Genomic DNA, 52,018 nt, shown 5'->3' with positions numbered 1-52,018 from the left:
TCTCGAGAGCCTCCCGCCCGAGCATGCGTTGGATTGAGGCGCGAAACCCAAGCCCGGCGAAGGGCCAGAGTGGAGTTCAGTCGATTTTGCACAGGTGGAGTTAAGCCTCGATCATAGGAGGCACGACCATGACCCCCCGCAGAATCTTCAATACCGAATACAAGCGAGAAGCCGTCCACCTCACTCAGCGACCAGGCATGACGGTCACCCAAGCGGCCCGAGATCTGGGCATTGGAATCTCCACGTTGCAGCGCTGGCTTCGAGAAGCCAGCCAGCAGGGCGACGCTGCGTTCCCCGGGGTTGGACGTCAGCACCTGACTCCCGAGCAAGAAGAGATTCGGCGACTCCGGAAAGAAGTGGAAATCCTTCGTGAGGAACGCGAAATCCTGAAAAAAGTCACGGCCTTCTTCGCCAAGCAAAGTCGCTGAGATTCGTGTTCATTGACCGACATCTCAGTGAGTTTCGTCTGGAGACGATGTGTCGGATGCTGGAAGTCACCGTCAGTGGTTTCCACACCTGGCGAAGAAGGCCGCCTTCGGCGCGGAGCGTCCAGGACACTGTCCTGACGTCGCAGATCCGTGTGGTGTTCCAGGAACACCACGGGCGGTATGGTGCCCCCAGAATTCAGGCCACCCTCCGGCGTGCCGGGACTGTGTGTAGCGAGAAACGTGTTTCTCGCCTGATGTGCGCTTAGGGGCTGGCAGGCAAGACTCGTCGGCGGTTCATCAAAACCACCGTGAGTGACCCTGGGCAGCCAGTGGCCGCCAATCTGCTGGCGCGCGATTTTAAACCAGAGAAGCCCAATCAGGTGTAGTCATCGGACCTGACGTCCATCCCCACAAAAGAAGTCTGGCTCCACCTGGCGGTGACGCTGGACCTGTACGCCCGCTGTGTGGTGGGCTGGGCGATGGAAGCCACCATGGCCCGCTGAATTGTCTCTCCGGGCGCTTCAGATAGCCATCGACACGCGCAACCCCGCGCAGGGGTTAGTGCATCACAGTGACCGCGGGAGTCAAGGTGGATTCAAGCGGTGGTCGCAACACCTCAAACTAGGGGGTTGTGATGAAGCATGTGAAACGGCAGTCAGATCGATCTGGACGGCATAAGATGAGCTCACCAGGCCGGCCAAGACTGGCACGGCGTGAAGCTCAGCAACAGTTCTGGGCATTGATCGCCGCAGGATGGTCGAGTGTCGACGCTGCGACGGGCGCAGGAATCTCGCCAGCAGTCGGGACGCGCTGGTTCCGGGAGGCCGGTGGCATGCCAACAACAACGTTAGGCCCAAGAGCAACCCCCCTTTCTGGGCGCTGTTTATCGTTTGTCGAGCGCGAAGAGATCGCACTCTACCGAGCGCAACAGCTCGGCATTCGCGAGATTGCCCGTCGATTGAAGCGAGCGGCATCGACGATTTCACGTGAGGTCCGGCGCAATGCCGCCACACGGAGCGGCGGCCTGTTGTACCGGGCGACCACCGCGCAGTGGCACGCCGAGCGTGCCGCCCGGCGTCCAAAGCCAGCAAAACTGGCGGTCAACGTGGCTTTGCGCAAGTATGTCGAAGATGGTTTGTCGGGCGTGTTGATCTCGGCCACAGGAACGCCGATTCCTGGACCGACGGTGCCTTGGAAAGGCCGCCGTCATGGGCAGCGACAGGCTCGGCGCTGGACAGCGGCGTGGAGTCCAGAACAGATTGCCCAGCGCTTGCGGCTCGACTTTCCTGACGACGCCACCATGCGCATCAGCCATGAGGCCATTTATCAGGCGCTCTATATCGAAGGTCGTGGCGCTCTGCGCCGCGACTTAACCGCTTGCCTCCGGATGGGCCGAGTGCTGCGCGTGCCACGGGCACGCCGGTGCAGCCCCGGCAAAACGTTTGTCGTTCCGGAGGTCATGCTTAAAGCGCGCCCAGAGGAAGCGACGAACCGGGAAGTGCCCGGTCACTGGGAGGGGGATCTCATCCTCGGGTTGGGCAGCTCATCGATCGGCACACTCGTGGAGCGCACCACGCGCTTCACCCTGTTGTTGCACCTGCCCCGGATGCCGGAACATGGGCTGCAGGCGCCGGTGAAGAACGGGCCAGCCCTGGCTGGCCATGGTGCTCAGGCCGTTCGGGAAGCCATTGCCCGGATGATCACCACCGTGCCCCCTCAGCTCCGCCGCTCCCTAACTTGGGATCAAGGTGCAGAAATGAGTCAGCATGAACAACTGCACCTGGAAACGGGGGTGGGCATCTATTTCTGCGAGCCGCGCAGCCCTTGGCAGCGAGGAACGAACGAAAATACGAATGGGCTCTTGCGACAATACTTTCCGAAAGGCACGGATTTGAGTCTGCACAGCGCCGACGACCTCGCAACGGTGGCAACAGCACTCAATGCCAGACCACGCAAAGTCTTGGGGTGGCAGACTCCCCAGGAGGCCTTCGAACACGCGCTACACGGATTTGAAGCTGCTGTTGCGATGACCGCTTGAATCTACCCAATACACCAGCGGTCTGGAACAGACCGCGCTCACTCACCGGGGCATGGTGTGCAGCATGAGTCGCAAGGGGGAATGCTGGGATAATGCTGTCTCGAAGAGCTTTTTTGAGACCCTGAAGCGCGAGTTGGTGGACGACCAGATCTACGACACCCGGGAGCAGGCCAGACGGGCGATCTTCGAATATATCGAGGTGTATGACAACCGCAAAAGGCTGCACTCGACTCTGGGCTACTTGACACCACTGGAAGCCGATCAGCAAGCTTTAGTGGCTTAACCACAAGTGTGCAAAATCGGGGAAACCCCAGTCTTCTTTACGAGCATAAATTTTTGGATATGTCAAGCAAGTTTGCTCTTCCTTGCCAAATAAATTTGTGTATCTTGACCTGGGAAGAAGAAGATCTCTACGGCAATCTCCGCGATTCTCTTGGCTGGAATCTTTACGGGTGCTTCGGCACTCACCTCTAAAGTGGACGGCGGTGGCAACACTACTCAAGGTTGTGTGAGGTGGATCGACGCTGGTAATGGTAACTGATACATGATTAAGTGTTAAGCCAAATCGACACTTAAAGCAGTCAACTGAAAGCATTCTTCAACGCTTTCAGTTGACTGCTTTTTTTGAGACCTAGCCTCAATTCTCTTTCAGGAGCAAAATGATTGTTTTTCAAGACTTAAGTGCTGAAAATATGGATATAATGACGAACATATCGCAAATGGGTAGTGGAAAACAAAATATGCTTATGGTTGGTTTGGAAGAAGGTACTGTAGATCCAAGGAAAATACGAATAATGTTCGTTGATGGCGAAGGAGTGGCTAGCTACTCTATGTCCAATGCAGGGGTTGTCTACTTCGTCATGCTATCGTATCAACGGAAATTAGACGATATAGAAGTAGGTCATTTAATAAAAGATATATCTAATACTGCCGAAAATGCCCCTTTTATAAAAATTATCGTCAATAAGTCTCACTCTAGGTCAGTTGAGAAGATTGAGGATAATCTGTTAAAATTAGATAGCCATTCCGTTTATCATTTAACGCCTCTAAAATTGAAAGAGCGAGAATTGGAAGAACCTTTGAACAATAAATTTCACTCTTTCGATAAAACATATTTAGATAGTCAGGAATTTACTGATTTTTTAGAAAATTCTGACGGTGAATTCAGTAAAAATAACATAACGCGTATGTATACAGGCGCTAAATCATTTAAAGGACTGATGTTGCGAGGAGAAGAAGGACCTCTTGCTATTGGAATAACTTATGAGATCAAACCTGAAACTGCAAGCATCCAAATTATTGGAGTTAAAAAAAATAAACGTAATAGCGGCTTAGGCACTGAAATACACAAAGCTTTAATAAAGCAGGCAAAAAAATTTGCCTCATTTTATGTAGGAGCTACGGACTCAAATAATACGACAATGCTTAGAATTTTTGAAAAAAATGGATGTATTTTGACGGATGAGCAGTTTATGTACTCTATTATTGATAACGTCCAAAGTTGAAAACGCTGGGTGCCGTGTGGGAGACACAGGACTTTTCTTTTTTGTAGCCCAGTGGCTTCAAAAGGGTGTTTTAGACTTGTGACGTTATCTATAACCACCAATAGGGGTTGACATAAGCGTCAAGGGACGACGTTCGTTTGAACCCTCGTAACTACTCCACCCTTTCCCATCGTCCTGGCGGGCGTTACACGCCCTGATGCCGAGTTTTGACTGGTAGTCAGGTTGCCCAGACAGCCACCCTTCATCGTGGATGCCGACTTCCCTGGACGTGAATGGAGTGTGATCCCCCGGCCCAGCGACCAGATAATCCTCAGCTGTACGTTGCTGGAAAAACTGTGGTGTCGACCTCCAAGGTTCTATTTCACCTGGTGGAAGGCGTGCCTCAAGCTCGCGCCTCTTCTTCTGAGTGTGGCTCTCCTCATGCCGAAAGTTCAAGCAGGGTGCTTGCAACTCCTCCAGCGCTATCTGGTCAAAGAGTCGGTGACAAGCAACTGAACTTCGAGGGGAAGCTTCACATGGGCGAGATACTCCAAATGCGCTGCTGAGCAAGGAATTTGGTGACGGAGGTCAAATGATATGGGGCCAAGGAGAAAATCTTCAGTTCCAACACTAGGAAGAGCTTGGATCCAGGCTCTGTGTTACATGATTTGCCTGTCAATGTTCCCTCTCGCGATGGTCTGGAGCAACGCCTAGCAACTTCATCCCCAAAAACTCATGCAGCGCTGTATCCGCTGGTTAGGTCTGAGGTTGCTCCGCCTCAAGGGTGGACGGTGCACTACTCTTCGCCCGCGAATTCAGGTGGACGTACGGCTTATAAGGAGAACAGTGACACGACTGTGGCGCAAAGTAAAACACGCTCCCTCAGGGTCTATGTGTTTCGTCGAGACGAGTTTCAACGCTGGGTCGGGCTGTGTACCAATGGTCGAAGAGGTGTGGAGTTGCAAGGAGATTGGGAGAAGTTGCCCTAGATCTCCTTTGGCGTCTCATGTCCGTGTTCTGAAGAGATCTGCTCTGTTCTAAATACTCCTAGGTCAGAGTGAGATGGAAACATCTTCTGCGTAGCAGATCCTTCTCACCGCATCACAATGAAGAAGGCGACCTTTCGGATCGCCTTTTATATTGAAGATGCTACCGATGTATTCACAAGGTGTTCGGTTTATAGGTCGGGGCGTGGCGCCAGAACCATGCGGTCGTAGAACGACTTTCGCTCTAAGGGAATAACCGGACCAGATCAGCAGATTGGCTACCTACCCCACCAGACCCACCAGACAAGATAATTCGACCATCACTTTGAAGGGTCACGTCCCCGAAAGACAACCCCTGGAGCTGAAACTGCACCTGCCCCCCCGAGCCAAAGCTCGTGTCCAAGCGGCCATCGGCCTGCAAACGCACCACATCTCTCGCGACAGCCGTTCCATAATCAAGGAAAATCAGAAGCACGCGGCCATCCGTCTGTACCGCCGCCCCCTTGACAGTAGAAAATCCATCAAAGCTCACGACCCCTGAGGTCCCGAACGTTGGATCTAGATTCCCGCTGCTGGTGTAGCGTGCCACTTTGCCTTCGCCTTGTTGGTCGCCGGACGCCACGACACCCCCGGTCACGATCAGTTGTCCAGCCGGAGTTAACGCCAGATCTGTCATTTCAACGGCCAAGCCCTGAGGACGAGAGGTCAGCCAGCCGTCTCCATCAAAGCTGGAGTCCAGTTGACCATTGGGCAACAACCGCGTGACGTGAAACGAGGTCTCGGGAAAGCTTGGCCCTGCGGTGGCGCCAACAATAAGCTTGCCGTCCGCTTGAATCAGCATCTCTTCAACGCTGTACCCCTCTCCGCTCTTCAGGCCTACATCAGCCATGACGACGCCGGAGCTGCCATACGTCTGATCTGGGGTGCCATTGGCTTGAAAGCGCCGCACCACCAATCGGGGGGCGCCTGCGACCGCAGAGAAACCAGCCGTGAGAAACCGTCCATCCGGCTGAACGGCAAGGTGATAGGCGTTCGCGGCGAGAGTGAGGGTGCCGTTCCCTTGTCCCCCAAAGCTCAAGTCAGGCAGGCCACTGGGTAACAGTCGCTCCACGAACCCCTGATAGGGCTCTCGCCGGATTCCAGAAAAGAGCACGTGCCCATCGGGTTGCGTATCCAGATCGAAGATCTGGGAGGGTGGGCCGATAGGGTGAGCACGTCCCGATTGCCCAAAGGTCAGATCCAGCGTACCGTTGGCGTTGTAGCGGGAGATCATATAAGGGCCATGAGTGACAAGTTGGCCGCTGGTCAGCTGGCTGACCTCCCCAAAGGCTTGTGGAGAGTCTGTGGGCTGCTGCACGACGCCGTCCCCATCAAAACTGGGATCCAGACTCCCTGGCGTTTCGGACGATGGGGTCACACATACCAGCTTAGGATCGGCCCAATCGGCGTGGTCATAATCGATGCCGTCACCTGCAGCCTCCGCAATCAAGGTCAATTCCTGGGCGCCCGTGATATTCAGGTCAATTTGCTGCGTGGGGCTGTTGCCAGTGAGCCGGGTCGTGGTGTGCTTGACCTGGCCGTCGAGCAGGACTTTGAAGATGACACTGCCTCGGGCGCCTACCTCGTCATCCACGCCGACATCAACCGTGAAGCGGGTGCACTGTGCGCCGTTCGTGCCTTTCAGGCTGAAGCGCATTTCACTGCCGGCGTGCACCCCGTAGCCCTGAGAGTAAACCTTGCCATTCAGGGTGAGTGGGTTGCCGTCGCCGGCCTGTTGTTCACCGTTGCTGCGGTTGCGTTCCACGGGGCCCCAACTGTTGCGGGCGAAGAGGGCGGTCTCGTATTGCAGGGTATTGAGGCCGGGGGTGAGCGACTGTGGGGTCAGGGGCGTGACCTGCGACCAGGGGTAGCTTTGGCCGTTGGCGTAGGGGTCTGCCGCAGTGAAAGGGGTGGGCTGACTGCAGCTCCATAAGGCGAGGGGCAACGTCAGACCGACCAGCAGGCGGGGCAGGGCATACGGCATCAGGACTCCAGTCCAACGAGAGAGGGGAAGGGCCGAAAAGGACAGTTGCAGTCTTAGGGGAAGATCACCCCCGATAGGTTTTAGAAACGTGAATCAGTACACATGAATCTCTCATCAGCTCAGGGGGGCTGGCCATAAGGTTTCAAGGGCACAGAATCCACTTCTTTCTTGTCTAAATGCTCTTAGACCAGAGAAAAGAGGGGTTTTACTAGGACGAAAGGTAAGGGTATCTCCCTCACTCAGAACCAAAACGACCCTGATAGGTTCAACTATGAAATCATTTCTGGGTGCGATTGGGGCAATTGTTCGAGAAATTTCCTTGGCATTGCTTGGTCAGCCAAGTCGTCCTGGCCCGACGACTGAAGAGCGCCGCACAGCTGAAGTTCAGCAACAACTTTTGGAGCAGCGTAGGAATGAACCTGTTTCGGTAGGAGAAGCAGCCGGTTCGGTAGGAGCAGAAGTGGCGAAGGTCATCATTGGTCAACCGACAGTCTCGCCCACACTGGAAACAGAGTCGAAGCCCAATAAAGGTTAGATCTTCAAACCCTTCTGATAAGGCGAATGACCGGCAAATTTTGGTACTAACTTGGTTTAGTTTTACAGAGCTAATTTGTCATTGGAAAAATCAATTAACGTTTTATCGACATCAATATTTTCAAGAGTCTCAAGTATTGGGCGGACATCTTCACTGTTGTAGACGTTAATGATTAGTCTTCCCGTTCGTTGAGAAAAACCGGTTCCGCAGATTATAGGGGCGAGTTTTCGCTCCCCAGCATCGAAAAGAGTCCTTTGAATCCGTTCCGCCTCTCCCCATGTAAAGCCCAGAGCCAATGGATTCAGTTTCACGTCCTCGCCGTATACCGTCTTAGCTACAGTCAGCAAGGAGCGATTATCCTGCTCAGTCCGAGTTTGTGTCTGGATATAGTTGATCATTCTTGTGTTTTGGTCTCGCCATGAACCGACATATTGAGGATCTTTCTTCCAAATCTTGAAGTCAGGACGAGGATTCAACTCTGATAAAAGATTTGAATACACCTGATCATACAATTGAACTAACGCCTTCGCCTTCGGCTCATTTGAGATTCCAACATTCATTCCCATTTGACATGCACTTAGAGACAAAGACATGGCAAGAAAAAGTACTGTCTTCAATTTACGCTCCTAGTGGTTGAACAATTTTTGGTTCACACTTAAATTCTATATGAACTTGGTTGAAAGCCTCAAACACCTCTAAAAAGTGGTATGTGGGCTGCAAACTTTCTAGCATGGATCAGGCAGAAAAGCGCGAAGATCTGTGGGTCAGGAGCGGTGCTCAAGCCGCCTTCAGCCGCTTAGCTAAGAGCGCGGCCGGTCGCCTAAGAGCACCCCACTCTTGGCGGTCAACGTCTAAGCGGGCGAGTTGAGCGGCTAGAATCTGCAATCCAGCGCGGTCCTCGACTCCAGCGGCCCACGCTCGCCAGATGGTTTTGCAGTACCGAGCTTTGGAGTGCTGGTCGTCCAAGGTGGTGGCGAGTGCGGCCCCTAAGATGCCTACCAATGCGGCTCGCTTCGTGGGGTGCGATTCTGTCACGGTGGGAAGCAGATAAATCACGTCCTGCACGGTCTGAATGGCCTCTTCCAGTTGATCGGGGTCGAAAATGCAAGGGTCATGGTTCATTGAGAACGGTGTAGGTTTGCATGGACGTCTTCCCCACAGTGCAGTTCCTCGGCGAACGGGAAAGCCTCCCTTGGGAGGATGCGGCGTCAGGTCTGTGTCGGTACGCCTGACGGCCTGACACAATTTATGAGGGAGAGCGAAATCTGAGCACCCAGCCGCCTTCTAAAGCGTCCACAGAACTGACATGCGATTTCTTGCGACGTCCGGGAGGCGCCGGATCGGCGCCTCCTTGGAGCGTCAGGCGGTTGAGTACTGCCTGCCCCCGGCTCAGCGCGAAGTGGACGCCGCGTAAACCAAGTTTCAAATAGCTCAGGGCGCGGTTCCAATGGGGATCAATGGTTCTGCGCACACCCTGCTGCACGAGCTGGAGTCCTTCGGAGACGAGCAGGAGCGTGGCCACAGAGATCACCAGGATCAGGCGTTCGAGGCTGGCGGCATCACGCAGTTTGGAGTCCTCCAGACCGAAGAGGCCACTCTTATCATCCAAGAATCCTTCCTCTATTTGGAAGCGCTCGCCGTACTCAGCAAACGTTGCACGACTGGTGGGTTCATCGCTCACCACCTGCCACTGCTCTGGGCCGTCCGTGGACGGCCCAGAGCCATGCACCGGCCCAAATCGGTGTCCGGTGATCGTGACGTTGTGGAAGCAGCGCGTTTCGCGCGCTGCGAGTTTGATTTCCGATGGTGCAGACCCGTTGCCCGTCTGGAGCGGCCAGAATCAGGCTCGATTTGATGCGGATGCGGAAGTGCCATCCGCAGACGCGGAGCCAGCCCATCAAGGCCGTGTCGCAAAAACCCCGATCCGCCAGGAGTCGAACATCGTGCAGCCCAAGAAAATCCAGCAGGCCTTTGACCTCGGCGAGGACAGGCAGGAGTTGTTCGGTGCCGACCTGAGCACTGGCATGCTCTAGGACGCGGGAGACGAGCGGTACCGCGCGTCCCCGGTAGAGGACGGCCACCCGGATCAGACAGAAGCGTCCGAACAGGATGCTGGTGTCCAGCGCCAGCGTCAGGAATGCGGGCCCCAATCCCGCAAGGCTCGGGTAATCAGGGGGCCATACACACTGCCAGGGGCGATGGCTGGATTCTCCAGCCACCGTCGGCAGCGACGTTCGGTGCTCTGGGCGACCGTGGCCTGGGAGTGGATGTGCGGCAGCCAGGAGGGAATGGAAACGCTCTGGGACAGCACCAAGCCGCTGACCATCCAGGCCAGCGTACGGGCGTTGCGGACGTCGTTCCACAGGGCGGGGTGGAGGTGGGGCAGGATCGCTTGGTACAGTCGGGGGGCGTCCCCGGTGGCATTTTCGGTCTTCACAAACAGAAAGTGTCCCCTACCGGGGACGCTTTCTCATAAATTGTGTCAGGCCATCAGGTCGGTACGCTCTGTCCATGCGAATGCTCTGTGCTCTCGGGTTGCTGCTGTCTGTGGGACAACCCATGGCGGTCGCCGCCTCACCCGTCCCGGCCTCCCCGAAGGCCACCATCTCTTTCGGCGCTCAGGGCATGGTGGAGGTTGTTGGCCCGTCCAATCAGGGCAGACCCGAATCCCCCTGGACGATGATTCAGACCCTGATGTCACCCCGGGGTGACGCCGCAGTCGTTCGCTTCTGCTGGGAAGTCGGGAAGTACGACGGTTGCCAGGTTCACTTGGCCCGGCCAGGCAGACCAGTCCATAGACTCAACAGCAGCAATGTCAAACACCTGCTGTGGACGCCAGATGGTCAGTACCTTGTTGGTGCAGGGAACAACACCCTGCGCCTCTGGAACCTGTCGGGGGGTCTGCGCACGCAAGTGCTTGCAGGGAAAACGGAGAATGTGCGAGCACTGGGCTGGGTCGCGGGCGGACTGTGTGTGCAGACGCGGGAGTACCAACATCCCAGCCAGTACGGGCAGACGGCTCACCGCTTCACGGTCCCGGCTCTGCGGTGGATCGCCTCTGCGCAGCTCGTGAAGACGTGGGAGGTGCCCGCTCCTGCGTGTTTGTAGAGGCCAGGATGTAGGCTCCCTATCGTGTTCCCAGTGGGTCACCATGGGCCGAACGTGTCAAGGCGAACCAGTACGGCAGCCCGCCTGCCTTGCAGTACATCTTGAACAGAGGGCAAAGAACCGTGTCCGGCGGAGCCCGCCAATCAACTGCTCCTCTGGGACCTGCTGGGAGACAATCTACCGCAGCGTGACGGGTGCTGCGGCAAGGCAGGCCCGGCCGATGAAGATTCGTGGCGCAGGGGTGGTTTGAGCTTGTCCCGTGCGGCTGAGTCAGATGCTCAAGAGCGCCCCGTTTGGCGCTGTGCCCGGTCTGCAGGTGCGGGTGGAGAACACAGGAGAGCACCCCATCGTATTTCCTTACGGCTGTGGGGGGAGTGCGCCGGTGGGGGTGGTCAGCACATCCGGGAAGGAAATGCCAATCACCAAGCGCATCGCCTGCACCATCGAGTTGCGCATCCGCCTGATTCAGCCGGGCGAGACCGTCACGTTCCCCAGCTTCCCCTGGAATACAGTGCACACACTCCAGCCGGGCCAGTACGCCTAGGTCTACGGCCAGGAACAATTTCCCTTCACACTGACGAAATAATGGGGAAATGACGTCACGCTCAATGATGATGGGAGGGCCGATGTCCTGACCAGTGGGGGTGCTGGGCCTGCTCGGCAGCGCGTCCGTTCAGCATCTGGAATGGAAGGGCTGAGCAGGGCTCGACCTGCCGAAGGCCAACATTCTGGCCACTCCAACACCGGCTCTGGGTTGTGCTCAAGTTACACCACACGTGATACGCGCCTCGGACCTATGCCTGCAATGACGAACACGGCCAGTGTGCCCCAGAGGCTGGGGTTCGGGAAAGTCGATGCGATGCGTTCGGCGCAGCCCCGGTTCTCCACCCAACGAGTGCAGCGCCAGGCATCCAGCGTCGCCACGGAAGCAGTAGTCATCTCGGGGGGTCAGGTTCGTCCCAACCCGAGGGTGAGCCGAGCCAGGAGGAGATTGTGGCGGTGCTCGACCAGCGCCAGGGTTAGTCCACCTCCACCGCCAACGAGGGCCAAACTCAGCAGGCTGGCTCGCAGGACGCGGCGGGCGGAAGCGCGCGCGTTCTGCGCTGGCACAGGCCCCACAGCAGCAGCGCTGTGAGGGCAAGCCATCCCAACGCTAGGGACAGACCCAAGTGCGGCCTAGTCAGCGGCCCGTCTTTGCTGAAGTACTGGAGGCCCAGCAGCGTGTACCGCACCCGGTCAACCCCGTCCGATGGTGCGTCGCTGTTCCTCAGAGCATCCCCGGCAAACAGCGTATCTCGGAACAGAACTTCCCGCTTAGACAGAGGCTCCTACCTTGAGGCCCCTGTTCAGAAGGGCAGATAGGCTGGAGGAGTTACGGTGGACAGACTGTACACACTGCCGACAGTAACGCTCCTCATTCGGTAGGCTCTGCTCAAAACGCCGTCAATCACGCACTCTTCAGTTCCATCCCGGTCTTGCTGGCACACCACGGTGTGTGCTTTGCCGTCGAGTGTGGTCATGGTTCCAGTCTGAAGGGAAGAGGCCCGAAAGATGTTGGCTTTCGCGTACGCCTCTCCCACAGCCGACTGTTCGAACGCGTCGGCGGATCGGCCCGTCGACTGCACGTACGCTTCCAGCAAGGCCCGAATCACTGTGTCCCCGTCGTTGGGCAGCAAGACGGTCACTTCGCCGGTGACATTGGTGAGGACGCGCTGCATGGCCCGGCAGTGAATGGCATCATGACCCCGTCCGCAGGCCTGGACGTACTTCCTGGCATCGCTCGGGGTATTCAGGTCGAGGCCTTGGAGGTCGCAGGACGTGCAGAGGGTCACGAGCAGTACGGCAAACAGCAGGCGCTTCATCGGGCCAGTGTAGCGGGCTGGGTACAGCCGTGAGGCAGAGGATGTGCAATGGAACGAGGCAGGAGTGCCGAGATCACTTCCAGCACAACCTCACCCACCCCGAACCGCTGCCCGATCAGCACGGGGGCCGATTGGAGGTCAGGAAACAGCAGATTTTCTCCAAAGATGCCGGGATGGGGTGCGGCTCCAAGCTGGGGCGTCCACCACTCGTAATCGGGTTGGGTATACACGTACACGGCCTGCTCTGGGCCGCCGTGATTCTCCCGGTCTAGAATCTGGTCACCTTCCAGCCCTTCTTGCCCCACGTGCACCGGGGTCTTCACCGACTCCTTGTAGATCCCTGTCCAGCCGCTTTTGGTCGCGATCTGCCGAGTTTGACGTATGTTCACGCTGAGCAGGTGCAGCTGCAAAGTGTAAGGCGCGGCAGTGGGGGTGGGCCGCCGTGCCGTTCAACGCTGCCGAATGATGACCGTGCCTTCCTCGGCAGTGATTCGTTCGTTCGTGGGTTGGAAAATATCAAAGAACCCGGACACCCGGTAAGAGCCAAGCTGCTGGGGAGTCCACCGACAGCGGTAGCCGTAAAAGGCTTGGGGACGCAGCAGCACGCTTCTGGGTGCCAATGTATTGGCAACTGCTGGGTCGGGGCGACAGCGAAGCACTTGCCGATTGGCGCTGTTGTTGACGACGATCTCATGTGCCGATTCGTAGCCCGCGAGGGTCACGCTGCGGAATTGCTGGCCCGTGTTGTACACGCGAATGGTCAGCACGTAGCCCCCGGACTGCGGGTGAACGGTCAGTTGAAGCTGAAGGTCTTCTCCCACCAGGCGCGAATTGATGATCGTCGGGGGAAGGGGTCGTGGCAGCGCTGGAGGAGTGAAGGCCAAGCTGGAGCCTGTCAGCAAGGCTGTAAGGGGGAATATGCCACCTCTGATGCGTTGAAAGAGGGCTGAGGCCTTCATGGTGAGACTGTAGCGCCTGCGCGATTCGGTTTGCAGGTCGGCCATCAGTTCAGGCCTTTGGTCTGCGGGTTGGCGGTGTCTTCGGAGTCTTCTTAGGTCTGTGGTTTGTGGCCTTCTTGCGACGCCTTCTAGAGCATTTGACATAAGAAGATGTGGGGAAAGGCGTGGGTGAACCAGCCAAAAACATCTCGTAGGGACACAGCATTCAAGGCATCCCAAATTCTCTGAAGCAGTGCTGGGCTCTCTCGGCATTCAGCGGCACGAACCAACGCTTTGACTTTGGAAAACATCTCCTCTATCGGGTTGAAATCGGGGCTATAAGGAGGCAGGAACAAGACCACACAGTGTCTCTCTTCGATGTGCGTCCGAATGGACGCACGGTGATGTGCCGAGAGGTTGTCCAGCACCACCACTTGTCCAGGGGTCAAGGCTGGGCACAGGATTTCTCGTACGTACCACTCGAAACTCACGCCGTTCACCGCGCCCTCCAAGATCAGTGGGGCAAAGGGACCACTGGCCTGCAACGCGCACACGAGCGTTTGATTCCGTCCCCAGTTGCGGGGCACCGAACAGACCGCGCGCCGTGTCCGGTGCGCGCGACCATACCCCCGAGTCATCGCTGTATTGAAGCCACTTTCATCCAGAAAGACCAGCCGGGCCGGCGTCTGAAGGTAGGGCAGGAGGTCATTGAGGAACTGCTGACGCAGTTCCTCAATGCGTTCGGCGGCGACCCGTGTTTTTTTTGTAGGTGATGCCATGTCGCCGGAAGACCCGGTCCACCGTTCGGTAGCTGATCTTGAGCCCAGTGTTGGCTTCCAACCGGCGGGCATGTTCCTCCAAGGTCGCGTCCAGGTCTTCCTCCAGTTGCTGGAGGAGGACCTGCTCATGCTCACTCTGCACTCTTGGGCGACGCCCAGTCGGGTGTTTGACGTGTGAGAGCGTACCGGCCTCGTGTTTCTTCACATACAATCGGACGGTCCGGACATCAACTCCAAACGTTTCGGCCACCTGCTGATCGTTCTGCTCTTTCCGCGCAGCTGCCACAATTCGTTCTCGAAGGTCCAGGCTGTACCCGCGTGCGCCTACCCGCTTGTTCATCCTCTTATTCTGTCAAATGCTCTAAGCACCAAAGGCAACGGCTCCGGCGTTCAGGCCCGGCGTAAGCGTCGGCGCGAGGGCGGCTGGAGCCCGTTTACCCTGGAGGAGCGCCATACCATCCGGGTCACCAATGCGCCTGGAACCGTGTACGGGATGCTGGCCCGGGATCCGTCGGGGGGGCTGTACCTGGATACTGCCCCGTGGACACGACTGGGCGCGTCACGTTGACGGCCCTGTGGACGGACATCCTTTTTGTTCCCCATCTAGCGGATGTGGAGCAGTTGATTCCCCCCCGGCAACCCATGGGGCAGCAGAAATACGCTCTGTGGCTGAGGTTGACGGGCCGAGTCGATGCTGCGGCGCCGAATGTGCAGGCCGCCGTGCCACCCTTGGAGCGCAGCGTCGCCGGCCGCTGAAGAGGACTGGACAGAACGCATAAGGAAGCTAAACCTCACCGGAGGAGGCCGCCTTGATTTCTGCAATCAAGCGCAGCGCTTTACTCACGCAGAGAAACACCAAAAGTCGTTTGCACAACCCCTGGCAGATGCACATAGATTGAACCTCCAACCACCTGGCTGAAGGATCGCTCCAGTTTCAGCCAAGCCTCCCATTTCTGAAGCGTCAGCGCGTTGAAGCCCCGCCGACGAACCACGTCAACAAACCGTTTCTCCAGCAGACAGAACCCACTCGGCAAGGCTAAGGCATCACACAGCTGAAGCAGCCGGTCGTACTCGTTGTACGTCACGGACGCCAGATAGGAGGCCACCAGCGCTTTTTCGTCGGCTGTGCAATCCCAGACGCCAGCCCCAGCGTCAACGTCCTGAAGTGGAAACGAGTGCGTCATGCAGATGCGGGCAGCTTGCTCAAAGCCCCGCTCCATGAGGTAGGAATAGCCATCGAGAATGTGCCTGAGATCGTGCACGCCCGCACGGCGCCCAATGTCATGCATCAAGCCGTAGATATACGCCCATTCAGGGTCAAGGTCAGGGTGGTGTTCAGCAAGGGCACGGGCAGCGGCGGCAACACACAGAGAGTGATCAACCCAGGGCCCAGGGTTTAGGTTGGCGGCTTCTTGAAGCATCTGCTGGGCCTGGGCCAGTGTGGGGACAGTCACGCCTCATTTCAGCACATCAGTCTGTCTGTGCACTCCACATTCCAGCAGCTCCACAGACCCAAGATCGAATCCTTGAAGGAAGTTCTCAATGGCGCATAACTCACGAAGCGTCAATTAAGATCCACCTCAAGGCACATCATTATGATGTCCAGCCAACCTACCTCCCCTTCAACAACGGGGACTCGTATCGCTAGAGTGCATCTTTCTAGGCTAACTGAGCTTAGAGAAGAGGTCAGACAAAAGGCGAGTCCGAGACTCAGCCCACCCGCCGCACCTTACCCCCGAGTACCCCCACCGCTTTTCTCAACAGTTCCGTTCCAGCGCAATCCAGTAGGGCCTGGTTCTGTCACCATCATTTCCGAGAGGTTGACCTGTATGAGATCCGTTTCCCCACTCACCATCCTGAACCGCGCCCAACTGGGCCTCCTGCTGATCATGGTCGGAAACATCCTTTACAGCTGCGGTGCCAGCGCCGAGCAGTTCGTTGCCGGTCGAAATAGCCTGGGGCTCGTGTGGCTGCTCCAGGTGGGGTTCGCGGTGGCCGCCGCACACTTCACGCGCCAGTGGATCATCGCCACCGCAACGTCAGAACTGGGCAAGCTGGAACAGATCGCACAAAGCGCGATATCGGTCTGGAACATCTACGCGTACTCCCCCGTCTTTATGGCCATTGCGCTGGTCATCGCCTCAAACATTGACCAACCTGCTGCGCCCCTGTTCCCCTTGGTCAACGTCATCGTTCCGTTCGGCATCTTGTTTGCCTTGGTTCGCACGTTCACCCAGACGGTGAGCCGTTGGATCGAGCAGCGCACCCAGGTTCTGCGGGGTGGAAGTGAACCCGAGCAGAACAGCACTGCCCTGCTTCAGAAGTGGCTGACCGCGCTGGCCGTGCTCCACGGACTGACCGTCCTCACCCTCTTCAACTCTTTTGACCCCACGGCGATTCACACGCAAGTCGAAATCATTAACAACGTTCTGACGTCGGTCTACGGTGCACTGGGCCTCACCGGCATTCTGGGGGTGAAGCGGGCGGTGGCGTTGATCGGAGCGCGCACAGCAGAGGCACACGGCGAGCCAGTATCCGCCTGGACAATTCCTCCACAATCCTCTAAACGCCGCTCGAAAGGATGGACCATTGTGCTGAGCTCCGTCGCCGCGCTGCTGCTCGCAGCCGTCTTCGGACTCGTCGTGCTCGGACAGAAGGTTCAGGCCGAAGAACGGCCCGGCAGCCTAGGCCTCCCAACCAGCGTCACAGCCAATGGCGAACAGATCTATGGTCACCCAGACGCGCCTATCACCGTCACCGAATACGCCGACTTCCAGTGCCCAGGCTGTCAGTGGTTCGCAACCAGCGAACGCCACCGGTTCCTCAAAAGCGAGATCCGCAGCGGTAAGGTCAAAGTGGTGTTCGCCGACTTCCCGTTGGCCTTTCACAACAACGCCGTTCCCGCGGCCATAGCCGCCCGCTGCGCCGCAAAAGTCGAGCAGTTCTGGGTCTACCATGACGCCCTGTACGTCGAACAGGACAAATGGGCGCGCATGGACGACCCATCCTCGTTCTTCTTGAGGCTCGCTCGCCGCCTGAAAGTTCCCGAAAAGGACTTCCTGGAGTGCCTGCACAATCCCACCACCCTCACTCAAGTTGAACGCAGTGTGAAGCGTGGCGAAGCTCTAGACCTGCCCGGCACACCCTCATTTGCCGTGAACGGTAAAGTCGTTCCGTGGAAAGAGGACGGCGATGTACAAGACACGCTTACGTCAGTTGAGCAAGTCGTGCATAGTCTTCTGGAACGCGGTAGCAACGGCCCGTAAGGTCAGGAAGAAACGCGCCTCATCGCCGGAACCCAGAAGGGCGAACCTGCCTACCGCCCCTCAGGGTGCAGACGGATGATTGGGAAGAGTTGAACTGATCTGACCGCTTGACCCCTGTGACAGGGTTCCACTTGCCCCCCTACTTTGTTCAGCCCTAAGTGCAGTCAGTGCCAAAAAAACAGGGGACATAACCCCCCCAATGCGTCCATCTCCCTTGTTCTAATTCTGATCAAGCTCCTCTACTGTGGCCCTGTGCCCGCTCCGCTCCCCGACACGATCAATGCCTCTGATTCCTCCGTGCTCCAGCGTCTCGCCGAACGCCGTATCACCCAGCGATTTAGAAATTTCTTCGATCAGAATCTGTTGCCGGCCATGATCGCCGCCTACATCGAGGGCTTTACGAACGGCAAAGTTCCCACTGGCATGGGTGCCTCCAATCTGGTTGCGGAAGCCTTCCGCCTGGGGAACCGCGACCGAATGAACGACACGAGCCCACACGTGGATTAGCAAGCGTTCACGCCTCACACCTGCTTCAGCACCCAGGCCCGAGAAATGTGCGTGCTGCCGTTCAGCGAGTCCTCCCAGCCCTTGCCACCCCCATATTCTTGAGACGGACTGAAGGGCTGTTCCTGTCTCCAGACGGCACAATAAAGACATGAACACGCTCCTCTCCGTCTTGATGGGTAGCGCCATGGCGCTGAGCGTGGTGACCCTGTTTCTTCTGTTCACTGGCAATCTCTGGGCCATGACCGCGACCGGTGGTACTGCACTCCTCCTGGCTGTCTTCGCCATTCCCACCCTCGACCGTCAAGAGGCCGAGCACGCCAGCCCTCTCGACGGCTAGACCGCTTCCAGTACCCGGCCCAAAAAATGCGCGTACTACCGCGTGATGATCAAGCATTGGCCTAGCAAGTCGTCAGCTGAACGAATCCACAGTTCGAAGACGCCCTCCAGCCCCATCTCCTACACCGCCCACGCCTGCTCACTCTCGGCATCGGTATAGCGCCCCTTCAGCTCCCGTTTTGGTGGCATCACGAAGGTCACAGTTGCGCCTCAATCCTCGCCTGCACGTCCAACGACACCACAAAGCCCCAAGCGCCGGAGCAGGGCACTGACCGACGTAACATCTGTACGTCGGACGTTCAAGAGCTGTTATGAGTGGCCTGACTGACTCATCTCCTGAGGCAACTGAGCGTTGACGCGGCGAGTCTTCGTGCAAGCATGCGGTATGCATCCTGTGCGGATTGAATCTCTGGACATCCACGCGCTGACCCACACGCTCGACCACGGCCCTGGCGAGGCGCCCGTGACCTACCCCGTTCTCTGGGCGCAGGAAACCTCGTATGGCCTGCATATGGCCCGGGCTTTCGTGGGACATCCGAAGATTCACTTCATCGAACGTCATGTGATCCCGGCTCTAGGATTGCTCGTCAACCGGTTCAGTGGAACGGACTGGATCACTCAAAATAGCTACTACGTTGATATAGCGTCGATCTCCACCACAGGGTCGTGTTGGGTCACCCGAGATTTGTACCTGGATCTGTCCATTCGTTTGGATGGAACCCCGACGGTTTTGGATACCGATGAGTACCTGACCGCGCTGCGTGAGGGACTACTGAAACCGGACGAGGCCGCATGGAGCCTGACTTGCCTGCACCAGGTGGTCAACGGCGTTCTGGCGCACCGTGATCTAGAAGTGTGGTTGCGGACGCAGGGCGTCGAGCTGAGCTGGCGCGGTGCACCGTCCCTGACGTCTGCTGCAACGCCCTGATCTCATTCCACATGACCGCAGGATTTCTAGTTCCCTATGCAAGGGTGTTGTGGTGCCCAGAGGCCGCTGAGTGGTGAAGCAACCCTTTGCCTGGATCTGAAAGTCCAAAGCTGTCAGAACCCCTGCACCATACCAAGTTGCTGCTGGAAGCCGCGTGGCGCCGCCTGCGCCCAATCAAGGAACCCCATGCCCCACCTGAACATCCCTGACGCCCAGTTGTACTACGAGGTCTGGGGCGATGGCCCCCCCCTGGTGCTGCTGCACGGTAAAGGCGGCGACCACCGCATATGGGCTGAGCAGATCTCCCACTTTGCGCCTGAGTCTACCGGCATCGCTTTCGACCACCGGGGGTGGGGGCGCTCCAGAGGTCCGCTGCCCGAGCCGTGGGTGAATACCTTCGTGCCGGACCTGCACGCCCTGCTCGAGTACCTGCACGTCGGTCGCTTTCACGCCATCGCGCAGAACATGGGCGGCTACACCCTCCGGGCCTTCCACGCCACGCACCCTGACCGACTCAGCCGGGTCATCATGAGCGGTACCACCGGCGGGCACATCCCCGACGCCTGGCGCGAACGAGCCGCACGGGCCGCGCAGGCCTCCGAACAACAACGTGCGCAATGGCAATAAGGGCTGGCTCGACACCCGGCCCTCTCGCTCGACACGTACCGCAACGCGCCTGACCGTGCGGCCGCATATGAAGCCATCACCCGTACCGCTCCGCACCACCCTTTGCCTCCTCCTCGCCCCCCAGGCACCCGCCATGTACGCACCCTGTTCATCCATGGGGCGCTCGACACCATCTTGCCAGTGGACCTCGTCCGAGCGGTGACTATCGAAGGGGGATGGCCCCTGCGCACCATTGAGCGGGCCGGTCACGCGGTGTACTTCGAATGCCCTGCAGCCTTCAACGCCCTGGCCACCGCCCATCTACGCGCCTGACGGTGACTTGGCGCCTCCGGGACCTTGAGCCGGACCTGCGTGAAGGTCAAAGTGCCGGAAGACGCCCATCACCTCCACCGGCATGACGCCTCGCTGCATTTCAGACGTCCAGGGAGGTTCCACGAAAGCTGTCCACCACTGGCAAGTTTCCCTTGGGTTGCTGGGAAGAAGCTCGCCTGCATTGGCTCACGCTTGAGAAGACGGAGCCCCCCGCGCGTTGCATGAACTCTCGCGTACGTTAGAGGCATTGGTCGCCCGAATAGGCGAGCGTAGGGCCTCCCAAAGACATTGGGCACGACCAGCGTGGCATCTCTTCTCTATCTTCCACACATGTACCCCACCGATTTCCCACCCGCAGATTTAGAATTGCAAGCGGATCTGCCCTTCAGCCGACACGGCTTAACACTCGATCTACTTCGAGCCCAGCAACGACCCTCCTCTCCCGTTCCAGCCATTCTCCATCTGCATGGTGGCGCTTGGATCATGTTGGGCAAATGGGCGGTCGACAATGTGTTTCTCGCACGCGAAGGGTACGTCACCTTCAGCGTGGACTACCGCCTGGCTGGCGACGCCCTCTTCCCAGCGCAAATTCACGACGTCAAAACAGCCGTCCGCTGGATCAGAAAGCACGCTTCAGAGTTCGGGATTGACCCCACGCGGATTGGCGTCTGGGGCATCAGTGCAGGCGCACATCTCGCGGGACTCTTAGGCACCACCAACGGCGTAGAAGCCTTCGAAGGACGGGACGGAGGGTGGGAAGACGAAGAGTCCGCAGTTCAGGCGATCGGCAGTGTCTGTGGGCCAATGGATCTGCTGGACCCCTCATGGGACCACGGAACAGAGCCGTTTCCCTTATTCGGCGAACCGCTTCTCCATGTTCCAGCGCAGGCGCTGGCGGCCAGTCCAATCACCTCTGTCTCCGCCAGCACGCCCCCATTTACCTTCATCCATGGGCAACAGGATGAAGTGGTTCCCGTTCTCCAGTCAGAAAGAATGCATCTGAAATTATTGGCGTTGGGCCGCTCGACGCAATTGCATGTTCTGGACGGTGGGCATGAGATCAACCTCACGCATACGCAGAGGATGGAGCAGCATCTCAGTGCGTTTTTCGATCAGCACTTAGGCCGACCTGACATGCGGTCAAGATAACGCGGGAGGTGCCAGCAAAGTCATCAAGAGAGGGCACGGGAAAACTGACTCTGCTGCTTCCAGCTCTCTGAACTACCTGATGAGCCAGAACTAAAAACCATATGGAGTGGCGGCTTTCACGTCGTCCTCAGTCACCCTGAAGAAGCGGAAGACCCGGAGAGGAGAGAGCAGAAGCCATTTCAAGGTGACGAACAACAAGTGCACAACCGCGCGCGGCTGACTCTCCTGTGCCCGAAACGTTGCCAGGCCGCACCCCAAGACAAATTGTAATGTCCCACACGGGGAGTGCAGTTCATCCAGTTGGGCGAGCCACTCCTGTTCCCGAATCTCCTGCCGTTTGGGCAGGTGCTGTGCAAGAACGCAAATCCACCGCTGGGCTTGGTGAGTGACCAACAGCCCCAGGAGGATGACGAGCAAGGCGAAGGGGATCAGAATCAGCAGGGCATACAGGACGTCAAGCATGGGGCACTCCTCCTTGCAGGGTGACGAAGAGGGAATCGCGTTCCCGTTCAAAGGTGCGCATCCCTTCTCCAGTCAGGGTGTAAAAGCGCCTGGGGCGGCGGCCAGCGATATGGGGATCGATGTCCTCCCAAGTTCCTAGGAGAAGACCTGCATCTTCGAGCTTGTCGAGGATGGGATAGAGCGTCCCGTTGCCCAGGTGAAGCGCTTTGGAAAGCGAGAGACCGTAGTGCGGTTCAATGCCGTGGTACAGCAGCGCAAGAACGCGCAGGGCATTCGGGGTCAGACGCATTCCGCGAGGCATACTCTTACTTTCGACTATGGGGGGAGCAAAGTCAAGCGAAGGACGAGAACTCACGCCTCCACGGGCACCTGTGCGTTGTTTGGTGGAAGAGCTGCTCAATACGGCTTGACGACACAGTGGCGACCTGAACTACTCTCCACTCATCAGATAGGTCGCTTCGTCCTCTGGGTTCGGCCCGAAAGCACGCACCCAGTCGCTCGCGGCTTGCCAGTCATACACCACCCGTCGGAAGGCGATACTCCAGCGTCCTTTCCGCTGCTGCAACAGCGCCCAACGCGCCCGAGGATCGCCATCCACTTGATTTCCAACCGCCCCAACATTCACGACCAACGTGTCGTCAATCATCGTCAAGCCTTCGCGATGCGTATGCCCACACAGCACAACGCCAGCATGGAGTGGCTGAACCAGTGAACGAAGCTCTTGAGCTGACCGCGCGAGGTATGGACCCCGTTGCCAGGACCACATCAGATGCCCGGAGGGGTCGTCTGGTGCCCCGTGACAGGCATACACCTGCCCCCCTGCCACCTTGGCTGAGAGCGGGAGGCGAGTGAGGTGCTCGACAGCGCCGAAGGGGAGCTGCGAACGCAGCCAGCTGTTCAAAACATCATTCTGGTTGAGGTGCGGCTCGGCACTCCCGAGCACTTCAACTGCTGTCAGGGATCGTTGTTGCTCATAAGCACGCCCAGGATCGGCCTGTCCTGTCACCTGATCACCCAAATTAAGGATTAAATCTGGCGATTCGCTGCTGACCTCGCCGAGGACTGCTTCGAGGGCGAAGGCATTTCCATGCACATCGCTGATGACCGCAATTCGAAGCGACATGCCGTCACTCTACTGGGGCAGCTGTGTTCTCAAGAGCTGCTGAATGAGCCCGCCCCACATCAAGCACTCTATCCTAAACGATAGTAGGTCAGAGAAAATTGAGGGGTTTTACCTGGGTAAATTAGGATGCATCCGTTGCGTAGCGAGATATAACGTCTAGTTTCGGCTTGGGGTACCAGAGCTGCTAGAGGCCTCAACAACAGCGGTGTATCGCCACTCGCCTCCTTCATGGCACCACCGCCCCTGCTTCGAGCGCAGCAGCAGGCCCGGAGCTTCCAACTGCCGCCCTTCCTCCGTCACCTGAACTTCTTCTACTCCCAAGACTCGGATTTCGTCTATTCCACTTGCCAACAGCGGCTCACTCGACGAGAACGAGAGGCACGCCTGTCCCATGACCTCACCCTCAATCTCATCATTGCCAAAGCGCAGGTATCGACGATGCAGGAGTTGGCCCCCACTCAACACGATGACATTCATGGGGTCAAAACCACGTAACCACAGCTTTGACGACGCACGGATCCAGACCGACTCGCCACGCTGTGCCTCAAACGCGGCCACCTCTTGCGCACGCTGCCGGTGGACCCGCATGGCGGACTCGTTCGCCCGCTGGTGGACTGCCCGCGGTATCTCGCCAACCGTACGGGGTGCCAACCGCTGGGCAAGCACCTCGTCCAAGCTCATCGAAGGCTCCGCAAGGTTCAACTTCCACTCCAGCCCCGTCCGGTCAAGCAACACCGCCCATGCGGCACCGACCCCATAAGCACGTTGCCTGACCTTTAAGACGTCCCCTTCGACACGCGGACATTGGTCAAGAAAGGACACCTCAACGTAATGAGCAAGTCCCTCAATTCGCTCCATGGCCCGCTCATAGTTCAAGTGTTGGGGGTGCAGGGACAGCTGCCGACGTCTGCGCCATTCCAGTGCTTCCCCAGCAGGAGTCTGCCAGTCGTGTCTGTCGTGTAGAGCACAGGTGAGGGCTTCATCTTCCATGACGGCCAGCGCTAGCATTTCCTCGTCATCATTCGGATACGTGAATGCGTCCAACTCGTTCGATTCCCATGCGGGCGATGGGTTCAGCTGTTGAAAGACATGAAATGCCTCATGGACGGCGATGGCAGCAAGCGTCTTCGGGTCGCTTGGCAGGCCGTTCAGCATCAGGCTTGCCGCCACCACGCCGTTTTCCAGCACCGTCGCTGTGTTGGCTGTCACGGAAGGATGCCGTCCTCGGAAGACCAGCCGGTTCGCATCACGGGTCCAAGCGTGACTCGGCGGCGGCGTGTGGTACAGCGTCGTGTTCTGGCCGTCGAACACGATATAGGGCGTATTCTCCGGATGGAACTGGGGCCACAAGGAACGAGACGTCATCAATGACAACGCCTGCTCGAACAACAAGAGGGATTGGGACATAGATCTTCCTTGGTTTGCCAACAGTGTATGCAGAAGGCGGGAGCGCAGTCCATTGAGCCCACCAGTCACCTGCCGCAGCAACCACCTGCGGAGCAGCATCGATGCTCTCTCAACACCAACTTTCGCGAGAAGAAGACGCAAAGAAGGCTCTCTCAGTTCACTTGGCTAAGAATTCATCTTAGCAGAAGAACTTTTCTAAGTCGGCTTAGGTCAGAAAAAGGAGAAGATTTTACCCGGATAAAAAGAGAGTCTGAGAACGCGACGTCAAACATGTTCAGGGAGGCGGGTACGCAGCCATTCTCGGGCGGCATCACGTCCAAGCCAGGCATCACCATCGCCCAGCTGTGGGTACACCGCCATCAGGCGGTGCCGTTCTTCATCCAGCAGGGTGAGCAGGTCCGGCTCCTCGCCCAACGGTACCCCTGTGATTGCGAAGAACTTGTGATCACCGTCCGAACGAACGAACATGCCGATCAATGCCGCTTCCAGCACGTCACCCGGCGTAATGGACTGGTCGTCCACCACGTACACATCAAAATGCACGTCCGGCGGATGCCCAGTGCCCCGAATCCAACCGTAATGGCCGGGAAAGGCGCGGGCATACGGTAAGGAGCGCCAGGTGGTGTGTTCGAACACACCACGCAACGGGTCATATTGCACGCGGAATGGTTCGTGGCGCGGCTGCTCAATGACAGCGAACACCCAGTTCGGGTGCTGCGGGTGCAGTGCCTGCACATCAGTCATATCGTTTTCCTTCTTGTCACCAAACGCTGCAACAGATATAGAGGTAGCTTCATCTCGTCAGTATCAAGGTTGCAACGATCCGGGAGGAAAACCTGTCCAGCAGATTCGACTCCCCGACTACGCTTCTCTTCCAAGGAAACCTGTTACAAGCACGTCTTTAGTTCAAGTTAAGGCATCCCCAGCAGCTCTACTCTTTCTGATAACGCGAATTACCCACAATGATTCACTCTAAAAAAGGTTCAGCGCCACGGGAAGGAAGAAAGATTCGGGCCAAAATTGGGGCTGGGGAAGCATCGCTCAGCGAGAGCCTAGGCCGTTTTCGTTTGCATATCCCCTCTGGCTCAACACGCGCTATCGCCTCAGAACCTTAAATTTCACTGGCGCGGGCAAGAGATACGGCTGACCTTGATCGGAGCCGACCCCAAGGAGAGGCCCAAAGGTTGCGCGGAGCTCATACTCGCCCGGCGGTAGCTTCTTCCAGTCCATCGTTTCCACCGTCCATTGAGCAGAAGCCAATGCCTTCGTCTGACCAGGTTCAAAGGTCGCTTGGTAGCCGATGGTGAGACACACCTCCATGGAGGGCACAGGGAGAACAATCTCCTTCCTCTTCGTTGCCACCCTTCGAACCTCCATGTGGAAATCGCAGGCACCATATTCAAACGCCACAACGCTTGAGCCAGTATTCCGCACGAGCAGAGAGATCGGCAGGGTCTTACCTTGCCGAACGGTGCCTGGAAGACTCAGCTTCGCTGCCAAAGGTGCATTCAAGGCTGGCCCCGTGGGCAACGCTCGAGGTGGCAAGGTAAAGATCACCACAGCGTCGAGCGGCACGCCAGCGGCGCGAAACACGGCTTCTGCTTCATCCCGTTGAGAAGGATGCTGTAAACCAACGACCACCCGTTCAAGTCTGGATGCGAATTGAGAGAAGGTTCGGCCCCGAATATGATTGAGAGCGTCATCCGCTGCCGCCAGATACTTCACCCCACTCCCCTGAAGGAAGCGAACTTGACCCGGCCGTGCACCGAGCACCTGGAGGAAGGAGTTGTGACCGGCCTGAACTGCCCTCAGGATCTGGAGACGAACCGCAGGATCTGTGGAGTTCACCGCTAGGTACAGCGTGTCACCATAGACCTCGAAGCCGATGTACTCCGGATACTGCTTGTGCAACTGCTCTTCGATCATTGGAAACGGGTTGGTGTCTTGCGGTTGAACAAGGACGGCGGAAATTGCAACAGGAGCAGGGAGGGACTGGCCAGAGGCCGTCAGTCCCTGACTCAGTAGGACGAGGCTAGCTCCAGACTGAATGGCAACGGACTTCAGCATGACTCAGCGTGCCGCCTAGATGCTGATGTGGGATGAGCATGGAGAAGCACAAGAGATTTCGGAGAATCTGAGGTACGGAGAAGATCCCTCCTAAGCGGCCTTAGGCGACAGGAACGGGTTCATATGTGATCTTCAGCGGGGAGGAGAATTGGGTCGCCATGTGATCGTGCGGCGATGGTTTCACCCGTGAGGTCAACGAGTGCCAATTGTTCACCGGAGTGCAGCTTCGCAGCGCTGTAAAACACGCGGGCATCATTGGATTCGGCTGAACTGGAGATGATTCTGGTCTCGCCAGTGTTCTCCGTGAGAATCACGCGGTAGGTCATTGCATCAGCATAGGCGGCAGATAAATGAGATAGCCGAACGGGTTTCAATCACATTCACCTGAAAGTGTCGGTTAGGGTGTTCGAGGCCGTGTCTGTCGGCCTCGAAGGTAAGGCAGTGAATATTGGCCCTAAGAGTATTTAGGAAGGAGTTTGCTGGCTTCTAGGCTGGTGTCAGACGTTGCCGAAGGAGAGCAAACTCTTCGCGCACTGCTGAAGCCCGAGGACGTGTGCGCGGATATCCCCAATCCACGAATCGGAGTGCTTGTTCATTCCAACCGCACGCTTCGCAGATTCGTGCAAACAGGAGGCTGTGAAATTCTGCGTGATACGTCCCAACCACCGCGTCTTGAGGGGCAATAGTGCGCAAGTTTTCTACTCCGGCTTGAACTTCTCTTCGGAATACAGCTTCGGCCTGAGTAAACAACGGGGCGACGTCTTCGCTGAATGGTTCACGTAGCCAGCGTTCGCCTACGCGTGTGCGAAACGCACACTGGTACTCCTTGAATGTGGATGCCAACCCAACGTCAGGGAGGAGGCCAAGGGGATGGGCACCGAGATTCACGTAGAAGTGGACACCGTCATGGCTCCGCTGGACGTTGACCACCCAGACAAATCCATCGCTCGTGGCGTGCATGGTTGGTCCACTGCCCTGGTATCCAGCACGTCGCGCTGCATGACGCAGGAGCGTAGGAAATCGAAATGAAGACATGCACCGCAACTCTATCCCTACGAGCTTCAGCAGTTCCAGAAGCGCGTTGGAAGCTGAGTCTCTGGGACACTTTCAGTCAGCCTGTGGGTGGGCTTTGTGGGGGCCGAAATTATTAGATTCCAGGGTGGATTTGGTCAGTTATGCAAGATAATCCGCGAGCGAACCCAGGCCAGGCCAGCACGCTTGTTCGATGTTTCCCCGGCGACTCTTAGGGTGATGCTGCTGTGCCCTCGTCAGCAGCCTGAAAGTGCGATCTGCTTTTCCGAACTTCGGGGCCAGTAGGTCTGAATCGAACGACTACCCTGGCAAGCGTCGGCCTGAGCAAGGGAGTAGTCCTGATGGGAACGAGCTGAGTTTGCATTGGTGCTGAGTGAGGTGGCGGGCTCTGTAAGGCGTGTCACTTCACGAACTGAGGGCGAGCGTAGGGGGTTTTGAATTCGGCAAAGGGGTGATCCCACCGATAGATGCGCCACTCCAGCGCCTGTCGACGGTGCAGCATCGCCTGGTACGCCGGGTCATGCCAGTCGCACCCTCCCCAGCGGTACTGAAGCATACGGAAGTTCAGTTCATTCCATTCCACCTGATCTGGGCTGGGGTGGCGCAAGATCAGCTCTTCTCTCACACCCCCGAACAATAGGTCGTCCAGTGAGCCGAACGCCGTGGCGTCATAGGGGAGATCACAGGCATAGCACCGACCATACTCATCCATGAGGAAATGCATCCAGCCATCTTCCGCTCCAATGGGAAACAGGCGAGCGCCAATCCGCCGTTCGAGCGGCCGAACAGCCTGATGCCAGTCTGGACCACAGGCCGCCGAGTAGTAGTTCCCGCCCGGATCTCCCAGGCCTTCGACCTGCTCAAGGAATGCGATGGCCGCCGGGAATGGTGTCCAACCCTGTCGGATTCGTTGAGCGAGGAGGGCCGTGAGATCCACGCGGCGTCCGGTGAACCAGCCGAGAGTCTGAAAGTAGGTCTTCAGGCGTTCACTCCAGGGCACCTCATGGGCTTCCGTCATGCGGACAGTATGGATCGTGGCGTGGAGTGCTCTGGAGAAGGAGCTGAGTGGTGTGGGCCTGAATTCAATTGGATGCTCTTTGATGGTTCCGTAGAGCGCTGTGAATGCGAGAGATGACGCCGATCTATGTGGAGTGAACCCAAAGTACCGGTTCACCGTCATTTTTGATGATCCCCTCAGGAACTTGGCCTCCAATAGGGTATGGAAAACGAAGCGTTAACAGCCCTCTTTCTGGGACAGCTTCCTGGGTTTCGGCTGGATACGGTGCAGGTCGCAGAGACCGTTGTAGTGATCGCCACCAGCATCCAACCGACGTCGGGCTGTCCGACGTGTGGTACCTCCAGTGCTCGAGTTCACAGTCGGTATCGCCGTCACCTGAGTGATCTCCCAGCAGGTGGAACATCGGTGACGCTCGAACTGGCTGTTCGCCGCTTCGTGTGTCAGGAGCCGTTGTGCCGACAACACATCTTTTGTGAGCGGTTTGTCGATGGACTCACGCCTTCCGTTCGTCGAAGTCGGCGGGCGCTCGCGGTGATCCAGCACGTGTCCGTGATTCTTGGGGGCAATGCTGGTGCCGCCCTGCTGAAACGGATGCAGTGTAGGGTCAGTGCATCCACCGTGCTGCGTGCAGCACGGCTCCTGCCGCCAGTGGTGCGATCCGTGCCCGAGGTCATTGGGGTCGATGATTTCGCGTTTCGGCGGGGTCACGTGTATGGGACAGTCATCGTCGACCTCGAGACACGCAGGCCGATCGAACTCCTCTCAGATCGAAGCGCAAGCACGCTGGCGGCGTGGCTCAAACAGCACCCACACATCAAAATTATCAGTCGAGACCGTTCATTGGAATATGAAAAGGGAATTTGCGAAGGCGCACCGATGGCGCAGCAGGTTCTGGATCGTTGGCACGTCTTGAAGAACTGTCGAGAAGCGCTGGAACGTCAATTGGCACGCGACCGCACGGCCATTCTTGAGATCTGCCACGATCAGGTTCCGTTACCGTCGCTCCCACGCACCCACAGTGAACAGGCGCGCCGGTCAGAACGTCAGCAAGTACGTCAACAGGTGTTTGACCGAATTCACGCGTTGTCCATCAATGGCCGCAGTCAACGCGCTATCAGCCGCAAACTGTATGTGAGTCGGGGACGGGTTCGAGCTGCTCTCACGGCTAAGGTACAACCGCCGCTTGGTCGGCAGCAGAGCCGCTCAGGGATCTTGGCACCCTTCTTGTCGTATCTCCAACACCGCTTCTCGCAAGGGGAGCGCAACGCTGGACAACTCCTGCGGGAGGTGCGCCAGCAGGGATTTTCTGGCTCGCGTAAGCGTGTCGCGCAATGGATGCAGATGCGCCGCACGGCACCAGCAAAGACCACGCCCGGCCCGTATGTCGCTATGGGGCGGTGAAGAGCGGGCCGATCCCGACGTCCGCTCACGCAGTGAGCGGTGCGTCAGAGCGGGCGTGGACGTTTCAGCACCTGGTCTGGGTCATGCTTCGAGATCAAACCAAGCTCGACACGCAGGATCAACAGATCCTAGCTGCCATCAAAGCTCGTTCTGAGGTCGTGAGCACGGCTCACGACCTCACTCAGGCCTTCACACGGTTGATGCGTGAACGACAGCCGCAAGCCCTCGAATCCTGGTTCCAATCCGCGAAGACGTCCGGTCTACCGGACTTCGTGACGTTCGCCCGCGGTCTCGAACGCGATGTTGTCGCTCTGACAGCAGCCCTTGTGCTGCAGTGGTCAAACGGCCCAGTCGAGGGCATTGTCAACAAAATAAAATTGATCAAACGTCAGGCGTATGGCCGGGCCTCATTTCAACTCCTACGACAACGCGTGTTGATGGCTGTGTGACGAGCAATCACCAAAAATGACGGTGAACCTGTCCGAGGGGGTCAGTCCAAAGGCTAGATCTCACCGAGGGAGGCCGCAAGGTCTGAGTCGGCCTGGGGGCGCAAGCAGCACAGAGAGGCTGTCACGCCCGGAGAGCTGTGCCGCGACTGTGGTCTTCGCGCGTCGTCAACAGAATCAAAGACTTCCATGCGGTGACCACGGGGTACGAAAAACGCGGCCGGAACTTCTTGCTGAGCCAGCGCCCATTGCCCCACCTGTTGAACCTGCTTCCACCATTCCCAAAGCCCCAGTGCGTGAAGAGCGTTAGCCCTTCAGTATTCGCCTCCGACCCTTGCAGAGAGCCACCCTCAATGCCGTTGTGATGGAACTGAAGCTGGCAGGCTGGCCGGTGAGCCAGGAAGCCGCTTTAGAGTAAATAGTGCAACTGCTTGAAGAAGATGGCGAAGTGCGGGCCAAGATCACAGCATGATTGACCAAGGCCTCGTAAGACTCACTTCGCGAAGAACAATCAATGCACCACCCCTTTATGAGGATGGCGGGCGTGGCCAAGAACAGTAAGGTCTGGGGGTGACCTCGCCACTCCTTCTGGTTGTTTCGGGCCTTCCTGCAGCAGGTAAATCGACACTCAGTGCACAATTGGCCCGAGAACTGTACCTTCCTTTTGTCACCAAAGACGACTACAAGGGTCTGGTACTCGCGCGACAGCCAGACCTGCCCCGTGAGGTGATAGGCCCGCTCAGCTTTGACCTGATGTGGCATGTGGCAGGCGTGACTCTGGCAGCGGGCATCGACACCCTGTTGGAAACCCATTTCTATCGGGGCATCAGTGAGGCTAAGATTTTGGAGCTCGCGCAGGCGCATCGCGCCCGGTTGGTACAAATCTTTTGCCACGTACCACTGGAAGTCTTGCGCGAACGGCATGCGGCGCGCGTCGCTTCAGGGGCACGTCCCGGCATCGACCTGCCGTTTGATCATGCCTTAGCACCGGCCAATTGGTGTCACACCCCGCTGGCACTGGGTCAAGTACCGTGTTTGGAAGTGGACACGTCCTTGCGTGACCCACTCCCGGAAGCGTTGAGGTGGGTCAAGGACAGACAGCAATCTGACTGACACCCCAAACGCGACCAAGGGCAACACAAACCAATGCCGTTCTCAATACACGGTCAAGACATTGCCGCTGGGTCGGTCGTCCAACTCAGGATCCGTTGAGCGGTCTGCTCTGGCGTCAACTCGGTCACGTCGAAGGTCGTTCCTGACCAGAACACGTCAGGGTGATCGTGCCAGCGCTCCCAGCGCATGTCATCCCACCCGCCCTCCATGAGCACATCGGGACGCCAGTCCGGATAGGCCTCGTGTGCGCGCATCCAAGCAGCCCAGTTCAGCATGTCTTGAGTGGCGAGCCCATCACCCCGAGTATGCAGACGCCGGATGCGCTCCACATCGCCCACATCTAGGAGAAGGTGCCGGACGCCTCGCAAGCGGGGGGTAGAAGGCGCAGCGAGCACTTCGCCCAGTGGACACTGACCGAGTAGGCCGAAATCACCTTCAGTGTGCAGCGCCGTCTGAACCCACTGTTCGAGGAGCTGTTGCCGCTCGGCTGTTCCGCCGCCCTTCCAGCGCTCATCAAAGTCGTGCCATTGCACCGTCGGGCACACGGCACGGAGCAGTGGAAGGAGGGTGGATTTCCCGGAACCAGATGCACCGCTGATGACAAAGAGCATGCCAGCAAGCTAGGGCACTGGGCGGGATAGATGCGTCTGCTGACTGGCCTATGGCGTGTCCGCCACGGTGGTCTGCGAATCAAGGTGGAGTTCGACATACTGACCCGATGGATGTCCTGAATTGCACAGTTTCAACGCCTCTGTGGGAGCAATGGTCGAGCAATTTCTCGCCATCAACCCAACCGTTCTACGTTTCAGATACGCTGGCCCAACAACTGCGTCCGCTCCCTTTTTGGAGCAGAGCAGAGTTTTCGGCCCTGCAACTTCCCTTGACCTTCACCGATACTTTTCAGGGCTACGCGGTGCCCTTGGGAGCTCCCTGGGTCTTCCTCCTCGCTGAGGCAACGTATGCTGCTCTCCCGCCCGCAGTACGGCTGGCCTTGCTGCACGAGCAGCATCACCATGGCCGAGCATTGGTCGAGCGGCTTGATGATTGGCAGACTCGCCTTCCTGAGGCGAAGGGGATCTTTCAGACTTTCGCGGAGGGTGAATGGTTTGTCTGGTGGCCGTCCCTCTGGCATCAACTCTCTGGATCAGCCCGCGAGCAGGTCCTGTTGGATTTCATCACCAAAGACCGTCTGGCGCATCGTGGGGAAGAGTTAAGCACGCAGCAGTGGGAGCGCATTCAGCGAACCCTGCCAGGCGTTCGACCGCTGGCGGGAACGTTTGCATCTCAAAGTGGTCCTAATTGTCTGGGGACGACGTTGGCGGCCTTCGGCATACCGAATATGGCAGAGCTCTGGCTGCATGGTGGCCCATTTGAGCGTTGGCTGGAGGCCGTGACTGTGGCGAGCAGCGAGCTGGATGCCTTGGGCACCATTCTGGTCTGGCGTGATGCGGCTGGTCGAGTGCAACATGCTGGGGTTGCGCTAGGGGAGGGGTGGTTGTTTCACAAAGAAGCGCAGAGCTGGTCTGCACCCCGTCAGATCGTGGGACTTTCTGAAGCCCTTCGCCGGTGGGACGAACCTGGGTGGCGGGTCACGTCGTATATGGTCCAGTCATAACAAGATGCCTGTGATCCTCAACCACCCCTACAGCGTGTCGGCCAAGGCTGAGGGCTCACTTTTGAGCAGAACAGCCTCGTTCCGCCTTAGCGCCCCTCGATGACACTCAGGTTCACGAGGCTGGTGATGGCACGTTCTCCCGTGCGCTCGTGGAGGTCGAGTCCGTCAATCCTCTGCTGACGGGTGGAGCCCCCTTACCAGTTGGAGGAACAGGTAGACCACTTTCTGGCCGATGTTGCTTCATTCTTCCAGCGGTTGACGAGTGATGTACTCATACCTGTCTCGGATGAATCAGATTTTTTCGTCCAAGCAGACACCGTGACCTTCGATGGAATGCCGGGAATCCGGGCGGCAAACGTGCACGAGGCTGTGTCCTCCACCTATCCGGGAGGAGGCACAGGCCCGCCCAAGTTCTGCACGCCTTCTCCTCAAAGCTTGATGGTGGCCCTCAAAGCCAATGAGGGGACGATAACCGGAGAGATTTCGGTGAGGAGGCCAAGTTAACCTGATCCCTGGGTGCATTGCTCTTCGCTGCGCATTGTTCCCTCTCAGGCCACCTAGGTCACGATTTCCGGTATGCAGACGATCACTTTTGGACGAGCAAAATCCCTCCTTGGTTTGAGGTTTGCGCCCGCTGCTCTTGTGCTTTTGCCCTTCACTTATTGATACCGGTGTAAATGTGGGTTGCTATCTTGGGTGAACTATGGTCCCTTGGCAACCCTCCAAGTACACCCGCGCTCAGCTGGAAGAACGACGACTCGCCGCCCTATCCGTGATCCAAGCCGGTGGTCAGACCAATCAGCAGATTGCGAATCAATTTGGTGTCTCCATCCACACCATCTACACCTGGAAAGAGCGTCTCAAGCGCCAAGGCGGTTTGGAAGCCACCGTCACGCCCGGTCGGCCGGGCCGCTTGACGCCGGAACAGCGCCAACAGATCGGCACCCTCCTGCAGGAGGGTGCTCGCGCGTTTGGGTTTCCGGATGACACGTGGACGACGCCTCGCGTGCGTGAGGTCATCGGTCGTCGGTTGAGCGTGTGGTACCACCCGGATCATGTTCGGAAGCTGCTCCACCAACTGGGATTTTCACCTCAACGACCAAGCAAAGGGGCGCTCGAGCAGAACGAGACAGCACTGCGAACCTGGGTGCGGACCACGCGCCTGGAGGTCGAAAAAAAAGGTCGCGCTCGGCGCGACCCTGGTGTATCTGGATGAGGTGGGTTTCAGTCTGAAGGGTGTGGTGCGTCGAACGTGGGCCCCGAAGGGAAAGACGCCCATCGTGCGTCTTCCGGCCAGTTGGCAGAAGCTGTCGACCATTGGTGCGATCACCTCTAGGTGCCAATTCCTGCAGCACACTCAGCCAGGAGCCATCAAGACGGACCATGTGGTGGCATTTTTGCACCATGTCTTAAAGCAGGTTCCCGGTGAGGTCGTCGTAGTGCTGGACAATGCCGCTATTCACCGAGCGAAAGCCGTATCGGCTTTCGTAGAGACCGTAGAACGTCTGACCCTGATTTATTTGCCACCTTACTCTCCAGAATTGAATCCCATAGAGAAGGTCTGGGCGTACGTCAAGCGCAATGTCCTGGGCAATTTCTGTGCCAAGACGACCAAAGAACTCAAAGAGCGGCTCCGTTCGGGTTGGCAGCGGGTGCGGTATATCAGCCTGCCACAACGGCTTATGACGGCAACTCCGATTTAAACCGGTATCAATAGATTTCCCAGTCACGTTGTCGCCAGTCAGGCAGTCGGACAGGACGTACCGTTCGATCAGGGGGGGCCCGCCGGCCCGGTCGTACACCTTGACCAGTGGGCAGGGCACCTCATTGTTGAGGAGGCCGCCGATCACCTGCTGCCCTGGGGCCTGGTTCGCGATGGTCAACCGCAGCCGGACAGGGTGCCCGGCCAGCGCCAGCTCAAGTTGCTGCAGTTCCAGGGTGGGCCGCCCTGGAGTGGGTATCTGCGTCTGCCCTCCCGTCGTCGACAGGCCGAGCGTGAGGGCCAAGAGGAGCGTGCGGTGCATGCCCCCAGCATGGGTGCGGTCACCTGACGCGGGATGAGCTCACAGCACTCAACGGCTCGTCGTGCCACCCGGACTCCTCCCTCCGGAACCGATGTCCGTGGAGGTCAGGTCTGGTGCGCCATGATTCCCTGTACAGGCCCCTACTACGGGCATGTCAGACCTGCTGCCATCCGCCCTCCAGGCGCCGCCCGCTTTCAGCGTCTGGCATACCTTAGCGCTGTATCGGCTCCACTGGTCTGTGGAAAATATGCATCAAACCCTGAAAGGACGAGGCATTGATCTCGAAGCGACCCGCTTGACCAAGGGCACACGGATGAGTCTGCTGTTTGGCGTCGTGTCATTGGCGTTCGTCTGGTGCTGCTTGAGTGGAGACTTCGTTGCGACCAAGTCTCCACCGAAAACGCTCAAGCACAGCTTCCCGCAAAAAGTCTCTTTCGATTGGGCCTCGATGCTCTTCAGAGCGCATTGTCAAGTCGGCCCAAGAAAAATAATGCGTCTAGACTGTCATTGCAGCGATTTCTGACCACTTTTGACCCCTAGAGAGGCATCAGTTATATTACTGAACAGAACTTAAGTGAGGTAATTATGATAAGATCGCAGGCTTTAGTCTCTGCTCTAGTTATATTAACATGCGTGGCATGTTTCCCTCAGAAAATTCCTCCTCGAAAAGAAGATCTCTATGGCACATGGATAATTAGGAACGCCCGTCCCTCATCTATCATCGTAATCTTTAATTCTGACGGCAGCTTTCAATGGGGTGAACGATCATATCCGGTAGTAGTTGGAACGTATAAGCTAGATCCTGAGAAAATGAGACTCAGATTTATTAATCTTGATGGATCAGGTTTCTACAATTTACCCGTATCCTACTCTGCTGATGCTGCAAGGAAATACTTGATTGGCCTTCCGAATGAAGATTTTTTGAGCAAAATGGATTAAGTGACATTTTTAAGATTAGACGAACTCTCTACGTAATTGCGTCTGAAATCCAACCAAGCACCACTGAGTAGACCTCTTGCGAAAGTCATGGGCTAAGCTGGCAGCGTGGAGCGAGACCGTCTGACACGCACGCTGAAGATGAATCGCAAGCAGTTTCGTCGACGCACCGGGGTTCACCCGGAAACCGTTGCCGAGATGGAAACGGTGCTTGCACAACGGGAAGAACGGAAGAAGAAATCTGGCCGCCCAGCCGCACTCAGCGTGGCTGAACAACTCCTGATGACGCTGGAATTCTGGCGTGAGTACCGTACCTTCGCACACCTGGGTGACGACTGGGGCGTGCATGACGATGGCGTGCACCGCACGGTGGAACGCGTGGAAGCGGCCTTGATTGCCAGTGCGCGGTTCCAGATGCCCAGAAAACGCGTATTTCAGGAAGCGCAGCTCGTCTACAGCATCGTGGCGGTGGATGCTTCTGAAGTGCCGTGTGAACGGCCCAAAAAAAGCAGCGCGCTTGGTACAGCGGGAAGAAAAAACGTCATACCCTGAAATTTCAGCTGCTGATCTGCACGGTGACACAGCGCCGTGTTGGGCACCGCCACGAGTGCTGGGGCCGTTCATGATCTGAAGCTGTTCCGTCAGTCGGGTGTGCGCTTGCCCCACGACACGGCGCTGATCGGGGACGCCGGAGACCAGGGACTCTGGCGGAGCCACGGGCACGCCATCACCACCCATAAGGCGACGCGAGCGTCGCCCCTCTCCGCCGAACAACGCCAAGAAAACCGCGTGCTGGCACATGCCCGGCAGGGCACCCTGCATGCCATCCGTCGTACGAAGATCTTCCGCGTCTTGAAGGGCGTGTACCGACATCGGCGGCGTCGGTTTGCGCTCCGAGTTCAGCTGATCGCGGCGCTCTGCAACCTCACCCGTGCACGTCCCGCCTGACTTTCGCAAGAGGTCTAGTGGATACTAGCTATAGAAATGGATTTGAATCAAAAACTGGTGATTGCATCGCAAATAAATAGCGTGCTTGATGACGGTTTTAATTCTGTAGCCAATAGGATGGATACAACAACCAATGAACAGGTAGTCTACGGAGCCATTCGTGTCGACACTGCTCTGCCTAAAAGCAACGGCGAAAATAGTGTAATGACTTCAGCATCAACATCAAAATATGATTTGATGTTGGCAAACTACAGCATACTATGCATCATTCAAAAATGATATGTTCAAGGGGTGTTGATCTAGACAGTAACGTCTAGTCTCTGACTACCAGTCAAAACTCAGCAGCAGGTCGTTCAGGTATGGCGGGGCAAAGGGACACCTTCGCCTGCACAACTGGCCCTGAAGCTGCTCCGTACCGTTCCCCCTGCGTTGCTGTCGGGCAAGCGGCGTCCCCGTTTACATGCAGACGGGGGCTTTGAGAGTATTGAGTTCATTCAAGGTGTTCTTGCTCATGGCCTTGACATCGTGGTGGGTGTCCGCTGTACACGCAAGCTCAAGGATGGCCGTCAGGTGCGCGATCTCATGGTCAGAGGCGATCTGGTCAAGCCCTGTGGGCTTGACCAGATCATGTGTATCTCCTGGGTCTGGCTGCACCGGAATAAGGAGCCTGAACAACGCTTTGTGATGTCCAACCTCAATCTTGGCGGCATCTATCTCGCACGGGTCGGGAAAGGGCGCTGGAGGATAGAGGCGTTCTTCAAAACGATCAACGGGCGTTTTGGACTTGAACGCTTTGCCCAACACAGCAAACAGGGCGTGTTTCGTTGGTGGTGTCTCTCCACCTTGGCCTTTTTGCTCTGTCATGTCCAAGATCTGGAAACATCCGTGACGACACCACAGGTCTGGCCAGATTGGGGAGCTCTAGCGGGAACCATTCGGTTCTCCTTTGTTCCAGAAGTCCGTCGTCAAGCACTTCTTCTAGAATTGGCTGCCCTCGATGCCTTCCAGCACGCAGAAACCCGCCTCAAGATTTAAGGTGCAAATACTGTGTTGAAACGCAGGTGTCAAGAGACGACTTGGGGGCGTTGGTACCCCAGCTCGAAGGGTTTCGCAGACCGAAGGACGGCGAAACTTGTGCGAAGGATTTTGCGTGCCAGGGCAATCAGGGCGACCTTCTTCGGCTTTCCTGCCGCAACCAATCGTCGATAATAGTCACCCATCGGATTTTTGAGACGAGACACCGTGACAGCCGAGAGGTAAAAGGCCTTTCTCAGTCGACTGTTTCCAATCTTAGAGATCCGACACCGTCCCACCATGGCGCCCGACTGGCGCGGCACCGGAGACAATCCAGCGTAAGCGGCCCATTGCCGCGAATCCTGGGCGTCTTGGAGATGACTCGTCTCGGCCAGCACGATCGCTGCGGTCAACTTCCCGATCCCCGGCACGGAAGACAGGAGGGCCACTTGTTCGCGGAGTCCAGCGGATTCCGCCACACACGCATCCATCGCCCGTTCAACCGTGGCGCGCTGCTGTTCAAGCAGCGCCAAGCGCTCTCGACCCAGTTGGACGACCAACTCAAGAGCTTGTTCACGATGATCCAGGGCGTGCTGACGTCCTTTTTCAAGAGTGATCAGAGAAATGACCGCATCCCGTTCGTGGATCAAAGCACGGAGTGCTTCTCGATCTCGTTCAGCGGGCATCCAGCAGGCTGGATGCATCGTCTCGCCATACCGCGCAATCAGCTCGGCATCCATTTTGTCTGTTTTGCCCCGCCTCAACGTACTTTTCGCATAGAACTTAATCTGCGCTGCGTTAACCACACTGACCCGGTAGCCTGCCAAGTGAAGCTTCAACGCGATTCGCTCCCAGTACACGCCGGTCGCTTCCATCACCACCGAGGTCTCTTGGGCCGTGACGCCCTGTGTCTCCAGCCAGGTCTGCAGACCGGTATGGCCTTCGGCGGTGTTGGCCACCACCTGCCGAGCTGGTTTCAATTCGGGTTGCAGGAGACAGGCGTACAGCTCGCTTTTCCCCACGTCAATGCCGAGTACCACCATAAAAACCTCCTGGAAAGGGAAAGGTCATCACAGCCCGGTTCGCTCGGCGAGATTTTGTGTGCAGGCTTCTTGGCCTCAGATACTGTTGCGCCTGATCGAAAGGGCCTCGAGCCGGCCAGAATTTGCAATCCGACCTTGGAAGGTCAAAGATGTCAACAGGCTTGATGGCTCGAGGGGGAGTGACAAGCACAGCTTCCCACAGCTCTGCTCAACACACAAAGATGTCAGTCAACGTCGACCACCAGCAGGTGATCTGTACAGCCAGGTGCAACAACGTCATTGAGCAAGAACACCGATCTACACGGCGACAAGAGCGAAGTCAGCAGGGGTTCAGGCGACGGAAACGCGCTCAAGAGTTCCTGAATACGCACGCCCGAGTGACCAACCTCCACCATCATTCCCGAACCAGTGTTTCCGCCGCAGAAAGAAGAAGCAATCAGCAACGAGCGTTCCAGACGTGGTCAATCGTCGCGGCAGGGGTGGTCTGAGATTCGGATCACCCTTGCCCTTGGCTTGCCGTGACGCCAGTTAAGGCAACACAACCCTATTTGTAAATATTCCTGCTGATGTATCCACTTCTTCCGTCAGGATCTGTGTATACATATACTCTGCCGTTTTTAAGTTCGATAGGAAGATAGACACCACCCTGCGATTTGCAGTTAGATTTCCCGCAGTCTATCAAAACTATGGAATTTTTTCCTAAAAACCACTTACCTTCTGATGTTACTGTGTTAGATTTACTAACCGTGACAGTGTATCGCCTATCTTTCTCTAAAATCAAAATGCTGACTCCCTCATTGATATTATCGTAAATGCCTGCGATAGACAAGACATTTATCTCCGATTTATCACTACTTTTGCTCATCAGGGGAGTGCATATAACTGGGAACATAATAAGCCATAGAAATTTCATGTGCCACGCCTCCTAATAGCTAGATAGAGTACAAAATATCATACTCCAGTGTTCAAATGGACAAAAACTCTCTTTGAACGCGAAAATCGAAACTGGTCGACGTCCACATTTAACACCGCTAAGGTCTGGCCAGATTGGAGAGCTTTGGCGAGAACCATTCGGTTCTCGTTTGTTCCAGAAGTCCGTCGTCAAGCACTTCTTCTAGAATTGCCTGCCCTCGATGCCTTCCAGCACGCAGAAACCCGCCTCAAGATTTAAGGTGCCAGATGTTAGTCAATGCCCTACTGCGGAGCGCCGTTGCCCTCGGTGCAGTGTCAAGAGCTGAGCCCCAATCCCGATATTCAGGTCTAGGGAGCTCGACTGGGGCTAAGGCCTGTAGGCAAAGTGTTGAAATTTGAGGGCATAGCAGTATCTTTTCGTACTGTGGCGCGAAGAAATCACCGACGAGCAGTGGAAACGTCTGGAACCCCTCCTCCCATCCCGCTTTGGTCTGGGACGGCCTTATTTAGAGCACCGCCCCATCGTCAGTGGCATCCTCTGGGTGCTCAGGACAGGTGCGCCCTGGCGCGACGTCCCAGAGCGTTTCGGCAAATGGACCACGATCGCCAGCCGCTTCCGTCGCTGGACGGCCCAGGACATTTGGCAGCAGATCTGGGCAGCACTGCAACGAGAAGCTGACCTGAAGGGTCAGCTCGACTGGTCGGTCCACTTTGTGGATGGCACGGTGGTGCGAGCGCATCAATGTGCTGCAGGCGCACGAGGTGGGCAAGAAGAGGAAGCGCTGGGACGATCACGAGGCGGGTTCAGTACCAAGATCCATCTGCGTGCTGAAGGACACGGAAAGCCCATGGCCTTCGTCCTGAGTGGCGGAGAACGCCACGAATCCAAATACCTGCAACCTCTGTTGGAGACTGGCGCGGTGGTTCGTGCAGGACCAGGACGTCCCAGAATTCGTCCAGATCGTCTGGTGGGCGACAAAGGCTACAGCTACATGATCGTTCGCAAGTATCTGCATCGCTGTGGCATTCGGGTCACGATTCCTCGGCGCAAGGATCAGGGAGACAACATTTGCTTTGATGCTGTGCTGTACAAGCAGCGGAACAAGATTGAGCGTCTGGTCAACCGCTTCAAGAGCTTTCGGCGGATTGCGACCCGGTACGACAAGCGAGCGATGAGTTATCAAGGCTGGTGGACACTGGCGGCGGTCTTCATTTGGATGTCACTGAATCAACTTGCACCAAAGAGTTGACGTCGCTGTGCATCTTCAGGCTTGATCTAATGAAGCAACGAGGTACGGAAATCCATATTCACGCGCCATCTGTTGCACCCTGTATCTCACCAGTTGGTTGAGGAGGGAGCGCTGCCCATCATGGTGTGATGGTGGTTGCCGGTCACATCTGAGGCATTCCGTCACTAGGTCCCTGAGGTTGGACTCCAACTCGTCCTCGTCGGGCCACAGTCTCGCTTGCACGTCTCGAACGGCTTGCCAGGCATCGGTGCTGAAGTCGCCATACAGCGACAGCAGCGGCAGATGATGCGGCCTGACCCGCCGAATGTCCTGTGGAGAGACTTTGAAAGTGCACAGCAAGTCGTCGGTCATGAGCCGCGCGGGCTCGTTCCAATCCAATTCAAGGATGAAGTCATCCGCCAGACTCATAAAAAGCCTATTGAAGAAGGGATCATGAGGCGCGTCAATCGTGGTCAAGAATGCAGCGAGTACCTGAAGAAGCAGCCCGGCACGGTCAGTCGTAGCCGGACGATGAGGGACGTACTCCCGAAACAAGAGCATCTGAAAATGGAAGTCGAGAATGGAGTTGGCGATGGGCGTGAACTCCATTGGGGATCGGCGAAATGCCTTTTCAACACGACCTGAGGTCAGGTCTACAAACAGGTCATTCAATGTCTCAGGAAGAAAACCAATCGTCCCTATCTTCAGTTTTGTGCCGATGACTTCGGGGGACATCAGCTCGAGGATGACGCGCTGAGCAGAATGGATCGATAGTTTCGGAGAGGCTGAAATGGCAAGCTCAAGCGGAAGTCCGAGCGTTCCCAAGAGGAACATGACGTCAGGGGCAGCGATCGTTGGGTCAGGCAATGTGTAGGGCAGGCAGGCGCCGCCCCAGACCTGTTGAAGAAAGTGAACGTCGTCTAGTGTCCATGGCGAGACCACTTTGTCCTGATCTGTCATCCGATGCATGATATGCGCCTATCACCCTTGGCCGACAGACCCTAAAGCCGCCTCGTGATCGTCCCAATGCTTCTTCTTCTTGGCCACCACGTGCCCCTGCAGCACACTGATGTGCCCGAACCACAGTGCCATCGACAAAGTGTATCGACCAGATGTGCTGCCAAATCCCCTTGGCAGTCCAACAGCGGAAGCGGCTGGAGATGGTCATCCATTTGCCAAAGCGCTCTGAAACGGTCGCGCCAGGGAGCACCCGTTCTGAGCACCCAGAGGATGCCGCTGACGATGGGGCGGTGCTCTAAATAAGGACGTCCCAGACCGAGCAGGGGTGGCAGGAGGGGTGGCAGACGTTGCCACTGTTCATCCGTGATTTCTTCGTGCCACAGCACGAAAAGATACTCTCATTCCCCCAAATTTCAACCCTTAGCCTACACACCCTAGGTGTCCATGGCGAGATAACTTTGTCCTGATCTGTCATCAGATGCATGGTATGCGCCGATCACCCTTGGCCGACAGACCCCAGCGCGAAAAGAAAAATGCACACTCAGTCGCACACAGTGGCTGCTGATTTGCGGCAATGTGCCGAGCGTCCCGCCCATACACTGGCTGTCCGTGACCCCAGGATCATCCCCCCTGTCCCGCTTACCTGGAATGACATCCCTGCACGCGCCGCAGCTCCCCATCCTGACCCTTATCCCGAGAACTCCACCTATTTAGCTTGTAAAGCAGCGTTTAAGGAGAAGCAAATGAAACGTGCCCTATGTCTGTTCACTGTGGCCCTCTGCAGTTGCTCAAGAGGCGCAGATCAAGGGGAGACAGCCATGTATCCCCCCCTTGTTCCTATATCGAGCGAAGCTTTGGTAAGCGGAGACACACCCGTTCACTTTGGTGACCTGATCATTGCCGAAGAAAATGACAGCAAGTATCAAAAGTCACTCGGCGAGGTTGCCTACGACCTCAACTCTCGCAAAGTAGCGTGGCGTACCTCAGAAATATTTTATGGTCACGAGAGTGCGGTGGTCGGCAATCACCTGATTTACTTCAATGGAAAACACCAAATTGCAGTGATCAATCCGGCAGGACAAGAACAGAGCAGGACTGAGTTGCCCCTGAGTGTTCCAGAGCAGGCGTTGGGCCATCTCATTTCGACCTCCGTTCAGGTGGTCGGAGAGGTGTTCATTCTCCCTATGCACAGCACCCTCCTCGCGTACCGAATCGACGATCTCCTGTCCTCTGAACTCCCTGCGCAGCCCCTCTGGCGCTTTGATGTCAAAGCCCTTTCTTCTACAGGAATTGCCCGATTCCCATCACTTTCCTGCGCTGTGCAGGAGCAGGCCTGTTACGTTATTGAATCGAAAGGGTCACCTGAACAACAACAAGCCAGCACCGAGGTGGTCAAGTTAGACGCCCTCACTGGGCAGGAAAATTGGCGGAAAACCCTGTTTGCTACCCAAGCGGGAGATACTCCGCACCTGGGCGTCGTCCAAAGCGGAAGAGGAAGCATTGTTGTTCATGTCCAAGGGACATCCGTTGTGACAGCGTATACACAGAGCGGCACCGAACTCTGGAAGAACACCAGCATCCTTTGTCCCGGTGGGGCGACCAATATCCTGTCTCACCTGATCGTTCGAGATGACGTGGTGGTGGTCTCCCCACTGGGTGACCGATGCTACACCGCGCTAGAAGCGAGCACGGGTGCAACACGTTTTGTCTTCAGTCCCCCACTGGGCGGGTCATTTGGTCAAGTTCCAAGCTTCGTCAATGGGGTGATGTACGCCACAAATGGCTTCCTGTGGGCTGTCGACACGGAGGATGGTTCTATCCTAGGCCGCTCAACGACAGAACTGCCCTATGCCCAAGGAAAAACAGGGACAGTCATATTTGACGCACCTCGGCAGCAATTGCTGGTCTGGGGAGGCAAACTCAGTGCCTTCCGGCCGGTTCGGTAGGGTGAAAGCAACGAGTAGCGACTTCAGCTCGGAGTGAACCCATGTCTGAGGGGTTCACTCCAGGTTCACCCTTGGCATACAGCCCCTAACCACCCGCCGCATCGTCTGCACCCTAGAGTTGCGCACCCGCCTGATTCAGCCGGGCGAGACGGCGACCTTCCCCAGCTTTCCCTGGAACAATCTGAACACACTCCAACCGGGGCAGTATGCCTGGGTCTACGGGGAGGAACCGTTTCCCTTCACGCTGACGAAATAGTGGGGCAGTGACGTCCCACTCAGGAATGACGGCCTGTGTCCTGACCAGCGGGCGTGCTGGGACGGCTCGCCAGCGCGTTCGTTCAGCCTCTGGGCTGGAAGGGCTGAGCAGGGCTTGACCTGCCGAAGGCCGACATTCTGGCCTCTCCAACACCAGCTCTAGCTTGTGCTCAAGTTTCACCGACACGTGATGCGCGTCGCAGACCCACGCCGGCAGTGACGAACACGGCCAGTGCGCCCCAGAGGCTGGGGTTCGGGAAAGTCAATGCGATTTGCTCGGCGCAGCCCCGGTTCTCGACCCAACGAGTGCAGCGCGAGGCATCCAGCGTCGCCACGGAAGCGGTGGTCATCCCGGGGGGGTCAAATTCGTCCAACCCGAGGGTGGGCCGTGCTAGGAGGAGATTGTGGCGGTGCTCGGCCAGCGCCAGGATGAGTCCACCTCCACCGCCAACGAGGGCCAAACTCAGCAGGCTGGCTCGCAGGACGCGGTGGGCAGAAGAGCGCGTCCTGGGCTGGCACAGGCCCCACATCAGCAGCGCTGTGAGGGCAAGCCATCCCAACGCGAGGGACTGACCCAAGTGCGGCCCGGTCAGCGGCCCGTCTCTGCTGAAGTACTGGAGGCCCAGCAGCGTGTACCGCACCCGGTCAACCCCGTCCGATGGTGCATCCCTATTACTCAACGCATCCCCGGCAAACAGCGTATCCAGGAAGTTGTAGCCGAGCAACGCGAAGCCAGCGAGCAGGCCCAGTGCGCTCCAGACCGTGACCAGGGTGCTGATCCGGCGGTCTTTTAGACTCACCTGTGTCCGAAGCTGTGAAGGCTAATGCTGAGAACAGGGGCGATCAGAAGAGCCGCTCTCCGGCAAGGTCTAAACATGAGGCCCGCATAGAGATTGTCGTCGGTGCGGGTGTTGCTGCCCTGCTTGGGACGGATTCCCGCATCAGTTGGAATCCCGCACTGCACGGCTGGCCTGGTCTGGCTGGAAGGTCAGGTTGACCGTGACTGGCGTTCCGGTCGTAATCCCGCCGCACCCCCCGGCGTTGCGGCCGGGGATGTTGACCGCGACCGACTGCGCTGCGGCGCCGGGCGCGCTGACGTCGAAGGTGTACCGGCCCGGCTGCCCGAAGCGGCATGCTAGATCGCATACCAGCCGGTCAGCTTCAACCCGAATGCCGGAGACCGTCCCGCCCGCCGAGCCTTCCAATCCAGTCGCTTGCAAGGGGGTCACGGGCTGGCCATCCTTCACCACGTTCCGGATGTACACGGTCGGGAGACTGGCATTGGCGCCCGCGATCCTTGCAGACTCGATGCTGATCATCCCAGTCACGATGCCAGCGGGGCAGGTGGAGGGAGCTTGAAGGCCGCAGCTCACCAACACGAAGGGGATCAACAGGAGGATGCGCATCGTCCCATGGTACTGGCCCGACTCAGCGCTGTCGAACTCACCCCCGCAACCGTCTTTCCTGCGGGCACGCAAGTGCGCGCCGTGCTGGACAGCCTCACGCAGACGTGGAAGGTGTTGCCGTTGCTGCCTGCCGACTACTTCGACGCCATGAGCCGCTGCCGAGACCTCGGGCTGCAAGGTGGAGCCATCTACGACACGTTGATCGCTCAGGCGGCGTTGCGGGCAGGGGCAGTGGGGTTGGTGACGCTCAACGCCAAGCACTTCGTGCGCCTCGGTGACGACGTGCAGCGGCTGGTGGTCGCGCCACAAGCCCTTTGACACCCGGTTCCTCTGGCCTGAACCGATGCCGCTGAGCTGGGCAGAGTTGGCTGGTCGCTCTCAATAAAGACGCGCATTTGCGTCCTCGTTCTGCCCCACCGGCTGCTATGGTCAGGCATGAAGCGGTTGCTCCTGCCTCTCACAGCCTGCCTGTCCCTCCTCACCGCCTGTCCGTCTGCGACGCCCGAAACCCTGAAGATCCCCGATGGCCCCGCCGCCCTGAACGACACTTGGCAGGGCACCTTGACGTCTGCCGTGAGCTGGCAACCCCTGACCGCCGGGGGGGGACGGCTGTACCTGTTACGCCGCGAACGGTTCTGTCAAGTTAAGTGCTTAGTAACTCATGTCACTTTATTTTCCTAAGCTAATTACAAATACGTGTAGACCAATTCAGTTTCAGACAAAATTTGTAGGGTACTGGAGGGCTGCTTACCCTTGATTGACTACATCCCTGAACGAGGTTGAACTCATGTTTCACAGAACGTTCGGTTAACTTGACACAACCCCGCCGAAGCGTGGGCAAAGTGTACCGGAGCTGGACGCCGCCCAAGTCCCAGACACGTGAGGCGTTGTCGGGAAGCTGTCACAAGATCAGGCGCACGCTGAATCATGCCCCCGCTGCCCAAATCACCACCACCGCCGCCCCGGCCCCCGCCCACGATCATGCGGTTGAAGCGTCCGCTGTCAGACGCGGCGATGGGAATAGGCGGGTTTTGCTGGACAAAGGCGTGCGCCTCCAGCCTGAACAAATCCCATAAGGCTGACCGGATGGTTGTGGCAGGACACCCGCCCTCTACCGCGCAGAAGGGTCGGCTCTGGGCACCCCGCTGCTGAGGAAGTCAAATTCGTGGCTTGCCTCCTCGATCACCCCATACACTCCAGTGGAATGACTGTGCAACGTGTTGACCTCCCTGTCCTGGGCTACCGGAGCGAGCCCCTGCGCCATGTGTATCTCCAGCACCCCGTGCCAGTCACGGCGTTGGGCCTGCTCCTCCCAGGCCTAAGCTACGGACTCAGCCGTCCTGGGCTGCTGTATGCGTCCCGAACCCTGACTGATTTGGGTTTCGATACGTTCGGACTGGACACGAGCTATCACACGCCAGAATTTCAAGCCCTCCCTGACGACATGACACGCCCATGGCTCACTCAGGATGTGGAGGCGGCCTTCCAGGCGGCGTGGCAGGCGCGTTCCTACACCCGCCTATGTCTCGTAGCCAAATCACTGGGCACACTCAGTCTTCATTTCCTGCTGGCTTCTGGTCAGGTTCCAGAAGACGCGCAGCTCGTGTGGCTTACCCCCGTGCTGAACCGTCCAGAGGTGCTCGAGCAGATCCTGCAACGCCCTTCTCAGTCCCTGGTGGTGATCGGAACGGAAGATCCGCATTTTCAGGAAGAACGCATCACACACTTGTTGGCGGCCGGGGTCGAGGTGTTGGTGTTGACGCACGCTGACCATGCCCTAGATGTTCCGGGTGACACGGTAGCGTCTTTGGCGCATTTGCACCGAATCATGCAACGGCTTCGTGCCTTCGTGACGCAGGGCTGAGGGTGTTGGCTGAACGTGTGAGTGAAAGGCAGTCTAGTCTCTGATTGTCAGGGTGCAGTGTTTTTGTCGGGCAGTTGCTTCTTCACCCCACTGATCGCCCAAATTACGCAACCGCTCGCCTACAGCCTCATGCTGGTCGTGATGCCAGCCACGCCTTTAGGTCTGAGGCAACGAAGGTTACTGACCGTATTTCTGGACAGGCTTGAGGGTACTCGCTGGAACTGCTGTAAGTTTCAGGTTTTGGAGGTCGGCAGCGTTGAGGCGGTACACCAACACCGCTTCCTGACCTTTGGCGGTGGCGGCCATCAGTTCGGCAGGCGTGTTGACCACGTGGGGTACAGGAGCGTAGTAGCCTTGATAAGTAGGGGCTGGCAACACCCCTCCTTTGACTGCGCGTACCCGCAATAAGTAATGTTCTTGAGCTTCAGCAGTCCTCTTATCTACCAATTGTGAATTGCTTACGGTGGCAAACAAAGCCTGATCAGGGGCATCAATTTTGAGTTGATGGCCTTGCTGATCCCCTTGATCCATGATGTACGCGATTTTGAGTGTCGTGCCTGTCGCCAGTGTCAGCTGGGATTGGAGCTGCTCAAGCAAACTAAAGGAATAGAAGTCGGTTGCTCTGACTTTTGCCGTTGGTGTTCCCAATTGAACACGAGCAGAACCGATGTTCAAAATTGGATTCTCAAGGCCCTCTAATTTCAACTGAATTCCCAGAGGGAGGGAGCGGCTCAGAAGGTGTACAAATGGACCAGCTTGAATATAGATTTGCCCGCCAATCGTCTTGGACGCGTTGTTGAGATTCAAACCTTGAATGTCCGTCCGACCTGGAAAAGTCAACTGAAGATAGCCGTCAAAGCCGGGAACAGTGTTCACGATAATTCCGCCTTTGCGGAGGGCAGCGAGCAAATCAGTCAGAGACAATAAGCTGTTGGAAGGCTTCGGCATCGAGGCGCGGCATTCGGCTTCAAATGTAGCTTTCCCGTTGGGCTGAGCTAATTTGCGCCGCATGGATTCTGCATCGGCTTGCAGCAACTCCTTGAGCAGGGCCTCGTTAAAGACACACGAATTGCTCGGCACCTGCGGATCAGGAATCGCCCGCACCATCGGTACTTGCGCGACCGCCTGTAGGCTCAGCAGTGTCCCTATTCCGGCTAGCAACACACTGCGGTACACGGTGGGCAACGTATGCACGGCGTTTAGGTCGCGGGCAACAGCCGACGCGCTGCCAAAATCGCGCAGGGCAGCAGTCGCGGCAGCTTGTTCATCCAGCCCCAGCAAGCGGTGACGATGAATCTTGTCTTCCAGTGCACCACGCAATTCCTGTTGAGCATCTTGGCGGCGTGGCCCGCGTAATCCCCGTGTGGCCTGCCGGATGTAGCGGTCTATCTGGCGTTCAATGTGGTTCATACGGTGCCCCCGATAACGCCCTGTATTGCGCGGCGGAACTGTTCGTAGCGTTCGCGTTGGGCCTTCAGTTCCTGCTGACCGCTGGGGGTAAGGATGTAGAACTTGACCGGGCTGCCCCCGCGTGGCAATTGCTCGAACGCGCCGCTGATCCAGCCTGCTTTCTCTAAGCGGTGGAGCGCGGGATACAGGGTGCCTTCGCGCAGGCTGAAATAGCCGTCCGTGGCCGCCTGAACATCGGCAATGATCTGACCGCCGTAACGGGGAGAGTGCTCTAGGGTGGCGAGCAGAAGAAGATCAAGGTGGCCTTTGAGTTGTTGTGCGTCCATGGAGAGTCCTTTGCGGGGCGCTGGAGAGAAGCGACCTAGCTTTGCGAGGTAGCGACATAGTAAAGCTAGGGACATCGGAAAGCAAGAGACAAAGCTGGTTCGTCATCCCGGTGCCCACAGGAAGTTCAGGGTTGATCCAGCTTCGCCGCGAGACCGGCAGTCAAGAATGGCCGGCCAGTCGGTACTGTTGGAGAGGGAGCAGAGACGACCTCTTCGAGTAACGGAGGGAGCGCTTGAAAAGCATTGGCTCGTCACTTCGTACCCTCGGCTCACGACCGCCTCGTACGGTATGCAATCCGTTAGCTCTGGTAGGCAGAGAAAATCGTATGTGATTAGCGGCATTTGAGAAGCGTTACCATAAATCTGCTTGAAACTTTCGTCCAGAGCTGGGATGACCTAGAAGTAGAGCACCCGTCAGCTCGTTTCAGGAACCCCTCTGGCAGATTGAAAGTTAAGGTGACAACTCCTGCAGCAACCCGGTACCCAGCCGCTCCTTCAGACGTCCTCCGAACTCCTGTTCAGTGCCAAGAATGTCTTCGCCCGCTTCGGCACCCACAACGGGGTCTTGAATCTCACGGTCTGTCGGGCCACCTGGGACCTGGTCAGCCTGAAAGTCGGTGGCGCAGGCCACGAGGCCTTTCTCGGCGCTACGCCGTACATCATCAGCGGCGACTTTGCGGGCCAGGTGAATTGGTGCACCAAGGAGAGTGCACCACTGCGCAGTCTCCAGGCCTTTACGGGCAGCACCCTGGCCCTGGATGTCAGCCTAGACGGCACCCTGGTGGCGGCGGGCGGTTGGGACGCCAAGCCTGCCGTCAAGATTTATGACGCGGCCACCGGAACACTGAAACAGACGTTGCCCCTCAAAGACGGCCCTGCGTCATTGACCTTCTCTGGGGACGGCAAGACCCTTTTGGTACTGGACGCCAACCGAACCTACACCTGGTTCGATTTGGCCAACGGGAAGACGCTGAACACCTGGACAACCCCGTCCCAAATCACCTCCAACCTCAGGGGCGGCGGAGCCCATCTCTTTCTGGAGTGGTCACCGGGCGGTCTCCTGCGGGTGTATGACGCCCAGAAGGGGCGTGCCAAATTCTCGCTTCGGAACTACAACCTGTCGGGTCAGACCTTTACACCCGATGGACAGTGGATCGTGACCGCAGGCCTGAACGGGATTCTGAGCAGCTACAACACCCAAGACGGCAAACCGGGTCCCCAGGTGGCGTTGGGAGTCGTGGCCGGTGCGGGGTTGATGGCCGGGCAAAGCGGCGCGGAAGTGATCGCACTTTTGCAGCAGAACACGGAGGGCCAGCCTTCCCGGATCCTGACGTCGGCCTGGAAGGTGGGGGAGAATACGCTGACTCCGAGGGGGACGGCGAACCGCCTCAGCGGGGGTTGGACTGTCATGAACCTAGCCAAGACGACACCCGTGAGTATTGCGCTGTGCCGAGCACCTTGAGGGGTTAGAACGGCAGGCTGTCTCCCTCCCGCATCACCCGCATGCCCTCGGAATCGCGCACCGCGAGAACGGGGGCTTTGCGCGTCATGGGGCACACGGGCAAGGTTTCCATCCGCATGCGGGTCAGCAGATAATCCAGGCCTTCCAGGGCGGCGGCCTCACCGTCATTCTCTAGGGCTTCTCTGGAGACGTACACGGTGCCTGCCCGTGCAGAGCGTCCAGTGCCGTCACGTTGGCGGGCCATGAACACTAGTGCTTCGGGGTCTGGGCTGGTATGGCTGCTCACCTGCATGGCGAAGGCCTCTGCCTGCCACAGCTGAGCCATCACCTTTTGCCCCACGACGTGCATCTCGGCCTCGGTCATGAGGCCACCCTAGCGCGGTATGCTCGCGCCAGATGCCTTTCAAAACCTTGACCTTCTTCAATCATGCGGGCGGGGGCGGCAAAACCAGCCTGACCCGCGACGTGGGGGCCGAACTCGCGGCTGCCGGGGCGCGGGTGCTCCTGATCGACCTCGATCCTCAGGCCAACCTGACGGGCTGGCTGGGGGTGAGTGGCGTACAGGTTCAGGGCACGGCCTACCCGGTGGCGGTGGAAGGCGCCGACCTGCCTGATCCGGTGCGGGTGCATGGGCTGGATCTGATTCCCTCGCATGTGGATCTGGCGCTGGCCGAGTCGCAGATGCTCGTTGTGGTCTCGTAGGGAGAACACGAAAGGAGGGCGCATACGTCCTCTCAGCTTGCCATAGCTTCAGCAAGCAACGCCCTGATCAACCTGACACACCTTTGTTGACGCTCCACTAATTGTACTTCGGGGAAATTCAGGGGCCACTGAATAAAGGTGTGCAGCACGAGCAATATCGGCACTGTGATCGAAATCGCTGGCACGGACTCGCCGAAAAAACTCATTCATCTACTATGCAAGCAACAACAGCCTTAAGCGTTCACATCGTTGGTCAGTCGCACAGACTATAGACACGAGTCAAGTCAGGCGCTGGTATTCTGCCACGCGCCTCATTTCTGTACGTTACGCTCAGCAGCTGCCCGAACATGCTGCAGTCTGGGCGATCAGCACCAACAGAGGAAAGGGGAACAGGAGCGTGCCTGTTCCCCTCTGCCTTAGTCCTCCCAGTGCCGCTTGCGAGGCCGATCACGGTATTTCTCAGCCCGGCACAGCCCACACGAACAGACGGTGTTGTTCTTGCTGGCCTGTCCGCGAGCGACGTAGACCCAACCCCAAGCGGCATTAGGAGGCGCTTCCCCCACATAGGCGTACCGCAGTCTGCGGCGAATG

Annotated in this window: 60 protein-coding genes and 5 pseudogenes; 34 read left to right on the top strand and 31 right to left on the bottom strand. The window is 57.6% G+C overall.

Annotated elements, in window-relative coordinates; genetic code table 11:
* The first annotated feature begins 128 nt into the window (after positions 1–128).
* The 5 genes and pseudogenes from M1R55_RS31075 (at position 129) to M1R55_RS31060 (ending at position 3,971) form a co-directional block, all read left to right on the top strand.
* Positions 129–428 (top strand): transposase, encoded by a 300-nt coding sequence (locus tag M1R55_RS31075; RefSeq protein WP_249396767.1) that lies wholly within the window; start codon positions 129–131, stop codon positions 426–428.
* Positions 429–475: 47 nt separating this feature from the next.
* Positions 476–694 carry an IS3 family transposase gene (locus tag M1R55_RS32590; protein ID WP_371827357.1) on the top strand — a complete coding sequence of 73 codons (219 nt, stop codon included), beginning with the start codon at positions 476–478 and terminating at the stop codon, positions 692–694.
* Between the two features lie 368 nt (positions 695–1,062).
* Entirely contained in the window at positions 1,063–2,466 is a 1,404-nt protein-coding gene (locus M1R55_RS31070) for an IS30 family transposase (protein ID WP_249396766.1), read from the top strand.
* Between the two features lie 7 nt (positions 2,467–2,473).
* Positions 2,474–2,749: pseudogene (locus tag M1R55_RS31065) on the top strand (IS3 family transposase); the annotation flags it as partial.
* A 376-nt stretch (positions 2,750–3,125) separates the two neighbouring features.
* Positions 3,126–3,971, top strand: coding sequence for a GNAT family N-acetyltransferase (locus tag M1R55_RS31060; protein ID WP_249396765.1), 846 nt, complete (start codon positions 3,126–3,128; stop codon positions 3,969–3,971).
* Between the two features lie 1,209 nt (positions 3,972–5,180).
* Here the strand turns inward: M1R55_RS31060 and M1R55_RS31055 are convergent.
* On the bottom strand, positions 5,181–6,959 hold the full coding sequence (locus tag M1R55_RS31055) for an NPCBM/NEW2 domain-containing protein (RefSeq protein WP_249396764.1): 1,779 nt from the start codon (positions 6,957–6,959) through the stop codon (positions 5,181–5,183).
* Between the two features lie 271 nt (positions 6,960–7,230).
* Between M1R55_RS31055 and M1R55_RS31050 the strand changes: the two genes are divergently transcribed.
* Positions 7,231–7,494 (top strand): hypothetical protein, encoded by a 264-nt coding sequence (locus M1R55_RS31050; protein WP_249396763.1) that lies wholly within the window; start codon positions 7,231–7,233, stop codon positions 7,492–7,494.
* Positions 7,495–7,556: 62 nt separating this feature from the next.
* Here the strand turns inward: M1R55_RS31050 and M1R55_RS31045 are convergent, their stop codons facing one another.
* The 5 genes from M1R55_RS31045 to M1R55_RS31025 form a co-directional block, all read right to left on the bottom strand.
* Complete coding sequence (locus M1R55_RS31045) at positions 7,557–8,111, bottom strand: hypothetical protein (RefSeq protein ID WP_249396762.1); 555 nt, start codon at positions 8,109–8,111, stop codon at positions 7,557–7,559.
* Positions 8,112–8,271: 160 nt separating this feature from the next.
* A complete protein-coding gene (locus tag M1R55_RS31040; protein ID WP_249396761.1) occupies positions 8,272–8,616 on the bottom strand; it encodes a hypothetical protein in 345 nt (114 codons plus the stop codon).
* Between the two features lie 124 nt (positions 8,617–8,740).
* On the bottom strand, positions 8,741–9,175 hold the full coding sequence (locus M1R55_RS31035) for a hypothetical protein (protein WP_249391324.1): 435 nt from the start codon (positions 9,173–9,175) through the stop codon (positions 8,741–8,743).
* A complete protein-coding gene (locus M1R55_RS31030) occupies positions 9,165–9,644 on the bottom strand; it encodes a hypothetical protein (RefSeq protein ID WP_249396760.1) in 480 nt (159 codons plus the stop codon). Before M1R55_RS31030 ends, M1R55_RS31035 begins: the two co-directional genes overlap by 11 nt.
* Positions 9,626–9,931, bottom strand: coding sequence for a hypothetical protein (locus tag M1R55_RS31025; protein WP_249391321.1), 306 nt, complete (start codon positions 9,929–9,931; stop codon positions 9,626–9,628). Before M1R55_RS31025 ends, M1R55_RS31030 begins: the two co-directional genes overlap by 19 nt.
* 74 nt (positions 9,932–10,005) lie before the next feature.
* Here M1R55_RS31025 and M1R55_RS31020 point away from each other — a divergent pair, with 74 nt between their 5' ends.
* The gene (locus tag M1R55_RS31020; protein WP_249396759.1) at positions 10,006–10,602 is read left to right on the top strand and encodes a WD40 repeat domain-containing protein; all 597 of its coding nucleotides are present in this window, start codon (positions 10,006–10,008) and stop codon (positions 10,600–10,602) included.
* A gap of 274 nt (positions 10,603–10,876) precedes the next feature.
* Positions 10,877–11,146: a hypothetical protein gene (locus M1R55_RS31015; RefSeq protein ID WP_249396758.1), complete on the top strand. Its 270-nt coding sequence runs from the start codon at positions 10,877–10,879 to the stop codon at positions 11,144–11,146.
* Positions 11,147–11,367: 221 nt separating this feature from the next.
* Here the strand turns inward: M1R55_RS31015 and M1R55_RS31010 are convergent, their stop codons facing one another.
* The 5 genes from M1R55_RS31010 to M1R55_RS30990 form a co-directional block, all read right to left on the bottom strand.
* A complete protein-coding gene (locus tag M1R55_RS31010) occupies positions 11,368–11,541 on the bottom strand; it encodes a hypothetical protein (RefSeq protein WP_249396757.1) in 174 nt (57 codons plus the stop codon).
* A gap of 407 nt (positions 11,542–11,948) precedes the next feature.
* Entirely contained in the window at positions 11,949–12,464 is a 516-nt protein-coding gene (locus M1R55_RS31005) for a hypothetical protein (protein ID WP_249396756.1), read from the bottom strand.
* Positions 12,461–12,853 (bottom strand): MOSC domain-containing protein, encoded by a 393-nt coding sequence (locus M1R55_RS31000; protein WP_249396755.1) that lies wholly within the window; start codon positions 12,851–12,853, stop codon positions 12,461–12,463. Before M1R55_RS31000 ends, M1R55_RS31005 begins: the two co-directional genes overlap by 4 nt.
* A 60-nt stretch (positions 12,854–12,913) precedes the next feature.
* Positions 12,914–13,423, bottom strand: a complete 510-nt coding sequence (locus tag M1R55_RS30995; RefSeq protein WP_249396754.1) for a hypothetical protein — start codon at positions 13,421–13,423, stop codon at positions 12,914–12,916.
* A 128-nt stretch (positions 13,424–13,551) separates the two neighbouring features.
* A protein-coding gene (locus M1R55_RS30990) for an IS630 family transposase (RefSeq protein WP_249396753.1) occupies positions 13,552–14,521 on the bottom strand; the annotation gives its coding sequence in 2 pieces (ribosomal slippage) (positions 13,552–14,166 and positions 14,168–14,521; 969 coding nt in all).
* A 200-nt stretch (positions 14,522–14,721) separates the two neighbouring features.
* On the opposite strand from M1R55_RS30990, the gene M1R55_RS30985 reads away from it, so the two are divergent.
* Positions 14,722–14,937 (top strand): hypothetical protein, encoded by a 216-nt coding sequence (locus M1R55_RS30985; protein WP_249396752.1) that lies wholly within the window; start codon positions 14,722–14,724, stop codon positions 14,935–14,937.
* 80 nt (positions 14,938–15,017) lie between these two features.
* Here M1R55_RS30985 and M1R55_RS30980 read toward each other — a convergent pair whose 3' ends face one another.
* A complete protein-coding gene (locus tag M1R55_RS30980) occupies positions 15,018–15,635 on the bottom strand; it encodes an HD domain-containing protein (RefSeq protein WP_249396751.1) in 618 nt (205 codons plus the stop codon).
* Positions 15,636–16,010: 375 nt separating this feature from the next.
* On the opposite strand from M1R55_RS30980, the gene M1R55_RS30975 reads away from it, so the two are divergent.
* The 6 genes from M1R55_RS30975 to M1R55_RS30950 all read left to right on the top strand — a co-directional run bounded on the left by M1R55_RS30975 (position 16,011) and on the right by M1R55_RS30950 (position 21,306).
* The gene (locus M1R55_RS30975; RefSeq protein ID WP_249396750.1) at positions 16,011–17,447 is read left to right on the top strand and encodes a thioredoxin domain-containing protein; all 1,437 of its coding nucleotides are present in this window, start codon (positions 16,011–16,013) and stop codon (positions 17,445–17,447) included.
* Between the two features lie 252 nt (positions 17,448–17,699).
* Positions 17,700–17,954 (top strand): hypothetical protein, encoded by a 255-nt coding sequence (locus M1R55_RS30970; protein ID WP_249396749.1) that lies wholly within the window; start codon positions 17,700–17,702, stop codon positions 17,952–17,954.
* Between the two features lie 148 nt (positions 17,955–18,102).
* Positions 18,103–18,291, top strand: coding sequence for a hypothetical protein (locus M1R55_RS30965; protein ID WP_249396748.1), 189 nt, complete (start codon positions 18,103–18,105; stop codon positions 18,289–18,291).
* 384 nt (positions 18,292–18,675) lie between these two features.
* Complete coding sequence (locus tag M1R55_RS30960) at positions 18,676–19,218, top strand: DUF402 domain-containing protein (RefSeq protein ID WP_249396747.1); 543 nt, start codon at positions 18,676–18,678, stop codon at positions 19,216–19,218.
* 186 nt (positions 19,219–19,404) lie between these two features.
* Positions 19,405–19,845 (top strand): alpha/beta fold hydrolase, encoded by a 441-nt coding sequence (locus M1R55_RS30955; RefSeq protein WP_249396746.1) that lies wholly within the window; start codon positions 19,405–19,407, stop codon positions 19,843–19,845.
* Positions 19,846–20,487: 642 nt separating this feature from the next.
* Complete coding sequence (locus M1R55_RS30950) at positions 20,488–21,306, top strand: alpha/beta hydrolase (protein ID WP_249396745.1); 819 nt, start codon at positions 20,488–20,490, stop codon at positions 21,304–21,306.
* Between the two features lie 90 nt (positions 21,307–21,396).
* Here M1R55_RS30950 and M1R55_RS30945 read toward each other — a convergent pair whose 3' ends face one another.
* The 9 genes from M1R55_RS30945 to M1R55_RS30910 all read right to left on the bottom strand — a co-directional run bounded on the left by M1R55_RS30945 (position 21,397) and on the right by M1R55_RS30910 (position 28,415).
* Positions 21,397–21,768: a hypothetical protein gene (locus M1R55_RS30945; protein ID WP_249396744.1), complete on the bottom strand. Its 372-nt coding sequence runs from the start codon at positions 21,766–21,768 to the stop codon at positions 21,397–21,399.
* Positions 21,761–22,057, bottom strand: coding sequence for a PadR family transcriptional regulator (locus tag M1R55_RS30940; RefSeq protein ID WP_249396743.1), 297 nt, complete (start codon positions 22,055–22,057; stop codon positions 21,761–21,763). Before M1R55_RS30940 ends, M1R55_RS30945 begins: the two co-directional genes overlap by 8 nt.
* A gap of 141 nt (positions 22,058–22,198) precedes the next feature.
* The gene (locus tag M1R55_RS30935) at positions 22,199–22,891 is read right to left on the bottom strand and encodes a metallophosphoesterase (protein WP_249396742.1); all 693 of its coding nucleotides are present in this window, start codon (positions 22,889–22,891) and stop codon (positions 22,199–22,201) included.
* Positions 22,892–23,047: 156 nt separating this feature from the next.
* Entirely contained in the window at positions 23,048–24,298 is a 1,251-nt protein-coding gene (locus M1R55_RS30930; RefSeq protein ID WP_249396741.1) for a hypothetical protein, read from the bottom strand.
* A gap of 264 nt (positions 24,299–24,562) precedes the next feature.
* Entirely contained in the window at positions 24,563–25,042 is a 480-nt protein-coding gene (locus M1R55_RS30925; protein WP_249396740.1) for an inorganic diphosphatase, read from the bottom strand.
* Between the two features lie 351 nt (positions 25,043–25,393).
* A complete protein-coding gene (locus M1R55_RS30920; RefSeq protein ID WP_249396739.1) occupies positions 25,394–26,365 on the bottom strand; it encodes a hypothetical protein in 972 nt (323 codons plus the stop codon).
* Between the two features lie 119 nt (positions 26,366–26,484).
* Positions 26,485–26,691 carry a hypothetical protein gene (locus M1R55_RS30915; protein ID WP_249396738.1) on the bottom strand — a complete coding sequence of 69 codons (207 nt, stop codon included), beginning with the start codon at positions 26,689–26,691 and terminating at the stop codon, positions 26,485–26,487.
* Between the two features lie 160 nt (positions 26,692–26,851).
* Positions 26,852–27,400: a DUF4304 domain-containing protein gene (locus M1R55_RS32585; protein WP_371827346.1), complete on the bottom strand. Its 549-nt coding sequence runs from the start codon at positions 27,398–27,400 to the stop codon at positions 26,852–26,854.
* 397 nt (positions 27,401–27,797) lie between these two features.
* Positions 27,798–28,415 carry an SUKH-3 domain-containing protein gene (locus tag M1R55_RS30910; protein ID WP_249396737.1) on the bottom strand — a complete coding sequence of 206 codons (618 nt, stop codon included), beginning with the start codon at positions 28,413–28,415 and terminating at the stop codon, positions 27,798–27,800.
* A gap of 201 nt (positions 28,416–28,616) precedes the next feature.
* Here M1R55_RS30910 and M1R55_RS30905 point away from each other — a divergent pair, with 201 nt between their 5' ends.
* The 3 genes from M1R55_RS30905 to M1R55_RS30895 all read left to right on the top strand — a co-directional run bounded on the left by M1R55_RS30905 (position 28,617) and on the right by M1R55_RS30895 (position 31,375).
* A complete protein-coding gene (locus tag M1R55_RS30905) occupies positions 28,617–29,816 on the top strand; it encodes an ISL3 family transposase (RefSeq protein ID WP_249396736.1) in 1,200 nt (399 codons plus the stop codon).
* Positions 29,747–30,265 carry a transposase gene (locus M1R55_RS30900; protein ID WP_256566089.1) on the top strand — a complete coding sequence of 173 codons (519 nt, stop codon included), beginning with the start codon at positions 29,747–29,749 and terminating at the stop codon, positions 30,263–30,265. The genes M1R55_RS30905 and M1R55_RS30900 overlap by 70 nt, the downstream gene beginning before the upstream one ends.
* Positions 30,266–30,832: 567 nt before the next feature.
* Positions 30,833–31,375, top strand: coding sequence for an ATP-binding protein (locus M1R55_RS30895; protein WP_256566088.1), 543 nt, complete (start codon positions 30,833–30,835; stop codon positions 31,373–31,375).
* A gap of 53 nt (positions 31,376–31,428) precedes the next feature.
* Here M1R55_RS30895 and M1R55_RS30890 read toward each other — a convergent pair whose 3' ends face one another.
* On the bottom strand, positions 31,429–31,986 hold the full coding sequence (locus tag M1R55_RS30890) for a hypothetical protein (protein ID WP_249396733.1): 558 nt from the start codon (positions 31,984–31,986) through the stop codon (positions 31,429–31,431).
* A 380-nt stretch (positions 31,987–32,366) separates the two neighbouring features.
* Here M1R55_RS30890 and M1R55_RS30885 point away from each other — a divergent pair, with 380 nt between their 5' ends.
* The 8 genes and pseudogenes from M1R55_RS30885 to M1R55_RS30850 all read left to right on the top strand — a co-directional run.
* Positions 32,367–32,990 carry a hypothetical protein gene (locus M1R55_RS30885; RefSeq protein WP_249396732.1) on the top strand — a complete coding sequence of 208 codons (624 nt, stop codon included), beginning with the start codon at positions 32,367–32,369 and terminating at the stop codon, positions 32,988–32,990.
* Positions 32,991–33,693: 703 nt separating this feature from the next.
* Positions 33,694–34,693 (top strand): IS630 family transposase gene (locus M1R55_RS30880; RefSeq protein ID WP_249396731.1). Its coding sequence is split into 2 segments (ribosomal slippage): positions 33,694–34,161 and positions 34,163–34,693, totalling 999 coding nucleotides; the frame shifts between segments, so codons are not numbered across the junction.
* A 195-nt stretch (positions 34,694–34,888) separates the two neighbouring features.
* The gene (locus M1R55_RS30875) at positions 34,889–35,041 is read left to right on the top strand and encodes a hypothetical protein (RefSeq protein ID WP_249396730.1); all 153 of its coding nucleotides are present in this window, start codon (positions 34,889–34,891) and stop codon (positions 35,039–35,041) included.
* A 124-nt stretch (positions 35,042–35,165) separates the two neighbouring features.
* Positions 35,166–35,537: a hypothetical protein gene (locus M1R55_RS30870; RefSeq protein WP_249396729.1), complete on the top strand. Its 372-nt coding sequence runs from the start codon at positions 35,166–35,168 to the stop codon at positions 35,535–35,537.
* Positions 35,538–36,058: 521 nt separating this feature from the next.
* Positions 36,059–36,502, top strand: a complete 444-nt coding sequence (locus M1R55_RS30865; protein ID WP_249396728.1) for a transposase family protein — start codon at positions 36,059–36,061, stop codon at positions 36,500–36,502.
* 36 nt (positions 36,503–36,538) lie between these two features.
* The gene (locus tag M1R55_RS30860; protein WP_249396727.1) at positions 36,539–36,898 is read left to right on the top strand and encodes a transposase family protein; all 360 of its coding nucleotides are present in this window, start codon (positions 36,539–36,541) and stop codon (positions 36,896–36,898) included.
* Between the two features lie 36 nt (positions 36,899–36,934).
* Positions 36,935–37,177 carry a hypothetical protein gene (locus M1R55_RS30855; RefSeq protein ID WP_249396726.1) on the top strand — a complete coding sequence of 81 codons (243 nt, stop codon included), beginning with the start codon at positions 36,935–36,937 and terminating at the stop codon, positions 37,175–37,177.
* Between the two features lie 102 nt (positions 37,178–37,279).
* Positions 37,280–37,933, top strand: a pseudogene (locus M1R55_RS30850) (transposase); the annotation flags it as partial.
* Positions 37,934–37,962: 29 nt separating this feature from the next.
* On the opposite strand, the gene M1R55_RS30845 reads toward M1R55_RS30850, so the two are convergent.
* Positions 37,963–38,955, bottom strand: coding sequence for an IS110 family transposase (locus M1R55_RS30845; protein WP_249394689.1), 993 nt, complete (start codon positions 38,953–38,955; stop codon positions 37,963–37,965).
* A 239-nt stretch (positions 38,956–39,194) separates the two neighbouring features.
* On the opposite strand from M1R55_RS30845, the pseudogene M1R55_RS30840 reads away from it, so the two are divergent.
* Positions 39,195–39,443 (top strand): annotated as a pseudogene (locus tag M1R55_RS30840) (DDE-type integrase/transposase/recombinase); the annotation flags it as partial.
* Between the two features lie 56 nt (positions 39,444–39,499).
* On the opposite strand, the gene M1R55_RS30835 reads toward M1R55_RS30840, so the two are convergent.
* Positions 39,500–39,868 carry a hypothetical protein gene (locus M1R55_RS30835; protein WP_249396725.1) on the bottom strand — a complete coding sequence of 123 codons (369 nt, stop codon included), beginning with the start codon at positions 39,866–39,868 and terminating at the stop codon, positions 39,500–39,502.
* Between the two features lie 421 nt (positions 39,869–40,289).
* Here M1R55_RS30835 and M1R55_RS30830 point away from each other — a divergent pair, with 421 nt between their 5' ends.
* The gene (locus M1R55_RS30830) at positions 40,290–41,117 is read left to right on the top strand and encodes an IS5 family transposase (protein WP_249396852.1); all 828 of its coding nucleotides are present in this window, start codon (positions 40,290–40,292) and stop codon (positions 41,115–41,117) included.
* A gap of 15 nt (positions 41,118–41,132) precedes the next feature.
* Here M1R55_RS30830 and M1R55_RS30825 read toward each other — a convergent pair whose 3' ends face one another.
* On the bottom strand, positions 41,133–42,056 hold the full coding sequence (locus M1R55_RS30825; RefSeq protein ID WP_249396724.1) for a hypothetical protein: 924 nt from the start codon (positions 42,054–42,056) through the stop codon (positions 41,133–41,135).
* 293 nt (positions 42,057–42,349) lie between these two features.
* Positions 42,350–42,442: pseudogene (locus tag M1R55_RS30820) on the bottom strand (hypothetical protein); the annotation flags it as partial.
* A 432-nt stretch (positions 42,443–42,874) separates the two neighbouring features.
* On the opposite strand from M1R55_RS30820, the gene M1R55_RS30815 reads away from it, so the two are divergent.
* On the top strand, positions 42,875–44,002 hold the full coding sequence (locus M1R55_RS30815; protein WP_249396723.1) for a PQQ-binding-like beta-propeller repeat protein: 1,128 nt from the start codon (positions 42,875–42,877) through the stop codon (positions 44,000–44,002).
* Between the two features lie 425 nt (positions 44,003–44,427).
* Here the strand turns inward: M1R55_RS30815 and M1R55_RS30810 are convergent, their stop codons facing one another.
* Positions 44,428–45,057: a hypothetical protein gene (locus tag M1R55_RS30810; RefSeq protein ID WP_249396722.1), complete on the bottom strand. Its 630-nt coding sequence runs from the start codon at positions 45,055–45,057 to the stop codon at positions 44,428–44,430.
* A gap of 141 nt (positions 45,058–45,198) precedes the next feature.
* Positions 45,199–45,585 (bottom strand): hypothetical protein, encoded by a 387-nt coding sequence (locus M1R55_RS30805; protein ID WP_249396721.1) that lies wholly within the window; start codon positions 45,583–45,585, stop codon positions 45,199–45,201.
* An 84-nt stretch (positions 45,586–45,669) separates the two neighbouring features.
* Between M1R55_RS30805 and M1R55_RS30800 the strand changes: the two genes are divergently transcribed.
* From M1R55_RS30800 to M1R55_RS30790, 3 genes are all read left to right on the top strand, one after another.
* Positions 45,670–45,981 carry a type II toxin-antitoxin system VapC family toxin gene (locus M1R55_RS30800; protein WP_249396720.1) on the top strand — a complete coding sequence of 104 codons (312 nt, stop codon included), beginning with the start codon at positions 45,670–45,672 and terminating at the stop codon, positions 45,979–45,981.
* 494 nt (positions 45,982–46,475) lie between these two features.
* The gene (locus M1R55_RS30795; protein ID WP_249396719.1) at positions 46,476–46,739 is read left to right on the top strand and encodes a hypothetical protein; all 264 of its coding nucleotides are present in this window, start codon (positions 46,476–46,478) and stop codon (positions 46,737–46,739) included.
* 128 nt (positions 46,740–46,867) lie between these two features.
* A complete protein-coding gene (locus M1R55_RS30790; protein WP_249396718.1) occupies positions 46,868–47,527 on the top strand; it encodes a hypothetical protein in 660 nt (219 codons plus the stop codon).
* A 177-nt stretch (positions 47,528–47,704) separates the two neighbouring features.
* Here the strand turns inward: M1R55_RS30790 and M1R55_RS30785 are convergent, their stop codons facing one another.
* Complete coding sequence (locus tag M1R55_RS30785) at positions 47,705–48,937, bottom strand: permease prefix domain 1-containing protein (protein ID WP_249396717.1); 1,233 nt, start codon at positions 48,935–48,937, stop codon at positions 47,705–47,707.
* Entirely contained in the window at positions 48,934–49,263 is a 330-nt protein-coding gene (locus tag M1R55_RS30780; RefSeq protein ID WP_249396716.1) for a PadR family transcriptional regulator, read from the bottom strand. The genes M1R55_RS30785 and M1R55_RS30780 overlap by 4 nt, the downstream gene beginning before the upstream one ends.
* A 565-nt stretch (positions 49,264–49,828) precedes the next feature.
* Here M1R55_RS30780 and M1R55_RS30775 point away from each other — a divergent pair.
* Complete coding sequence (locus M1R55_RS30775) at positions 49,829–50,725, top strand: WD40 repeat domain-containing protein (RefSeq protein WP_249396715.1); 897 nt, start codon at positions 49,829–49,831, stop codon at positions 50,723–50,725.
* Positions 50,726–50,729: 4 nt separating this feature from the next.
* Here the strand turns inward: M1R55_RS30775 and M1R55_RS30770 are convergent, their stop codons facing one another.
* A complete protein-coding gene (locus tag M1R55_RS30770; protein WP_249396714.1) occupies positions 50,730–51,089 on the bottom strand; it encodes a hypothetical protein in 360 nt (119 codons plus the stop codon).
* A 32-nt stretch (positions 51,090–51,121) separates the two neighbouring features.
* On the opposite strand from M1R55_RS30770, the pseudogene M1R55_RS30765 reads away from it, so the two are divergent.
* Positions 51,122–51,412: pseudogene (locus M1R55_RS30765) on the top strand (ParA family protein); the annotation flags it as partial.
* Positions 51,413–52,018 lie beyond the last annotated feature (606 nt).

The sequence above is a fragment of the Deinococcus sp. QL22 genome (assembly GCF_023370075.1).
Classification (GTDB): Bacteria; Deinococcota; Deinococci; order Deinococcales; family Deinococcaceae; genus Deinococcus.
The sequence above is the reverse complement of the archived record's forward strand: the minus strand, read 5'-3'. Positions and strand labels throughout refer to the sequence as shown.

Coding starts and splice junctions, on each gene's coding strand:
- M1R55_RS31075 (WP_249396767.1), top strand. CDS start 129: ATGACCCCCCGCAGAATCTTCAATACCGAATACAAGCGAGAAGCCGTC.
- M1R55_RS32590 (WP_371827357.1), top strand. CDS start 476: ATGTGTCGGATGCTGGAAGTCACCGTCAGTGGTTTCCACACCTGGCGA.
- M1R55_RS31070 (WP_249396766.1), top strand. CDS start 1,063: ATGAAGCATGTGAAACGGCAGTCAGATCGATCTGGACGGCATAAGATG.
- M1R55_RS31060 (WP_249396765.1), top strand. CDS start 3,126: ATGATTGTTTTTCAAGACTTAAGTGCTGAAAATATGGATATAATGACG.
- M1R55_RS31055 (WP_249396764.1), bottom strand. CDS start 6,959: ATGCCGTATGCCCTGCCCCGCCTGCTGGTCGGTCTGACGTTGCCCCTC.
- M1R55_RS31050 (WP_249396763.1), top strand. CDS start 7,231: ATGAAATCATTTCTGGGTGCGATTGGGGCAATTGTTCGAGAAATTTCC.
- M1R55_RS31040 (WP_249396761.1), bottom strand. CDS start 8,616: ATGAACCATGACCCTTGCATTTTCGACCCCGATCAACTGGAAGAGGCC.
- M1R55_RS31020 (WP_249396759.1), top strand. CDS start 10,006: ATGCGAATGCTCTGTGCTCTCGGGTTGCTGCTGTCTGTGGGACAACCC.
- M1R55_RS31015 (WP_249396758.1), top strand. CDS start 10,877: ATGCTCAAGAGCGCCCCGTTTGGCGCTGTGCCCGGTCTGCAGGTGCGG.
- M1R55_RS31010 (WP_249396757.1), bottom strand. CDS start 11,541: ATGACTACTGCTTCCGTGGCGACGCTGGATGCCTGGCGCTGCACTCGT.
- M1R55_RS31005 (WP_249396756.1), bottom strand. CDS start 12,464: ATGAAGCGCCTGCTGTTTGCCGTACTGCTCGTGACCCTCTGCACGTCC.
- M1R55_RS30995 (WP_249396754.1), bottom strand. CDS start 13,423: ATGAAGGCCTCAGCCCTCTTTCAACGCATCAGAGGTGGCATATTCCCC.
- M1R55_RS30975 (WP_249396750.1), top strand. CDS start 16,011: ATGAGATCCGTTTCCCCACTCACCATCCTGAACCGCGCCCAACTGGGC.
- M1R55_RS30965 (WP_249396748.1), top strand. CDS start 18,103: ATGAACACGCTCCTCTCCGTCTTGATGGGTAGCGCCATGGCGCTGAGC.
- M1R55_RS30960 (WP_249396747.1), top strand. CDS start 18,676: ATGCATCCTGTGCGGATTGAATCTCTGGACATCCACGCGCTGACCCAC.
- M1R55_RS30955 (WP_249396746.1), top strand. CDS start 19,405: ATGCCCCACCTGAACATCCCTGACGCCCAGTTGTACTACGAGGTCTGG.
- M1R55_RS30950 (WP_249396745.1), top strand. CDS start 20,488: ATGTACCCCACCGATTTCCCACCCGCAGATTTAGAATTGCAAGCGGAT.
- M1R55_RS30945 (WP_249396744.1), bottom strand. CDS start 21,768: ATGCTTGACGTCCTGTATGCCCTGCTGATTCTGATCCCCTTCGCCTTG.
- M1R55_RS30940 (WP_249396743.1), bottom strand. CDS start 22,057: ATGCGTCTGACCCCGAATGCCCTGCGCGTTCTTGCGCTGCTGTACCAC.
- M1R55_RS30935 (WP_249396742.1), bottom strand. CDS start 22,891: ATGTCGCTTCGAATTGCGGTCATCAGCGATGTGCATGGAAATGCCTTC.
- M1R55_RS30930 (WP_249396741.1), bottom strand. CDS start 24,298: ATGTCCCAATCCCTCTTGTTGTTCGAGCAGGCGTTGTCATTGATGACG.
- M1R55_RS30925 (WP_249396740.1), bottom strand. CDS start 25,042: ATGACTGATGTGCAGGCACTGCACCCGCAGCACCCGAACTGGGTGTTC.
- M1R55_RS30920 (WP_249396739.1), bottom strand. CDS start 26,365: ATGCTGAAGTCCGTTGCCATTCAGTCTGGAGCTAGCCTCGTCCTACTG.
- M1R55_RS30915 (WP_249396738.1), bottom strand. CDS start 26,691: ATGACCTACCGCGTGATTCTCACGGAGAACACTGGCGAGACCAGAATC.
- M1R55_RS32585 (WP_371827346.1), bottom strand. CDS start 27,400: ATGTCTTCATTTCGATTTCCTACGCTCCTGCGTCATGCAGCGCGACGT.
- M1R55_RS30910 (WP_249396737.1), bottom strand. CDS start 28,415: ATGACGGAAGCCCATGAGGTGCCCTGGAGTGAACGCCTGAAGACCTAC.
- M1R55_RS30905 (WP_249396736.1), top strand. CDS start 28,617: ATGGAAAACGAAGCGTTAACAGCCCTCTTTCTGGGACAGCTTCCTGGG.
- M1R55_RS30900 (WP_256566089.1), top strand. CDS start 29,747: ATGGATGCAGATGCGCCGCACGGCACCAGCAAAGACCACGCCCGGCCC.
- M1R55_RS30890 (WP_249396733.1), bottom strand. CDS start 31,986: ATGCTCTTTGTCATCAGCGGTGCATCTGGTTCCGGGAAATCCACCCTC.
- M1R55_RS30870 (WP_249396729.1), top strand. CDS start 35,166: ATGTCAGACCTGCTGCCATCCGCCCTCCAGGCGCCGCCCGCTTTCAGC.
- M1R55_RS30855 (WP_249396726.1), top strand. CDS start 36,935: ATGGATTTGAATCAAAAACTGGTGATTGCATCGCAAATAAATAGCGTG.
- M1R55_RS30845 (WP_249394689.1), bottom strand. CDS start 38,955: ATGGTGGTACTCGGCATTGACGTGGGGAAAAGCGAGCTGTACGCCTGT.
- M1R55_RS30835 (WP_249396725.1), bottom strand. CDS start 39,868: ATGAAATTTCTATGGCTTATTATGTTCCCAGTTATATGCACTCCCCTG.
- M1R55_RS30825 (WP_249396724.1), bottom strand. CDS start 42,056: ATGACAGATCAGGACAAAGTGGTCTCGCCATGGACACTAGACGACGTT.
- M1R55_RS30815 (WP_249396723.1), top strand. CDS start 42,875: ATGTATCCCCCCCTTGTTCCTATATCGAGCGAAGCTTTGGTAAGCGGA.
- M1R55_RS30800 (WP_249396720.1), top strand. CDS start 45,670: ATGGTACTGGCCCGACTCAGCGCTGTCGAACTCACCCCCGCAACCGTC.
- M1R55_RS30790 (WP_249396718.1), top strand. CDS start 46,868: ATGACTGTGCAACGTGTTGACCTCCCTGTCCTGGGCTACCGGAGCGAG.
- M1R55_RS30785 (WP_249396717.1), bottom strand. CDS start 48,937: ATGAACCACATTGAACGCCAGATAGACCGCTACATCCGGCAGGCCACA.
- M1R55_RS30780 (WP_249396716.1), bottom strand. CDS start 49,263: ATGGACGCACAACAACTCAAAGGCCACCTTGATCTTCTTCTGCTCGCC.
- M1R55_RS30770 (WP_249396714.1), bottom strand. CDS start 51,089: ATGACCGAGGCCGAGATGCACGTCGTGGGGCAAAAGGTGATGGCTCAG.